The 47,848-nt window shown below is 73.8% G+C and carries 36 protein-coding genes and 1 pseudogene; 24 read left to right on the top strand and 13 right to left on the bottom strand.

The annotated features are described in order from the left end of the window. Positions 1-132: 132 nt before the first annotated feature. From AC068A_RS29550 to AC068A_RS29520, 7 genes and pseudogenes are all read left to right on the top strand, one after another. Positions 133-1,290 (top strand): annotated as a pseudogene (locus AC068A_RS29550) (allantoate amidohydrolase); the annotation flags it as partial. An 8-nt stretch (positions 1,291-1,298) separates the two neighbouring features. Continuing rightward, positions 1,299-2,636, top strand: coding sequence for a formimidoylglutamate deiminase (locus tag AC068A_RS29545; protein WP_478589314.1), 1,338 nt, complete (start codon positions 1,299-1,301; stop codon positions 2,634-2,636). A 256-nt stretch (positions 2,637-2,892) separates the two neighbouring features. Then, positions 2,893-4,068, top strand: coding sequence for an imidazolonepropionase (gene hutI, locus AC068A_RS29540; RefSeq protein ID WP_478589313.1), 1,176 nt, complete (start codon positions 2,893-2,895; stop codon positions 4,066-4,068). 148 nt (positions 4,069-4,216) lie between these two features. Then, positions 4,217-4,927, top strand: coding sequence for an LPXTG cell wall anchor domain-containing protein (locus tag AC068A_RS29535; RefSeq protein WP_478589312.1), 711 nt, complete (start codon positions 4,217-4,219; stop codon positions 4,925-4,927). Positions 4,928-4,943: 16 nt separating this feature from the next. Further along, on the top strand, positions 4,944-5,927 hold the full coding sequence (locus tag AC068A_RS29530; RefSeq protein ID WP_478589311.1) for a COG1470 family protein: 984 nt from the start codon (positions 4,944-4,946) through the stop codon (positions 5,925-5,927). Further along, entirely contained in the window at positions 5,927-7,015 is a 1,089-nt protein-coding gene (locus AC068A_RS29525; protein ID WP_478589316.1) for a neocarzinostatin apoprotein domain-containing protein, read from the top strand. Before AC068A_RS29530 ends, AC068A_RS29525 begins: the two co-directional genes overlap by 1 nt. After that, positions 7,012-8,328, top strand: a complete 1,317-nt coding sequence (locus tag AC068A_RS29520; protein WP_478589310.1) for a hypothetical protein — start codon at positions 7,012-7,014, stop codon at positions 8,326-8,328. Before AC068A_RS29525 ends, AC068A_RS29520 begins: the two co-directional genes overlap by 4 nt. A gap of 94 nt (positions 8,329-8,422) precedes the next feature. On the opposite strand, the gene AC068A_RS29515 is transcribed toward AC068A_RS29520, so the two are convergent. Further along, positions 8,423-9,940, bottom strand: coding sequence for a peptide MFS transporter (locus tag AC068A_RS29515; protein ID WP_478589309.1), 1,518 nt, complete (start codon positions 9,938-9,940; stop codon positions 8,423-8,425). Between the two features lie 491 nt (positions 9,941-10,431). On the opposite strand from AC068A_RS29515, the gene AC068A_RS29510 reads away from it, so the two are divergent. Together AC068A_RS29510 and AC068A_RS29505 are read left to right on the top strand one after the other, a co-directional pair. Then, entirely contained in the window at positions 10,432-11,109 is a 678-nt protein-coding gene (locus AC068A_RS29510) for a response regulator transcription factor (RefSeq protein WP_030659823.1), read from the top strand. 15 nt (positions 11,110-11,124) lie between these two features. Then, positions 11,125-12,390 (top strand): ATP-binding protein, encoded by a 1,266-nt coding sequence (locus tag AC068A_RS29505; RefSeq protein ID WP_478589308.1) that lies wholly within the window; start codon positions 11,125-11,127, stop codon positions 12,388-12,390. A 75-nt stretch (positions 12,391-12,465) separates the two neighbouring features. On the opposite strand, the gene AC068A_RS29500 is transcribed toward AC068A_RS29505, so the two are convergent. Beyond that, on the bottom strand, positions 12,466-12,987 hold the full coding sequence (locus AC068A_RS29500) for a GtrA family protein (protein ID WP_478589307.1): 522 nt from the start codon (positions 12,985-12,987) through the stop codon (positions 12,466-12,468). Positions 12,988-13,224: 237 nt separating this feature from the next. Here AC068A_RS29500 and AC068A_RS29495 point away from each other — a divergent pair, with 237 nt between their 5' ends. The 4 genes from AC068A_RS29495 (at position 13,225) to AC068A_RS29480 (ending at position 17,358) form a co-directional block, all read left to right on the top strand. Further along, complete coding sequence (locus AC068A_RS29495) at positions 13,225-14,343, top strand: 5-(carboxyamino)imidazole ribonucleotide synthase (protein ID WP_478589315.1); 1,119 nt, start codon at positions 13,225-13,227, stop codon at positions 14,341-14,343. Continuing rightward, a complete protein-coding gene (gene purE / locus AC068A_RS29490; protein ID WP_478589306.1) occupies positions 14,340-14,885 on the top strand; it encodes a 5-(carboxyamino)imidazole ribonucleotide mutase in 546 nt (181 codons plus the stop codon). The genes AC068A_RS29495 and purE overlap by 4 nt, the downstream gene beginning before the upstream one ends. After that, positions 14,882-16,078 (top strand): dipeptidase, encoded by a 1,197-nt coding sequence (locus tag AC068A_RS29485; protein ID WP_478589305.1) that lies wholly within the window; start codon positions 14,882-14,884, stop codon positions 16,076-16,078. Before purE ends, AC068A_RS29485 begins: the two co-directional genes overlap by 4 nt. A 185-nt stretch (positions 16,079-16,263) precedes the next feature. Then, a complete protein-coding gene (locus AC068A_RS29480; RefSeq protein WP_478589304.1) occupies positions 16,264-17,358 on the top strand; it encodes a membrane dipeptidase in 1,095 nt (364 codons plus the stop codon). Between the two features lie 65 nt (positions 17,359-17,423). Here the strand turns inward: AC068A_RS29480 and AC068A_RS29475 are convergent, their stop codons facing one another. Continuing rightward, the gene (locus AC068A_RS29475; protein ID WP_478589303.1) at positions 17,424-18,767 is read right to left on the bottom strand and encodes a UDP-glucose dehydrogenase family protein; all 1,344 of its coding nucleotides are present in this window, start codon (positions 18,765-18,767) and stop codon (positions 17,424-17,426) included. A gap of 225 nt (positions 18,768-18,992) precedes the next feature. Between AC068A_RS29475 and AC068A_RS29470 the strand changes: the two genes are divergently transcribed. Continuing rightward, positions 18,993-20,150, top strand: coding sequence for an acyl-CoA dehydrogenase (locus AC068A_RS29470; protein ID WP_478589302.1), 1,158 nt, complete (start codon positions 18,993-18,995; stop codon positions 20,148-20,150). 265 nt (positions 20,151-20,415) lie between these two features. Continuing rightward, positions 20,416-21,495 carry a mannose-1-phosphate guanylyltransferase gene (manB, locus tag AC068A_RS29465; RefSeq protein ID WP_478589301.1) on the top strand — a complete coding sequence of 360 codons (1,080 nt, stop codon included), beginning with the start codon at positions 20,416-20,418 and terminating at the stop codon, positions 21,493-21,495. A gap of 109 nt (positions 21,496-21,604) precedes the next feature. Here manB and AC068A_RS29460 read toward each other — a convergent pair whose 3' ends face one another. Then, the gene (locus AC068A_RS29460; RefSeq protein WP_478589300.1) at positions 21,605-22,963 is read right to left on the bottom strand and encodes an LCP family protein; all 1,359 of its coding nucleotides are present in this window, start codon (positions 22,961-22,963) and stop codon (positions 21,605-21,607) included. Positions 22,964-23,069: 106 nt separating this feature from the next. Here AC068A_RS29460 and AC068A_RS29455 point away from each other — a divergent pair, with 106 nt between their 5' ends. After that, positions 23,070-23,618, top strand: a complete 549-nt coding sequence (locus tag AC068A_RS29455) for an acyl-CoA thioesterase (protein ID WP_478589299.1) — start codon at positions 23,070-23,072, stop codon at positions 23,616-23,618. 31 nt (positions 23,619-23,649) lie between these two features. On the opposite strand, the gene AC068A_RS29450 is transcribed toward AC068A_RS29455, so the two are convergent. Further along, entirely contained in the window at positions 23,650-25,185 is a 1,536-nt protein-coding gene (locus tag AC068A_RS29450) for an LCP family protein (protein ID WP_478589298.1), read from the bottom strand. Between the two features lie 190 nt (positions 25,186-25,375). Here AC068A_RS29450 and AC068A_RS29445 point away from each other — a divergent pair, with 190 nt between their 5' ends. After that, positions 25,376-26,401, top strand: a complete 1,026-nt coding sequence (locus tag AC068A_RS29445) for a glycosyltransferase family 2 protein (RefSeq protein WP_478589297.1) — start codon at positions 25,376-25,378, stop codon at positions 26,399-26,401. A gap of 192 nt (positions 26,402-26,593) precedes the next feature. Here AC068A_RS29445 and AC068A_RS29440 read toward each other — a convergent pair whose 3' ends face one another. The 4 genes from AC068A_RS29440 to AC068A_RS29425 form a co-directional block, all read right to left on the bottom strand. Then, positions 26,594-28,270 (bottom strand): LCP family protein, encoded by a 1,677-nt coding sequence (locus tag AC068A_RS29440; RefSeq protein WP_478589296.1) that lies wholly within the window; start codon positions 28,268-28,270, stop codon positions 26,594-26,596. Between the two features lie 100 nt (positions 28,271-28,370). Beyond that, positions 28,371-30,128, bottom strand: coding sequence for an LCP family protein (locus AC068A_RS29435; RefSeq protein WP_478589295.1), 1,758 nt, complete (start codon positions 30,126-30,128; stop codon positions 28,371-28,373). A 224-nt stretch (positions 30,129-30,352) separates the two neighbouring features. Beyond that, entirely contained in the window at positions 30,353-31,570 is a 1,218-nt protein-coding gene (locus tag AC068A_RS29430) for an LCP family protein (protein ID WP_478589294.1), read from the bottom strand. Positions 31,571-31,725: 155 nt separating this feature from the next. Further along, positions 31,726-32,478 carry a TIGR03089 family protein gene (locus tag AC068A_RS29425; protein WP_478589293.1) on the bottom strand — a complete coding sequence of 251 codons (753 nt, stop codon included), beginning with the start codon at positions 32,476-32,478 and terminating at the stop codon, positions 31,726-31,728. Between the two features lie 140 nt (positions 32,479-32,618). On the opposite strand from AC068A_RS29425, the gene AC068A_RS29420 reads away from it, so the two are divergent. Further along, positions 32,619-34,121, top strand: a complete 1,503-nt coding sequence (locus AC068A_RS29420; protein WP_478589292.1) for a peptidoglycan recognition protein family protein — start codon at positions 32,619-32,621, stop codon at positions 34,119-34,121. A 540-nt stretch (positions 34,122-34,661) separates the two neighbouring features. Further along, positions 34,662-35,666, top strand: a complete 1,005-nt coding sequence (locus AC068A_RS29415; RefSeq protein ID WP_478589291.1) for a DNA-3-methyladenine glycosylase family protein — start codon at positions 34,662-34,664, stop codon at positions 35,664-35,666. A gap of 169 nt (positions 35,667-35,835) precedes the next feature. Here AC068A_RS29415 and AC068A_RS29410 read toward each other — a convergent pair whose 3' ends face one another. From AC068A_RS29410 to AC068A_RS29400, 3 genes are all read right to left on the bottom strand, one after another. Then, positions 35,836-37,167: a coenzyme F420-0:L-glutamate ligase gene (locus tag AC068A_RS29410; protein WP_478589290.1), complete on the bottom strand. Its 1,332-nt coding sequence runs from the start codon at positions 37,165-37,167 to the stop codon at positions 35,836-35,838. Continuing rightward, positions 37,164-38,123 (bottom strand): 2-phospho-L-lactate transferase, encoded by a 960-nt coding sequence (cofD, locus tag AC068A_RS29405; protein ID WP_478589289.1) that lies wholly within the window; start codon positions 38,121-38,123, stop codon positions 37,164-37,166. Before cofD ends, AC068A_RS29410 begins: the two co-directional genes overlap by 4 nt. Before the next feature lie 78 nt (positions 38,124-38,201). Further along, on the bottom strand, positions 38,202-38,828 hold the full coding sequence (locus AC068A_RS29400) for a cysteine dioxygenase (protein ID WP_478589288.1): 627 nt from the start codon (positions 38,826-38,828) through the stop codon (positions 38,202-38,204). Positions 38,829-39,465: 637 nt separating this feature from the next. Here AC068A_RS29400 and AC068A_RS29395 point away from each other — a divergent pair. The 3 genes from AC068A_RS29395 (at position 39,466) to AC068A_RS29385 (ending at position 45,136) form a co-directional block, all read left to right on the top strand. Next, positions 39,466-39,729 (top strand): WhiB family transcriptional regulator, encoded by a 264-nt coding sequence (locus AC068A_RS29395; protein ID WP_003983763.1) that lies wholly within the window; start codon positions 39,466-39,468, stop codon positions 39,727-39,729. A 197-nt stretch (positions 39,730-39,926) separates the two neighbouring features. Next, positions 39,927-43,664, top strand: a complete 3,738-nt coding sequence (locus AC068A_RS29390; protein ID WP_478589287.1) for a glycosyltransferase family 2 protein — start codon at positions 39,927-39,929, stop codon at positions 43,662-43,664. Continuing rightward, positions 43,661-45,136, top strand: a complete 1,476-nt coding sequence (locus AC068A_RS29385; protein WP_478589286.1) for a DUF5719 family protein — start codon at positions 43,661-43,663, stop codon at positions 45,134-45,136. Before AC068A_RS29390 ends, AC068A_RS29385 begins: the two co-directional genes overlap by 4 nt. 85 nt (positions 45,137-45,221) lie before the next feature. On the opposite strand, the gene AC068A_RS29380 is transcribed toward AC068A_RS29385, so the two are convergent. Beyond that, complete coding sequence (locus AC068A_RS29380; protein ID WP_478589285.1) at positions 45,222-45,701, bottom strand: metallopeptidase family protein; 480 nt, start codon at positions 45,699-45,701, stop codon at positions 45,222-45,224. A gap of 138 nt (positions 45,702-45,839) precedes the next feature. Between AC068A_RS29380 and AC068A_RS29375 the strand changes: the two genes are divergently transcribed. Both AC068A_RS29375 and AC068A_RS29370 read left to right on the top strand, forming a co-directional pair. Next, positions 45,840-46,220: a DUF3499 domain-containing protein gene (locus tag AC068A_RS29375; protein ID WP_478589284.1), complete on the top strand. Its 381-nt coding sequence runs from the start codon at positions 45,840-45,842 to the stop codon at positions 46,218-46,220. 120 nt (positions 46,221-46,340) lie between these two features. Continuing rightward, a complete protein-coding gene (locus AC068A_RS29370) occupies positions 46,341-47,711 on the top strand; it encodes a phosphomannomutase/phosphoglucomutase (RefSeq protein ID WP_478589283.1) in 1,371 nt (456 codons plus the stop codon). Positions 47,712-47,848 lie beyond the last annotated feature (137 nt).

Below are 47,848 nucleotides of genomic sequence, written 5' to 3'. Positions count from 1 at the left end.
CACCAGCCCGATTGGCGAGGACCCCCCCCCCCCCCCCCCCCCCCCCCCCCCCAACCCCCCCCCCCCCCCCCCCCCCCCCCCCCCCCCCCCCCCCCCCCCCCCCCCCCCCCCCCCCCCCCCCCCCCCCCCCCCCCCGCCTCCGGCGGGTACCGCCGCTACGCCTGGACCGGCGCCGACGCCGACTGCCGGCTCTGGTTCCGGATGCAGGCGGAGGCCCGCCGCCTCGACGTCGAGACCGACCGCAACGGCAACCAGTGGGCCTGGCTCGGCGACCCGGCCGCCGGTGACGCCGTCGTCACCGGCTCCCACCTGGACTCCGTCCCCGACGGCGGCGCCTTCGACGGCCCCCTCGGCGTCGTGTCCGCCTTCGCCGCGCTCGACGAACTCCGCGCCCGCGGCGTCCGGTTCACGCGCCCCCTCGCCATCGTCAACTTCGGCGACGAGGAGGGCGCCCGCTTCGGGCTCGCCTGCGTCGGCTCCCGCCTCACCTCCGGCCAGCTGACCAAGGAGAAGGCGTACGAGCTGCGCGACGCCGACGGCATCAGCCTCCCGCAGGCCATGGAGGCCGCCGGGTACGACCCCGACGCCATCGGACCCGACCCCGAACGCCTCGCCCGCATCGGCGCGTTCGTCGAACTGCACGTCGAACAGGGCCGCGCCCTCGACCTTTCCGGAGACGCCGTCGGCATCGCCTCCGCCATCTGGCCGCACGGCCGCTGGCGGTTCGACTTCCGCGGCGAGGCCAACCACGCCGGCACCACCCGCCTGGTCGACCGGCGCGACCCGATGCTCACCTACGCCGAGACCGTGCTGGCCGCCCGTACGGAGGCCGCGCTCGCCGGGGCCGTCGCCACCTTCGGCAAGATTTCCGTCGAGCCCAACGGGGTCAACGCCATCCCCTCCCTCGTGCGCGGCTGGCTCGACTCCCGCGCCGCCGACCAGGCCACCCTCGACACCGTGGTCACCGCCATCGAGAAGGCCGCCCGCGAGGCCGCCGACAAGGACGGCATCGACCTCGCCGTCGTCCGGGAGTCCTTCACCCCGGTCGTCGAGTTCGAGCACGCCCTGCGCGACGAGATCAACCGGATCCTCGGCGGGTCCGTCCCCGTCCTCGGCACCGGCGCGGGACACGACGCGGGAATCCTCTCCGCCGCCGTCCCGACCGCCATGCTGTTCGTGCGCAACCCCACCGGCGTCTCCCACTCGCCGCGGGAGTTCGCCCCCGAGGACGACTGCGTGGCCGGCGTCCTCGCCCTCGCCGACGTACTGGAAGGCCTGGCATGTCGTTGAATGGGCCCGTGCTGAAGACGTACTGGCTGGAGCACGCCTGGCTCGGCAACACCGTCGAGCCGGGCGTCGCCCTGGACGTGTCCGACGACGGCCGGATCGCCGCCGTCCGCACGGGGGTGGACGCGCCCCCGCCCGGCGCCGAGGTGCTGCGCGGCCTGACCGTTCCCGGCTTGGCCAATGCCCACAGCCACGCCTTCCACCGGGCCCTGCGCTCGGTCGTCCAGGTGGGCAGCGGGACCTTCTGGACCTGGCGCGACGTCATGTACCGGGTCGCCCAGAACCTCACCCCCGACAGCTACTTCGACCTCGCCCGCGCGGTGTACGCCGAGATGGCCCTCGCCGGCATCACCAACGTCGGCGAGTTCCACTACGTCCACCACGCGCCCGGCGGCACCCCGTACGCCGACCCGAACGCCATGGGCGAGGCCCTGATCGAGGCCGCCGCGGCCGCCGGCATCCGCATCACCCTCCTCGACACCGCCTACCTCTCCTCCGGCTTCGGCGAGGCCCCCAACGAGCACCAGCGGCGGTTCTCCGACGGCACCGCCGAGGCCTGGGCGGAACGCGTCTCCGCCCTCAAGCCGCGCGGGCACGCGCTCATCGGCGCGGCCGTCCACTCGGTGCGGGCCGTCCCCGCCGGACAGCTCGCCACCGTCGCCCGCTGGGCGGAGGAGCGACAGGCACCGCTGCACGTCCACCTGTCCGAGCAGACCGCCGAGAACGACGCCTGCCAGGCCGCCCACGGCTGCACCCCCACCCGGCTCCTCGCCGACCACGGGGTCCTCGGCCCGCGCACCACCGGCGTCCACAACACGCACCTCACCGACGAGGACATCGCCCTCCTCGGCACCACCGCCACCGGCACCTGCATGTGCCCCACCACCGAACGCGACCTCGCCGACGGCATCGGCCCGGCCGGCCGGCTCCAGCAGGCGGGCAGCCCGCTGTCGCTGGGCAGCGACAGCCACGCCGTGATCGACCTGCTGGAGGAGGCGCGCGCGATGGAGCTGAACGAGCGGCTGCGCAGCCGGACCCGGGGGCACTGGACGGCGAACGCGCTGCTGACCGCGGCCACCGCCGACGGGCACGCCGCGCTCGGCCTCCCGGATGCGGGCCGGCTGGAGGCGGGGGCGCTCGCGGACTTCACCACGATCGCCCTGGACACGGTGCGCACGGCCGGTCCGCTGCCGCGGCTCGGTGCCGAGACGGCGGTCTTCGCGGCCTCGGCCGCGGACGTCCGGCACACGGTGGTGGGCGGCCGCCACGTGGTCCGCGACGGCGCCCACACCCTCGTCCCCGACGTCCCGTCCGCCCTCGCCGAGTCGATCGCGGCCGTCCGCGGCTGACGCCTTTTTCCTCCCCCACCCCGCCCCTTCCCGAATCCGTGGGCCCCGGCCCCCGGACCCCCGCGCCTCAAACGCCGGCGGGGCTGGACTATCGGGGCTCCGCCCCGAACCCCGCGCCTCGAACGCCGGCGAGGCCGGACTTTCCAGCCCGCGCGGCGTTCGAGCGCACCGGGCGCGCAGCGCCCGGAACGGGTCCGGGGCGGAGCCCCGGTTTCGGGAAGGGGCGGGGTGGGGGAGAGACCCCTGAGAGGAACCCATGACCACCACAGCCATCACCAACATCGGCACTCTCGTCACCAACGATCCCGCGCTGGGTGAAGGCCCCCTCGGCCTGGTCGAGGACGCAGCGGTCGTCATCGAGGGCGACCGCATTGCCTGGGTCGGCGAGGCGGCCAAGGCCCCCGCCGCCGACGGCGCCTTCGACGCGCAGGGCCGAGCCGTCATCCCCGGCTTCGTCGACTCCCACTCCCACCTCGTCTTCGCCGGCGACCGCACCGCCGAGTTCAACGCCCGCATGTCCGGCCGCAGCTACTCCGCCGGCGGCATCCGCACCACCGTCGCCGCCACCCGCGCCGCCTCCGACGCCGAGCTGGAGGCCAACCTGGTGCGCCATCTCGACGAGGCCCGCCGCCAGGGCACCACCACCTTCGAGACCAAGTCCGGCTACGGCCTGACCGTCGCCGACGAGGCCCGCGCCCTGCGGATCGCCGCCACGCACACCGAGGAGGTCACCTACCTCGGCGCACACATCGTCTCCCCGGACTACGCCGAGGACCCCGCCGCGTACGTCGACCTCGTCACCGGCGAGATGCTGGCGGCCTGCGCCCCGTACGCCCGCTGGGTCGACGTGTTCTGCGAGAAGGGCGCCTTCGACGGCGACCAGGCCCGGGCGATCCTGACCGCCGGCGCCGCCGCCGGGCTGATCCCGCGCGTCCACGCCAACCAGCTCTCCTACGGCCCCGGCGTGCAGCTCGCCGTCGAGCTCGGCGCGGCCTCCGCCGACCACTGCACCCACCTCACCGACGCCGACGTCGACGCGCTGGCCCAGGCCGCGGACACCACCGTCGCCACCCTGCTGCCGGGCGCCGAGTTCTCCACCCGCGCCCAGTGGCCCGACGCCCGCCGGCTGCTGGACGCGGGCGCGACGGTCGCGCTGTCCACCGACTGCAACCCGGGGTCCTCGTACACGAGCTCCATGCCGTTCTGCATCGCGCTCGCCGTCCGGGACATGCGCATGACCCCCGACGAGGCCGTCTGGGCCGCCACCGCCGGCGGTGCCCGCGCGCTGCGCCGCACCGACATCGGCGCGCTCACCCCCGGTGCCCGCGCCGACCTGGCCGTGCTGGACGCCCCGAGCCACGTGCACCTGGCCTACCGGCCCGGCGTCCCGCTGGTGTCGGCGGTCTGGCAGCGGGGGGTCCGCGCCGCCTGACCCGTCCCGCGGGTCCGGCGCGATGCGCCGCCGGTCCGTCCCGCCCGATCCGCACGTCCTTCGTCTTCCCCTTGCAAGGTCCCGGGCGTACCTTGTGGCCCCAATCTGATGTGTCGTCAGTAACTTGCGGCCCGAGGGGAAGACGAAGGTGCCCAACCGGATACGCTCCACCGCGCTCGCGCTGGCCGCCGCGCTGGCCGGATCGGCGGCCCTGCTGACCGCGGCCCCTGCGGCCCACGCCGATGTCGTCGACGTCGCCTACGACTGCAAGACCCCCATCGGGGACAAGTCCGCCGTCTCGCCCATCGACATCAAGGCCGTCAAGCAGGGCGACGGCTACCAGCTGACGATGTCCTTCCAGAAGGGCGTCTCCTCCAGCCCCATCGAGCTCGGCAAGGGGGCGATGAACCCGAGTGCGTCCATCGTGCTCGGCGGCGCGGAGCAGGGCTCCGTACCGGTTTCCGGCCCGGCCAACACCGAGGCGATTCCCCCCGACACCCCCATCAAGATCACTGACCTCTCGGGCACCTACACCCCCAAGAAGACCGGCAAGGTCACCTTCACCGCGGGCGTGCTCACCATCAAGGCCATGGGGACCACCACCACCTGCACCCCCGGCAACAGCCCGAAGCCCTCGCTGGAGCTGGACGTGACGGGCGCCGCCGGGTCCGGGCCGGGATCCGGGTCCGGGTCCGGGTCCGGGTCCGCTGGCGCCGGGGGCGCCGGGGGCGGCTCCCTCGCGCAGACCGGTCCCGCCGACTCCGTCACCGCCCTCGGCACCCTCGGCGGAACCGTGCTGCTGTCCGGCGCCGCCGGCCTGCTCTGGCTGACCCGGCGCAGCCGCCAGGCCCGCACCTGAACGGAGCACCCCGGCCATGCCCGTGCTCCCCGCCCGCCGCCGCGGCCTGCTCGCGCCGCTGGTCCTCGCGGCCGCAGCGCTGTACGCCGCCCCGGCAGCCGCCGGGGCCGAGCCCGACTGGACCGCCGCACCCGCCGCGGGCGCCACCGGCAGCGCCCGCCCGGCCTTCTACCTCGCGGGCGCGCCCGGCACCGTCCTGGAGGACCGCCTCGCCCTGGCCAACCTCTCCGACCGGGAGCGCACCCTCACCCTGCGCGGGGCCGACGCCCCCAACCCGGCCGACGGCGGCCTGGCCGTGCGTCCCCCCGACGGCACCGCACCCGGCGCCGGCTCCTGGATCAGCTTCGGCACGGCCGCCCCCGTGAAGATCCCGGCCCGGACCCGCGCGGTCGTCCCCTTCACCGTCACCCTGCCGCCCTCCGCCCTGCCCGGGGACCACCCGGCCGCCGTCGTCGCCGCCGAGGGCGGCCGCGAGGCCGGCGTACGGATCCACCTGCGCGTCACCGGCCCGACCCTGGCCGCGCTGACCGTCGAGGACGTCTCCGTACGCGGTCGGGGAGCCCGGGCCGAGGTCGGCTACACGCTGGTCAACCGGGGCAACGTGACCCTCGTCCCCGGGCTGTCCCTGCGGGCCGAGGGGCTGTTCGGCGCGGTCTCCGGCCGCACGCACCGGACCCTGCCGGTGGAGCTGCCGCCCGGCCGGCGGGTCCGGCTGTCCGAGCCGTGGCCCGGCGCGCCGCTCCTCGACGACGTCGACCTCACGCTGACCGCCACCGCCCCCGGGGCCGCCCCGGCGAGCGCCCGCGCGTCCGTCCGGCTCGTGCCGTGGGGGACCGGCGCACGGGTGGGCGCCGTGCTGCTCGCCCTCGGCGGGGCGGCCCTGGCCGCGCTGCCCCTCGTACGCAGGCGGCGGGCCCGGCGCGGCCCGCCCGCGCCCGGGGAGCCCGTACGGGAGGCCGGCCCGGCACCGGACCACGAGCTGACGGGAGCAACCACGTGATCGGCAAGCTCGGGGCCCGGCTGGCGGCAGGGGCGGCGCTGCTGCTGTGCGTCCTCGCACCGGCCGCCGCCGGGGCCTCGGCGGCCCCGGTGGCGGCCCCGGTGGCGGCCCCGGCCTCGGTCCCGGGGGCGGCTCCCGCGGCGGCCGCCGAGGACAGGCCCGCCGTCGCGCTCTCGCTCCAGGAGGCCGCGAAGGGCACCGAGATCACCGTCACCGGCACCGGCTGGCCCGCCAAGGCCCTCGTGATGCTGCTGCTCTGCGGACAGAACATGATCGGCGGCACCAACAGCTGCGCCAACGCCGACGGCGCCGCGGTCTCGACCGGCGACGACGGGCGGTTCACGGCCCGGCTGGCCGTCGTGGCCCCGCCCAAGCCCTGCCCCTGCATCGTGAACGTCACCTCGGTGGGCGGGGACCGGGCCACCGTCGCCACCCCGCTGAAGATCACCGACCATCCGGTGGCCGAGCTGCCCGCGGAGCCGGGCACCCCGCGCCTGGCCATGCTGAGCGGGGTCCGGCTGGCCGGCGAGGACGGGATCCTGACCTGGTTCGGCGCCCCGCCCGGCCGTACGTTCACCGTCACCGTCGGAAACCTCGGGGCCGCTCCCGTCAAGGACCCCGTCTTCCAGCTGGGCACCGCGCAGGCCGTGTTCGCGCCGCTGTGGGAGGAGGTCCGGTGGAAGGGCACCATCCCGCCGGGCGGCAAGGCCGAGGTCCGGCTCGCCGTCACCCTGGCCGCCGGCGCCCACGGCGACTACACGGTCTCCCTCAAGTACGGCGACACCGTCGTGGCCACGCAGCCCTGGCGGGTGTCCCGGCCGTACGGGGTGCTGCTGTTCCGGGGCCTGCTCCTGCTGGTGGTCCCGGCCGGGCTGTTCCGAGCGGGGATGGCCCTCGTGGAACGGGCCCGGCCGTACGCGCCACCGGCCCGGACGGCGGCCCCTTCGACCGCCTCGACCGCCTCGACCGCCTCGGCCACCACGGCCGCCAGGGCCCCCACGACCACCACGGCGGTCCTGCCGTGGTTCACCGCACCACAGGCGTCCGCACCGTCTGAGAACAGTCCGACGACGAAGGGACAGACGTGAAGACCCAACGGAGGGTGAGTGCGGCCGTGGTCGCGCTGCTGTTCGGCGGCGCGGGCGTCCTGCTGGCGGCCGGCCCCGCCCAGGCGGCCGAGGTCTCGTACAAGGTGGAGTGCGTCCCGCCGGCGGGCGGCGGCGGCCCCGTCCAGGGCACGACCACGGTGTCGGTCACGGCGCCCGCCACCGCGAAGGTCGGCGACGAGGTCGAGGTGGTGTGGAAGACCGTCAAGCCCGCCTCGAACAACACCGACCTGATGGACCTGGGCAAGGACACCGTCAAGCCGACCGGCTGGGTGAAGCTCGGCGGGGCGCTCGGCGCGGAGGTGAAGCTGGAGGGCGAGCGGAAGAACCCGCCCATCCCGAAGAACGCCCCCATGGTCATGTCCGACATGAAGGGGAAGGTCAAGCTGACCGGGGCGGGGGACGTGACGATCACCCCCGGCAGGTACGACGTCGACTTCAGCGGCTTCGTCACGCACTGCTCGCCCAAGGAGACGGCCGGCGTCGCCGCCACCATCAAGGTCACCGGCGGAGGCGGCGGCACGACCGGCGGCTCGACCAGCGGCGGCGGAACGGGCGGCGGTTCCACCACCGGCGGTACGGGCGGTACGGGCGGGACCACCACCACCGGCGGCGGCACGGGCGGCAGCAGCGGGGGCGGCGGAGGCCCGACCGACTTCCCGGGCAAGCCGGTGGAGGTCGCCTTCGACTGCGGCGCGGTCGTCCCCGGCGGCATCAAGACCCCGGTCACCATCAACGCCAGGAAGAACGGCGGCAGCTTCGACCTCACCGTCAAGACCGCCAAGGGCGCCATGGCCAGCCCGATGGCCCTCCCGGCCGGCGCCCTCAAACCGTCCATGGACATCAGGCTCGGCGGCGCCGACAGCGGCACGGTCAAGGTCGCCGGCCCGGCCAACGCGGAGCCGATCCCGGACAAGGCCCCGGTCAGCCTGAGCGACATGACCGGCACCTACAAGCCCGGCAAGACCGGCAAGGTGACGCTGAGCCCGGACCGGCTGACCATCGACGTCACGATGAGCCCCGGCTCCACGCCGATCAACGTGCCGTGCAAGGCGGTCAGCAGCGGCGTCTCCCTGGAGCTGGACACCACCGCGCAGCCCGGCGGCTCGGGCTCCCCGACCACGGGCGGCGCCACCACCGGCGGGTCCGGCACCTCGGGCGGCCTCGCCGAGACGGGCGCCGAGGACGAGGGCGGCATCAGGGCCCTGGCCCTGGCCGCGGGCACGGTGATCCTCCTCGGCGCGGCGGTCTTCACCTTCACACCCTGGCGCCGCCTCCACGACAGCACCCGCTGACGCCGGCCCGTACGGAAGGGGGCTGCGCCCCCCACATAGAAATGCCCGGCACACCATTCGGTGTGCCGGGCATTTCGGCGCATGCGGGGCTGCGTCAGTGGACGTCGCCCATCAGTGCCTGGACCTTCTTGCGGTAGGCGTACACCGCCACACCGGCCAGCACGGCGGCGGCCGCCTGGATGCCGATGACCACGGTGCCGTTCAGGTCCACGCCGGCCAGCGACAGCAGACCGGTGGTGCAGTCGCCGGCGGTGACCGCGAGGAACCAGACACCCATCATCTGGGAGGCGTACTTCTGCGGGGCCATCTTCGTCGTGACGGAGAGGCCGACCGGGGAGACGCACAGCTCACCGATGGTCTGGATCATGTAGATCGAGACGAGCCACATCGGGGAGACCTTGGTGTCGCCCGTCGCCATGCCCATCGGGACGATGAAGACGAAGAACGAGGCACCGATCAGGACCAGACCCATCGCGAACTTCACGATGGTGTTCGGCTCCTGGTTCTTGCGGGCCAGCCACAGCCACATCCAGGCGAAGACCGGGGCCAGCGCCATGACGAACAGCGGGTTCAGCGACTGGTACCAGGTGGCCGAGAACGCGAAGCCGAACACGGTGTCGGCGGTCTTGGAGTCCGCGAACAGCGACAGCGTGGAGCCACCCTGGTCGTAGATCATCCAGAAGACGGCGGCGGCGATGAAGAACCAGATGTACGCCGTCATCTTCGACTGCTCGGCCGGGTTCAGGTCCTTGTCGCGCTTGATGCGGACCAGCACGGCGACCGGAATGATCAGACCGGCGAGGGTCAGCGGGACCAGGACCCAGTTCAGCGTGTAGGCGCCCAGGCCGACCACGGCACCGTAGAAGACGGCGATGGCGGCGACCACGATGGCGGCCTTCGTGATGACGGCCTTGCGCTCCTCGGCCGAGAGCGGGTTCGGGACCAGGCTGCTCTTCGGGCTGAGGTGCTTGGTGCCGATCAGGAACTGGGCCAGACCCAGGGCCATGCCGACGGCGGCGAGGGCGAAGCCCAGGTGCCAGTTGTATTCCTTGCCGATCGTGCCGACGACGAACGGGGCGACGAAGGCGCCGAGGTTGATGCCGATGTAGAAGAGCGTGAAGCCGCCGTCACGGCGCGGGTCCTCGGGGCCGTCGTACAGGTGGCCGACCATCGTGGAGATGTTGGCCTTCAGCAGGCCGGAGCCCACCGCGACGAGGAGCAGACCGACGAAGAACATCGCCTGGCCGGGCAGGGCCAGCGACAGGTGACCCGTCATGATGACGAAACCGGCGATGGCGACCGTCTTGCGGGCGCCCCAGACGCGGTCACCGAACCATCCGCCCGGCATGGCCATCAGGTAGACCATGGAGACGTAGACGGAGTAGATGGCCGTCGTCGTGGCCGCGGTCATGGCCAGGCCGCCGCCCTGGCTTCCCGTGGCGGCGTCGGCGCCGCCCGAGACCAGGTAGTACACCAGCAGCGCCCGCATGCCGTAGTAGGAGAAGCGCTCCCACATCTCGGTCATGAAGAGCGTGGCCAGGCCGCGGGGGTGGCCGAAGAAGGTCTTCTCGGCGGACGGTTCCACCGTGCCCTTCGTCAGGCTGGAAGCCATGTCGATCCTTGCTTGCTCGGGACGCCCGGCTTCGTGAGCCGGTCGGCGCCCGGTGGGGGTGGCCGGAACCGGCGGCGGGTGTTCCGGCCCCACGCCCCGGGGTCTCGCACCCGTCGTGGAGGACGGGTGCGAGGGAACTTCCGCAACCGGGATCCACGCCCTCGCGCATCTCGCGCGCGGGGCGCCGGCCCACAGGTCATTCGCCGGCACCGGAGTCGATCGGGAAAGTCGTCAAGACCCTCTGACCGATCCGGACAGAATTGAGACCTTTGGCTCGGATTTCGGCGCAAAGGTCCCGGAGGTAGTGCATCAGGCGTCTCGCCACCATACGGCACGACCGTGCAGCATATGAAAGGACTTGAGAGATGGATCACAGGGGGATCGGGAACCGTTTCGGCATTTCCGAAGCCGGCCTCCACGCATAAGGCCAGTTGGAAAGGGGTGTGCGGGCCCGCCCCTGCGGGTCGCCACCGCGGACTACCATCACCCACATGACGCGTGTACTGCTCGCCGAGGACGACGCATCCATTTCGGAGCCGCTGGCCCGCGCCCTGCGCCGGGAGGGGTACGAGGTCGAGGTCCGGGAGGACGGCCCGACGGCCCTGGACGCGGGACTGCAGGGGGGCGTGGACCTCGTCGTCCTGGATCTGGGCCTGCCGGGGATGGACGGCCTGGAGGTCGCCCGCCGGCTGCGCGCCGAGGGCCACGGCTTCCCCATCCTCGTGCTCACCGCCCGCGCGGACGAGGTCGACACCGTGGTCGGCCTGGACGCCGGAGCCGACGACTACGTGACCAAGCCCTTCCGCCTCGCCGAGCTGCTCGCCCGGGTCCGGGCCCTGCTCCGGCGCGGCGCGAACGAGGCGGCGCAGCCCCCCGCCACCCACGGCGTGCGCATCGACGTCGAGTCGCACCGCGCCTGGATGGGGGAGGAGGAGCTCCAGCTCACCGCCAAGGAGTTCGACCTGCTGCGGGTCCTGGTCCGCGACGCCGGCCGTGTCGTCACCCGCGACCAGCTGATGCGCGAGGTCTGGGACACCACCTGGTGGTCCTCCACCAAGACCCTCGACATGCACATCTCCTGGCTGCGCAAGAAGCTGGGCGACGACGCCGCGAACCCGCGCTACATCGCCACCGTCCGCGGCGTCGGCTTCCGCTTCGAGAAGAGCTGAGCGACCGCCCCAGCCATGCGCCGCCGTCTGATCAACTCCACCCTCGCCGTGGTGCTCGTCGTGATCGCCGTGTTCGGGGTCGCCCTCGTCATCGTCGAGACCCGCACGATCACCAGCAGCGCCCAGGACCGCATCGAGTCCGAGGCGCTGCGCCTGGTGGGCATCGTCGAGGCGAACGTCCTGGAGCGCCGGCCCGTCGACTCCGAGGCGCTCGCCGAGCAGCTCGACCCCGGCCGGTACGCCCGGATCACCGTGCCCGGGCAGCCGGCCGTCGAGGTCGGCGAGCGGATCACCGACGACGTCATCCGCGGCACCGCCAAGGGCGAGCAGGGCGAGATCGTGGTCGTCGAGGAGTCCCGGGCCGCGGTCACCCGGGAGGTCGTACGGACGCTGGCGGTGGTCGGCGCCGTCGCCCTGCTGGCCGTCGTGGCCGCCGTGCTGCTCGCCGTACGCCAGGCCAACCGGCTGGCCTCCCCGCTCACCGACCTCGCCGAGACCGCCGAACGGCTGGGGTCGGGCGACCCGCGGCCCCGGCACCGCCGGTACGGGGTCCCCGAGCTGGACCGCGTCGCGGACGTGCTGGACTCCAGCGCCGAGCGGATCGGGCGGATGCTGACCGCCGAGCGCCGGCTCGCCGCGGACGCCTCCCACCAGCTGCGCACCCCCCTCACCGCACTGTCGATGCGGCTGGAGGAGATCGCCGTCACCGACGACCTGGAGACCGTCCGCGAGGAGGCGACCATCGCCCTCACGCAGGTGGAGCGGCTCACGGACGTGGTGCAGCGGCTGCTGACGAACTCGCGCGACCCGCGGACCGGCTCGGCCGTCCCCTTCGACCTGGACGAGGTCGTCAAACAGCAGGTGGAGGAGTGGCGGCCGGCCTACCGCAGCGCCGGCCGGGCCATCGTGCGCTCCGGCAAGACGGGCGTACGGGCCGTCGGCACGCCCGGCGCGGTCGCGCAGGTCCTGGCGACGCTCGTGGAGAACGCCCTCATGCACGGCGGCGGCACGGTCGCCCTGCGGACGCGGGTCGTCGGGAACCAGGCGGTACTGGAGGTCACGGACGAGGGGCCCGGCGTCCCGCCCGACCTCGGCAACCGGATCTTCGAGCGGGCCATCAGCGGCCGCAACTCCACCGGGATCGGCCTGGCGGTGGCCCGGGACCTCGCGGAGGCCGACGGGGGCCGGCTGGAGCTCCTCCAGGCGCAGCCGCCGGTGTTCGCGCTGTTCCTGAGCCGGACGGAGCCGGAGCGCAAGGAACCGGAGAACACGGTCCGCTGACCGCGGCGGGGACTCCCAACGGGCTCCCGCCCGCTCCCACCGGGCTCCCGCCCGCTCCCGCCGGGACTCCCGGCGTTACTTGCCCGCGGGCTCCGGCGCCGGTTCGGGCGCGGTCGCGGGACGGCCGCCGCCGGCGCGGGCGGTTTCGGGGGCGTGTGCCGGGAGGGCCTTGAAGACCCAGGTCCGGTACGACCAGAAGCGGAACACGGTGGCGGTGCCGATGCCGATGAACTTGAACAGGTTCGTCGCGAGCCGGCCGTCCCAGCCGAGCCCGTACGTCGCGGCGTACAGCACACCGTTTTCGATGACGAGCCCGATCAGGCTGAACGCCAGGAACAGCGGCAGTTCGCGCGAGTTCCCCGAATGGGCGCGGTCCCGATAGGTGAAATACCGGAAGCCCATGTAGTTGGTGAGGATCGCCACGACGGTGGCTATGACGCCCGCCCGCACCACCTGAAGGTCCGTGGTGTGCCGGATGAGGTTGAAGACACCCAGGTTGACCAGTACGCCCAGGCCTCCGACGGCCCCGAACTTGGCGATCTCACGCGCGAGCCCGCGTACGCGTTCGAGAGCGGATCCCTGCTCCGGCGTGCTCATCTGAATGGTCGGTCCTGTCCGTCGCCGCCCCCCTGCGGGAGCGTCACTCGCTTCTCGGTCGGCCCACCCATGCTAAGTGTCACCCCCTCGGGCCGTCTGTGCCTTCCGGCACTGTGGGTTCCTCCATCAACGCCACGCACGGCGCACGGGAGATTGCTACGAGTGCCGGGCGGGCCCGCGTCCGTTCGGCGGGAGCCCGGCCGATACTCTGGAGGGGTGACGTTCCCGGTAGTCGGCATGGTCGGCGGCGGTCAGCTCGCCCGCATGACCCACGAGGCGGGCATCCCCCTCGGTATCAAGTTCAAGATCCTCAGTGACACCCCGCAGGACTCGGCGGCCCAGGTCGTGAGCGACGTCGTCATCGGCGACTACCGCGATCTGGAGACGCTGCGGGCCTTCGCCCGCGGCTGCGACGTGATCACCTTCGACCACGAGCACGTGCCCACGGCACACCTGCGGGCCCTGGAAGCGGACGGCATCCCCGTCCGGCCGGGGCCCGCCGCGCTCGTGCACGCCCAGGACAAGGGGGTGATGCGCGCCAAGCTCGACGAGATCGGCGCCCCCAGCCCCCGCCACCGCATCGTCGCCGACCCGGCGGACGTGGCGGTCTTCGCCGAGGAGGTCGGCGGCTTCCCCGTCATCCTCAAGACCGTGCGCGGCGGCTACGACGGCAAGGGCGTGTGGTTCGCCCGGACCCCCGAGGACGCGGAGGCCCCCTTCATGGCCGGCGTCCCCGTCCTCGCCGAGGAGAAGGTCGACTACGTCCGCGAGCTCGCGGCGAACATCGTCCGCTCCCCGCACGGCCAGGCCGTCGCCTACCCGGTCGTGGAGTCCATCCAGGTCGACGGCGTCTGCGACACCGTGATCGCGCCCGCCCCGAACCTCTCCGAGGAGCTCGCGGGCGAAGCCCAGTCGCTCGCCCTGCGCATCGCCAAGGAGCTCGGCGTGACCGGCCACCTGGCCGTGGAGCTCTTCGAGACCACCGACGGCCGGATCCTCGTCAACGAACTGGCCATGCGCCCGCACAACAGCGGCCACTGGACCCAGGACGGCGCCGTCACCTCCCAGTTCGCCAACCACGTCCGCGCGGTCCTGGACCTCCCGCTGGGCGACCCGCGCCCCCGCGCCCGCTGGACGGTCATGGCGAACGTGCTCGGCGGTGACTACCCGGACATGTACGCGGCGTACCTGCACTGCATGGCCCACGACCCGCAGGTCAAGATCCACATGTACGGCAAGGACGTGAAACACGGCCGCAAGGTCGGCCACGTCAACACCTACGGCGACGACCTGGACGATGTGCTGGAGCGCGCACGTCACGCTGCCGGCTACCTCAGAGGAACGATCACCGAATGAGCACCCCCAGCACCGAGGGCACCGCCCCCGTCATCGGCATCGTCATGGGCTCGGACTCCGACTGGCCCGTCATGGAGGCCGCCGCCCAGGCCCTCGACGAGTTCGAGATCCCCTACGAGGTCGACGTCGTCTCCGCGCACCGCATGCCCCGCGAGATGGTCGAGTACGGCGAGCAGGCCGCCGACCGCGGCCTGAAGGCGATCATCGCCGGTGCCGGCGGCGCCGCCCACCTGCCCGGCATGCTCGCCTCGGTCACCCCGCTGCCCGTCATCGGCGTGCCCGTGCCGCTGAAGCACCTCGACGGCATGGACTCCCTGCTGTCGATCGTCCAGATGCCCGCCGGGGTTCCCGTCGCCACGGTCTCCGTTGCCGGAGCCCGCAACGCAGGCCTCCTCGCCGTGCGGATGCTCGCCGCCCACGATCCGGAGCTGCTCGGCCGGATGCGCGACTTCCAGCAGGAGCTGAACGAGCAGGCCACCGAGAAGGGCAAGCGGCTGCGGGCCAAGGTCGCCGGCGCGGAGTCCTTCGGGTTCGGCAAGTGAGCGCCCCGGCCGCGGACCGGCTCGCCCAGGCCCGCGCCCTGCTCGCCGAACACCCCGTCGTCGACGGCCACAACGACCTGCCCTGGGCGCTGCGCCAGCAGGTGCGCTACGACCTGGCCCGCCGCGACCTCGCCGGCGACCAGTCGGGCCACCTGCACACCGACATCCCCCGGCTGCGCGCCGGCGGGGTCGGCGCCCAGTTCTGGTCGGTCTACGTCCGCTCCGACTACACGGGCGACCAGGCGGTCAGCGCCACCCTGGAGCAGATCGACGCCGTCGCCCAGCTGATCGACCGTTACCCCGCCGACCTGGTGCGGGCGCTGACGGCGGACGACATGGAGGCGGCCCGCGCCGACGGCCGGATCGCCTCCCTGATGGGCGCCGAGGGCGGCCACTCGATCAACAACTCGCTGGCCACCCTGCGCGCCCTGCACCGGCTCGGCGTGCGGTACATGACCCTCACCCACAACGACACCATCGACTGGGCCGACTCGGCGACCGACGAGGCCCGCCACGGCGGCCTGGCGGACTTCGGCCGCGAGGTCGTCCGCGAGATGAACCGCATCGGCATGCTCGTCGACCTCTCGCACGTCGCCGCGACGACGATGCGGGACGCCATCGAGGCCTCCGCCGCGCCGGTGATCTTCTCGCACTCGTCGGCACGGGCCGTCTGCGACCACCCGCGCAACGTCCCGGACGACGTGCTGGAGCGGCTGCCCGCCAACGGCGGGGTGGCGATGGCCACGTTCGTACCGAAGTTCATCCTCCCGGCGGCGGTCGAGTGGACCCTCGCCGCCGACGAGAACCTCCGCGCGCACGGCTTCCACCACCTCGACACCACCCCCGAGGCGATGGCCCTGCACCGGGCCTTCGAAGCCGAGCACCCCCGCCCGCTGGCCACCGCCGCCACGGTGGCCGACCACCTCGACCACATGCGCGAGGCGGCCGGCGTCGACCACATCGGCATCGGCGGCGACTACGACGGCACAGCCTTCACCCCGGCCGGGCTGGACGACGTCGCCGGCTACCCGAACCTCATCGCGGAACTCCTCCACCGCGGCTGGTCGCAGGCCGACCTGGCCAAGCTGACCTGGTCCAACGCGGTGCGGGTGCTGCGCGACGCCGAAGCGGTGTCGCGGGAGCTCTCGGCCTCCCGGGGCCCCTCCAACGCGGTGCTGCACCCGGCCCCGTAACGGCGGGACCGCACCGGCGGGCCGGGCGGCCGCCGCCGACCCGCCCGCCGGTCCGGCGGCAGGGCCGTGACCTGCGGGGCGGCCGCGGCATACACCCGAACGCCACATCCGCCGGGCGACCGGGGCGCCCGGCGTGTCACGGTGGCAGCACCCCTCCCTGCTGCCGCCGAGACCGGAGCGAATCCATGGCCGACCTGCAGGATGAACCGAACGCCGGGAATCCCGCGTACACGCTCGACACGGCCCCCGCGGGCCCCGGCTCCGTCGGGGCCGAGGACCTGCCCGCCGTGGTGCCCGCCGGCTCCCTCGAACGGGCCGCCGCGCTGCTGTCCGTCCACCCCGTGGCCGACGGGCACAACACCCTCGTCTGGACCCTGCGCCAGAACCCGTACCACGACATCGACACCACCGACCTGGGCGTCGACACCGACATCCCCCGGCTGCGCGCCGGCGGGGTCGGCGCCCAGTTCTGGTCGCTGATGGTGCCGAGCGAGGCCGCGGCCGCCGACCAGGTGGTGTCCGACACCCTCGAACAGATCGACGCCGCCCGCGCCTTCGTGGGCCGCTACCCCGACAGCCTCTGCCTGGCGCTGAGCGCCGACGACATGGCCGACGCCCGCAACCGGGGCCGCATCGCCTCGTTCCTGGGACCCGTACCCGGCCGCGCGCTCACCGGCTCCCTCGGCGCGCTGCACGCCTACCACGCGCTGGGCGTACGGATCCTCGCGCCGGCCGGAGCGCCCTGGGCGCAGGAGGGCCTGACCGCCTTCGGCCACGAGGTGGTCAAGGAGATGAACCGGCTCGCGATGCTGCTGGACCTGACCGGCTGCCCGCCGGTGGCGGCCTGCCAGATCGCGGGCGCCTCCAAGGCCCCCGTCATCGTCTCCCACACCGCGGCGGCCGCCCTGAACGACCATCCGGGCAACGTCACCGACGAGGTGCTGCTGGCGCTCCGCGCGGCGGGCGGCCTCGCGATGGTCACCTTCGACACGGCGCAGACCGGGGACTCCCTCCACGCGGTCGCCGACCACCTGGAGCACCTCCGGGCCGTCGCCGGCCCGCACTGCGTGGGACTCGGCGCATCCTTCGGCACCGAGCACGGCACCCCCCGCCCGGCCGGCCTCACCGACCCCTCCGGCTACCCGCTGCTGGTCGCGGAACTACTGGACCGGGGCTGGCCGGAGTCCGAACTGTCCCTGCTGACCTGGGGCAACGCCCAGCGCGTGCTGCGCGACGCGGAGTTCACCGCCCGCGCCGCCCACCACCGCAGAGCGGGCTGACCGGGCCGACCGCCCCGGAGGGCGGGCCCTGCGCCGTCCGGCGGGCTCTGCGCCCGTCCGGCGGCTCAGGCGCGCGGCCGGCCCATGGCCCGGAAGGTCCAGCCGGCCGCACGCCAGCGCGCCCCGTCCAGGGCGTTGCGCCCGTCGAGGACCAGCCGGTCGGAGACGACCGCGCCCAGCTCCACCGGGTCCAGGTCGCGGAACTCGCGCCACTCGGTGAGGTGCAGGACGACGTCCGCCCCGCGGGCCGCCTCCACCGCCGAGTCCGCGTACGCGAGGGTGGGGAAGACGCGGCGGGCGTTGTCCATGCCCTTGGGGTCGTAGACGGTGACCTGCCCGCCCTGGAGGTGGATCTGCCCGGCCACGTTCAGGGCGGGCGAGTCGCGCACGTCGTCGGAGTCCGGCTTGAACGTGGCGCCGAGCACGGCGACCCGCTTGCCGAGGAACGCCCCGCCGACCGCCTCCCGGGCCAGCTCCACCATGTGGCCGCGGCGCCGCATGTTGATCGAGTCGACCTCGCGCAGGAAGGTCAGGGCCTGGTCGGCGCCCAGCTCGCCAGCGCGCGCCATGAACGCGCGGATGTCCTTGGGCAGGCAGCCGCCGCCGAAGCCGATGCCGGCGCGCAGGAACTTCGCGCCGATGCGCTCGTCGTGGCCGATGGCCTCGGCGAGCTTGACGACATCGCCGCCGGCGGCCTCGCAGACCTCCGCCATCGCGTTGATGAACGAGATTTTCGTGGCGAGGAAGGAGTTGGCGGCGGTCTTGACGAGCTCGGCCGTCGGGAAGTCGGTCACCACCAGCGGCGACCCCTCCGCCATCGGCGTCGCGTACACCTCGCGCAGCAGCTTCTCGCCGCGGTCGCCCTGGACGCCGATGACGATCCGATCCGGGTGCAGGGTGTCCTGGACGGCGAAGCCCTCGCGGAGGAACTCCGGGTTCCAGGCGAGCTCGACCTCGTCGCCGGCCGGGGCGAGGTCCCCCAGCTTGGCGGCGAGCCGCTCCGCCGACCCCACCGGCACGGTGGACTTGCCGACGACGAGCGCCGCCCGGGTCAGGTGCGGGGCCAGCGATTCGACGGCGGAGTCGACGTAGCTCATGTCGCAGGCGTACTCGCCGTGCTTCTGCGGGGTGTTCACGCAGATGAAGTGGACGTCGCCGAAGGCGCCGACCTCCTCCCAGGACTGCGTGAACCGCAGCCGCCCGGTGGACCCGGGGAGTCCCGCGACGTGCGCGGCGAGCAGCTCCTCCAGCCCGGGCTCGTACATCGGCACCCGCCCGGCCGCCAGCATCTCGATCTTCTCCGGGACCACGTCCAGCCCGAGCACCTCGAAGCCCAGCTCGGCCATTGCCGCGGCGTGCGTGGCGCCGAGGTAGCCGGTGCCGATCACTGTGATCCTGAGGGGGGCCATGGGTGCTCCAGAGGTGCGGGGCCGATTGCGCCAACTGAGCATAGTCGCGCCGGTCCGGGGGGACGCTTCCCAGGAGCACCGTGGAGCCCGCCGGCACCCGCGGCTGTCGTGCAGCTCACGTGCCGCGTACGTACCGCTGCGCGGACGCCGGACACTAAGCTTTGGGTTACTTAACGGTAGTTAGCAATGACTGAGCGCACGCTTCAGCTTGGGGAGTGAGAGATTTTGGCGGGTTCTGCCGACTTCGACCTGTACCGCCCGGCCGAGGAGCACGACATGCTCCGCGAGTCCGTCCGCTCGCTCTGCGAGGCGAAGATCCTCCCGTTCGCCGCAGCGGTCGACGAGGAGGCCCGCTTCCCCCAGGAGGCCCTGGACGCGCTCGTCGCCAACGACCTGCACGCCGTGCACGTCCCCGAGAACTACGGCGGTGCGGGCGCCGACGCCCTCGCCACCGTCATCGTGATCGAGGAGGTGGCCCGCGTCTGCGCGTCCTCCTCCCTGATCCCGGCCGTGAACAAGCTCGGCTCCCTCCCCGTGATCCTCTCCGGTTCCGAGGAGCTCAAGGCCAAGTACCTCACCCCGCTCGCCAAGGGCGACGCGATGTTCTCGTACTGCCTCTCCGAGCCGGACGCCGGCTCGGACGCGGCCGGCATGAAGACCCGCGCGGTCCGCGACGGCGACTTCTGGGTGCTCAACGGCGTCAAGCGCTGGATCACCAACGCGGGCGTCTCCGAGTACTACACGGTGATGGCCGTGACCGACCCGGAGAAGCGCTCCAAGGGCATCTCCGCCTTCGTCGTCGAGAAGGGCGACGAGGGCGTCTCCTTCGGCGCTCCGGAGAAGAAGCTCGGCATCAAGGGCTCCCCGACCCGCGAGGTCTACCTCGACAACGTCCGCATCCCCGCCGACCGCATGATCGGCGCGGAGGGCACCGGCTTCGCCACCGCCATGAAGACCCTGGACCACACCCGCATCACCATCGCGGCCCAGGCCCTCGGCATCGCGCAGGGCGCCCTCGACTACGCCAAGGGCTACGTCCAGGAGCGCAAGCAGTTCGGCAAGCCGATCGCCGACTTCCAGGGCGTCCAGTTCATGCTCGCGGACATGGCCATGAAGATCGAGGCCGCCCGCCAGCTGACCTACGCGGCCGCCGCCAAGTCCGAGCGCGTCGACTCCGACCTCACGTTCTTCGGCGCCGCGGCCAAGTGCTTCGCCTCCGACGTGGCCATGGAGGTCACCACGGACGCGGTCCAGCTCCTCGGCGGCTACGGCTACACCCGTGACTACCCGGTCGAGCGCATGATGCGCGACGCGAAGATCACCCAGATTTACGAAGGCACGAACCAGGTCCAGCGCATCGTCATGGCGCGGAACCTGCCGTAGCAGGGTTTCGCAGGTCAGCGCCCCCGCCGCACGGCGGGGGCGTTCCTGCGCCCGCCCGCGGCGGAGGGGTCCGCGGCGGCCCCGCGCCGCGCCGCACCGCACCCATCGCCTCGGCCGGCCGCCGGCACGCGGAACACTGCTGCCCGCGACGGGAGCCCGGCGCCCCGCGGGGCCGGGGTGCGAAGTGCGGGCTCGGGGCGGGCGGCCGGGGGGCATGGGTTAGCTTTGGAGCTTCATAGGCCCGGACCGGGTGGGGAGAAGGAACTTGGAAGCGATCCTGCTGGTCGGGGGGCAGGGGACGCGGCTGCGCCCCGTGACGGTGAACACCCCGAAGCCCATGGTGCGGGCGGCCGGGGTGCCGTTCCTCGCACATCAGATAGCCCGGGCGCGGGCCGCCGGCGTCACGCACATCGTGATGGCCACCTGCTACCTCGCCGAGGTCTTCGAGCCGTACTTCGGCGACGGCTCCGACTTCGGGGTGCGGCTCGAGTACGTCGTCGAGGACGAGCCCCTCGGCACCGGCGGAGCCATCCGCAACGCCGCCCGCCGGCTGACCGGCGGCCCCGACGACCCGGTCCTCGTCTTCAACGGCGACATCCTCACCGGCCTCGACATCGCCGGCCTCGTCGACGCCCACCGGGCGGCCTCCGCCGACGTCACCCTGCACCTGGTGCAGGTCGAGGACCCGCGCGCGTTCGGCCTGGTCCCCACCGACCCCGAGGGGCGGGTGCTGGCCTTCACCGAGAAGCCGCAGACCCCCGAGGAGATCATCACCGACCAGGTCAACGCCGGCTGCTACGTCTTCCGGCGGAGCGTCATCGACTCGATTCCGGACGGGCGTCCCGTCTCCGTCGAGCGGGAGACGTTCCCCGGCCTCCTCGACGCCGGCGCCCTGCTGCACGGCGTCACCGAGAACACGTACTGGCTGGACCTCGGCAAGCCCGAGTCGTTCGTCCAGGCCTCCGCCGACCTGGTCCGCGGCGTCGTGGCCTCGCCGGCCGTGCCGGGGCCGCGCGGCGAGTCCCTGGTGCTGCCGGGCGCCCGCGTCGCGCCCGGCGCCGAGCTCTCCGGCGGCACCGTCATCGGCGCCGGCGCCACCATCGAGGCGGGTGCGGTCGTGACCGGGTCCATCGTCCTCGACGACGCCGTCATCGGGCCGGACACGCAGGTCAGCGCCAGCCTGATCGGCGTCGGCGCCACCGTCGGCCCGCGCACCGTGGTCGACGCCGCGGTCGTCGGCGACGGCGCCGTCATCGGCGCGGACAACGAGCTGCGGGCCGGTGCCCGCGTGTGGTGCCGTGCCGAACTGCCCCCCAAGTCGCTCCGGTTCTCCCCGGACAGCTGACCCGCCGTACCGGACAACGCCGACGGCCCCCCGCTCGCAGTCCTGGAGCAGGGGGCCGTCGGCGTTCGGCGTCCGGTGTGCGGCCTCCGCGTACGGCGTCCGCCTACCGTCAGTTGCCGGTGACGGTGACCTTCTCGTCGTTCTGGATCTGCTGGACGATCTGCTTGACCTTCGGCTTGTCCCAGAGCAGGTTCCCGCCGCGCTCGCCCGCGATCGGCATGTTCATCGAGGTGCCGTTGCCGCCGCTGATGCCCTTCATCGCGAAGAACATGTCGCCCATGTCCCACAGGGACATGTCCTTGTCCACGATGAGCGTGTCCAGGCCCGCGCCCAGCACCGGGTACAGCTTGAACGGGTTGAGGACGGTGCTCGGGGTGGCCGCCTGGCTGGCCAGGGCCGCCAGGAACTTCTGCTGGTTCTTCGTACGGGCCAGGTCCGACTCGGCGAACGCGTACCGGGTGCGGACGAAGGCCAGCGCCTGCTCGCCGTTGAGGGTCTGCTCGCCGGCCTTGAAGTCGGCGCCGGACTTCTCGTCCTTGAAGCCCTTCTCGATGTTCATCTCGACGCCGCCGAGTGCGTCGACGATGTTCGCGAAGCCCGCGAAGCCGATCTCGGCGTAGTGGTCGATGCGCAGGCCCGTGTTGTGCTCGACGGTGCGGACCAGCAGCTCCGGGCCGTCGTCCGCGTACGCCGCGTTGAGCTTGGTGTGCTTGCCCGCCGCCGGGTACTTCTTGCCGGACTGCGAGCCGACGAAGGAGGGGATCTCCACGTCCGAGTCGCGCGGCAGCGAGATCATGGTGTTCCCGCCGGAGCAGGCCGCCAGGATCATCATCGAGTCGGTGCGCTTGCCCTCGGCGGAGCCGGTGTGGAGCTTCTTCTTCTCCTCGTCGGACATGCCCTCGCGGCTGTCGGAGCCGACGATCAGGTACGTCGTGCAGTCGTCGTCCTTCGGGCGCTCGATGACCTTGGAGAGGTCGACCTCGCGGCGCACCTGGGAGTCGGCCCAGAAGTAGGTGCCGATGGTGGTCGCCAGCAGGGCCGTGGCCAGGACGATCGAGCCTATCTTGATGCGCCGGCGCCAGTCCGGGGCGGCGCCGGGTCCGCGGCCGCCCGGCCGGGCCGACGGCGGCTGCCCCGGCCCGCCGGGACCGCCCGGACCGCCGGGACCGCCCGGGCGCTGCGGCGTGCCGTAGACCTGGCCGGTGTTGTAGCCGCTGTCGTAGCCGCCGTAGGCGTCCTGGCCGTGGGACTGCTGCTGCGGCACCCCGTACGCGGGTGCTGGCGGCCGGCCCGGCCGGCCGGCCGGGGGCTGCCGGGGCTGCGGGGGCCGCTGGGGCTGCTGCGGCAGACCCGTCCCCCGGCGCTGGACGTGCGGCATCCGCCGGGCGCCCTCCGGCTGTGCCTGCGCGCTGCCGCGCCCGTACCCGTCCTCGCGGCTGTCACCGCGCCCATCCGGCCACTCGTTCATGCCGCATAGGATGCCCGGTCCAGGGAGGTGCACGACAGTCCGGTCCCGGCTTCGTGCCGGTGCTGTTGCACAGCTGATGCCTCCGCGTCGGCTTTAAGGTAGCGGTATGACACAGATACCGGGCGTGACGGCGGGCGACCTGCAGGGAAAGCCCACCGCGGCCTCGCGGACCACTCTCAGCCACATCATGACCGCCAACGACACCAACCTCCTGGGCACGGTGCACGGTGGCGTGATCATGAAACTCGTCGACGACGCGGCGGGCGCCGTCGCCGGCCGCCACTCCGGCGGCGCGGCCGTGACCGCCTCCATGGACGAGATGGCCTTCCTCGCCCCGGTCCGCGTGGGTGACCTGGTTCACGTCAAGGCGCAGGTCAACTGGACCGGCCGGTCCTCGATGGAGATCGGCGTGCGGGTCCTGGCCGAGCGGTGGAACGAGTCCACCCCCGCCACCCAGGTCGGCAGCGCCTACCTCGTCTTCACCGCCGTCGACGCCGAGGGCAAGCCGCGCACCGTCCCGCCCGTGATCCCCGAGACCGACCGGGACAAGCGCCGCTACCAGGAGGCCCAGATCCGCCGTACGCACCGGCTCGCCCGGCGCCGGGCGATCATGGCGCTGCGCGAGGAGCGGGCCGCCCAGGGCCTCGACGACTGACGCGGGCGCGACCCCGGCGCGACCCGGGCGGCTATGTGCCGCAGACCACCTGGTCGCCCGTGACCACGCCGAACCGCCCCTGGTGGGGGTCCTCCGGCCGGACCGGCACGACCTTCCGGTAGTCCGTTCCGGCGATCACCAGCACCGTCCGGCCCTGCCCCGGCACGGCCCGCAGCTCGCTGCCCGGCAGCGCGGCGGCCACCGTGCGGGCGGAGCGGTCCCAGCGCGGGTCGTACGCGATCACCGTGCGCTTGACGTTGCGGCCCGCCCCGTTGCCCGGAGCGCCGGTGGTGTCGAAGCCGGTGGCGCGCAGTGCCGCGTCCACCCGGCTGCCCAGCCCGTCGATCCGGGTCCCGTTCTGGACCCGGACCCGGATCCGCTCCGGCGGTACGTCCACGGGCACCGCGGGCGGCTGCTGCGGGCGGGCCGGCCGGCCGGGCCCGGGGGCGGGGGCCAGCGGGCGGTCCTGGCGCAGCGCCTCGAAGAGCTCGGCGGCCTTCCGCTCGTCCCACTTCACGGTGGAGCCGATGCCCTTGACCGGGAAGGACGGGTCTCCGATCGGCACGGACGCGAACTCCGACGAGGACGGGGCGAAGTCGCGCATGGCCTGGCCGAGCGCCAGCATCTGCTCCGAGCCGAAGCGGGGGTCGGCCCGTACCGAGCCCAGCAGGGTGGAGCTGACCTCCTTGAACTTCACCGGGTTCAGCAGCACCCCGCCGGCGGTGGCCTGCTTGATCACGGCGGCCATGAACCGCTGCTGGCGCTGTATCCGGCCGAGGTCGGCGGCGCCGTCCACGTGGCGGGACCGTACGTACTGCAGGGCCTGGCCGCCGCTCAGCCGGTGGGTGCCGGGCAGCAGGTGCAGGCCGGTGTTCCGGTCGTCGAGGGCCCTGGCGGTGCAGATTTCCACGCCGCCCATCGCGTCGACCGTCTTCATGAAGCTGGTGAAGTCGACCTCCAGGTAGTGGTCGATCTTGACGCGGGTCATGTGCTCGACGGTGCGCACGGTCAGCTGGGGGCCGCCCTCGGCGTAGGCGGCGTTCAGTTTCACGGGGTGCGGGCCGTGCTGCTTCCCGCTGGACTCGTCGCGGTGTGCGGGCAGCTCGGCGTAGCTGTCGCGGGGCAGGCTGACGACGCTGGCGCGCTTCCGGTCGGCCGAGAGGTGCACCAGCATCACGGTGTCGGTGCAGCGGCAGGGGGCGCCGCCGAGGCGGTACTCGCGCCGGTCCTCGCGGCTGATCCGGTCGCGGCCGTCGGTGCCGACGAGGAGGAGGTTCAGGCCGTGTCCGGCCTGGGGGCGGTTCTTCATGTCCTTGAACGGGTCCACCCGCTCGATCCCGGTGTCCAGGCCGGTCATGACCGCGTGCCCGACGGCCCCGGAGCCCAGGACGACCGCCGCCAGCCCGCCCGCCAGCCGTACCCCCCAGCGGGGCCGGTCGCCCCGGGGGCGGCCCGGGGCCCGGCCGCGCCGGGCGCGCTGCGGCCGCGGGTGGTGCGAGTGCGGGTGCTGGTGCGGGGGCAGGTTCGCGGGCCGGGCGGGGCGGGGCGGACGGGGTGGCTGGGGCACGGGGGACACCTCCGCGGGGGCAGCCGGGGCCGGCAGGGACGGACCAGAGGAAGGCGAACCGGACACAATGGTCAGATCGTCAGAACGGTAGGCCCATCCGATCAGCCTCTGTCCCCACCGATCAGGCGGCGCGCACCTGTTTCCCCCGTAAGCGGTAACGTGACACCGATACCCGACCTTGAAGGACCACATGCCCGCCCAGCAGCCCGCAGTCTCGGTGATCATGCCGGTGCTCAATGAGGAGCGCCACCTGCGCAATTCCGTCCGCCACATTCTCGGACAGGAGTACGCCGGTGAGATGGAGGTGGTGATCGCGCTGGGTCCGTCCACGGACCGCACCGACGAGATCGCCGCCGAACTCGTACGCGAGGATCCCCGCGTCGTCACCGTTCCGAACCCCTCCGGCCGCACCCCGGCCGCCCTCAACGCCGCCATCAAGGCCTCGCGTCACCCGATCGTGGTGCGCGTCGACGGCCACGGCATGCTCTCGCCGAACTACATCGCCACGGCCGTCCGCCTCCTGGAGGAGACCGGTGCGCAGAACGTCGGCGGCATCATGCACGCCGAGGGCGAGAACGCCTGGGAGGAGGCCGTCGCCGCGGCGATGACCTCGAAGCTCGGCGTAGGCAACGCGGCCTTCCACACCGGCGGTGAGGCCGGCCCGGCGGACACGGTCTACCTGGGCGTGTTCCGGCGCGAGGCGCTGGAGCGGGCGGGCGGCTACAACGAGGAGTTCATCCGGGCCCAGGACTGGGAGCTGAACTTCCGCATCCGCGAGGCCGGCGGGCTGATCTGGTTCTCGCCCGAGCTGAGGGTCCAGTACCGCCCGCGGCCCACGGTGCGGGCGCTGGCCAAGCAGTACAAGGACTACGGCCGCTGGCGGCACGTGGTGGCCCGCTACCACTCGGGCTCGATCAACATGCGCTATCTGGCCCCGCCGACCGCCGTCTGCGCGATCGCGGCCGGTGTGGTGGCGGGCGCGGCCGTGACCCCGTGGGCCTTCGCGGTCCCGGCCGGCTACCTCGCGGCGATCACGCTGGGCTCGATCCCGGCCGGCAAGGGCCTCTCCCTCAAGGCGCGGGCGCAGATCCCGGTGGCCGTCGCCACGATGCACATGTCGTGGGGCTTCGGCTTCCTCACCAGCCCGCGCTCGCTCGCGAACAAGGTCATCGCGAGCCGGCGCCCCTCGCCGAGCCCGGACCCCTCGGCGGCCTGAGGGCGGCGCCGGGGCGGCAGGGCCGTCACCGGCAGGCCCGTCACCGGCTGGAAACGATGCGAAGGGGCCCGGTGCCAGGTCGTGCAGACCGTGGCACCGGGCCCCTTTCCGTGCTGTGCGCCGGCCGTGGCGCTGCCGGCCGTGGCGCTGCCGGCCGTGGCGCTGCCGGCCGTGGCGCTGCCGGCCGTGGCGCTACCAGGTGAAGCCCGGCTGGATCGCCATGCACTCCTTGTCGTTGTCGCCGTTGAGCGGGCGGGCCGAGTCGGGCGCCTTGGTCGGGGCGGGCGGCGCCGGGGTCGGCGCGTTGCCGGTCCGCCAGTCCTTGCCGACGAGCAGGACGATCCCGGAGACGTCGTCGACCTTCTGCACCGCCGAGGCCGGCAGCCCCAGCGCGGTGGCCAGGGCCGCCGCGTCACCGGCCAGGTCCGGGCTGGAGAAGCGGACCACGGTGGTGTCCTCGGCCCCGGTCAGGTTGTCGGCGACGGCCTTGGTGAAGCCCTTGCCGGCCAGCACGGAGACGACGTCGGAGGCCCGGCCCTTCACCTTGGCCTGGGCGCCGTCCCTGCCACCGGTGGCGTTGCGCACCGTGACCGGGATCCTCGCCGGCGGGGCGGCCTGGTCCACGGCGGGCTGGGAGGGGGCCGCCGGGGCGCCGGACGCGGCGGTGCCGGGCGTCGCGGCGGACGAGGACGGGGCCGGGGAGGCCGCCCCGCCGGGCTGCTCGGGGCCCTTGCCGTCGAGCGGGATGTCCTCGCGGATCATCCGGAACAGGTCCTCGGCCTCGCCCGGCTTGGGCTCGACCCGGGCGGAGTCCGACGGGCTGGGCATCCACGGCATGGTCGTCATGGTGATCCGGCCCGGGGCGACCTTCTTGAGCTCCATGCTCAGGTCGTACAGCTTGTCGATCTTGTTCAGGCCGGAGTCGACGACCATGGCCTTGATGGCCGCCTGCGCCAGGCTGTTGAGCTTCATCGGGTTGCTCAGCTTGGCGTTCTTGCGGAACTCGCGGGCCATCGAGTTCATGTACATGTGCTGGGCGTGGGCGCGGCCGATGTCGCTGCCGTCCTCGAAGCCGTAGCGGGTGCGCAGCCACTGGAGGGCCACCTCGCCCTGGATGACGTTCTCGCCCTTGGGCAGCTTCAGACCGGAGCCCTTGCCGTCCCTGGTGCGGGAGTGCACGTTCTCCTGGACGCACACCGGGACGCCGCCGATGGCGTCCGCCATCGTCACCACGCCCTTGAAGTCGATCATCATGAAGTGGTCGATCGGGATGCGGGTCAGCTCCTGCCAGGCGGCGACCGTGCAGCCCGGACCGCCGCGGCTGAGGGACTCGTTGGTCTGGACGAGGCCCTTGCTGGCCGGGTGGACCTTGCCGTTCGGCTCGGTGCACTTGGGCATCTTCAGCATCGTGTCGCGCGGCATGGACACCACGGACATGTTGGTGCGGTCCGCGGACAGGTGCAGCAGCATCTGCACGTCCGCCAGGGGCGGCCCGTCGAAGGTGTCCGTGGCGCCGCCGAGGGCCTGGTTCTCCGCGCCGTCGCGGGCGTCGGAGCCGATGAGGAGGATGTTCAGCGGGGTCTGCCCGAAGGCGTTGGGCTTGGAACCGCCCAGCTTGCTGTCGCCGAGGTTGAGCGCGTCGGTCTGGATGCTGCCGTTGAGGTGGCGGTAGTAGAGGTAGCCCGCCGCCGACGTCGCGAGTATGAGGAACGCCAGGACGGAGGCCGTCCAGCGCAGTATGCGCCGCTTGCCGCGCCGGGGCGCGGGCACACCGGCCTCGGGCGTGCCGCTGCCGGGCGCGGCTGGTCCGTCGGAGGGGCCGCCGGATCTGTCGTCGGCCGGCCGGGCGGGCGCCCCCTCCCCTCGCACGCTGTCGTTCCTCACAGGTCCCCCCTCGAAATCACTTCATGACTGTGGTGGGCCGGCCGCGCCGGCGCACGTCGGACGGCCGGCCGAGCCGGACGGCCGGCTACTTGGCGCAGACGGCCTTGTCGGCCTCGACGCGCTGGATGTCCTCGGGCGCCTTCTGAGGCGCCGTCATCGAGATCCCCGCCCCCTTGAAGTCCGCGCCGAGCGTGAGCTTCATCGGTGTCCGGGGCCCGGCGTCCGCCGTGCCCACCTTCAGAGCCGAGGCCGGCAGGCCCATCATGTCCGCCAGTGCCCGCGCCTGGTCCGCCTGGTTCGGGGCGAACTCCAGCTGTGTGGCGTCCAGCTTGGCGGGCGCATTGCCGAGGTTGCTCGCCTTGGCGACGCCCTTGCTGTTCTGGAGCCAGGCCAGGGTGGCGGAGGCCGAGCCCGCGGGCCCGCCGCCGTTGTAGATGTCCACCCGTACGTCCTTCGCCGCGGCGCGCGGGCCCTGCATGAGCGCGTCCTGCTTGGCCCTGGTCTCGGCGTCGGCCGCGTCCTTGGCGGCCTGTTCCTTCTTCTCGACCTCGGTGAGCGAGACGTCCCCCCGGATCATCTGGAGCAGGGGGTCGGCCAGCGCGTTGTTGAGGACGACGGTGGCCTTCACCTTCTCGGCCGGGTTGTCGAGCACCGGCAGGGTGGTGAAGGTGACGTTCTTGAGGTTCATGTCCTTCAACTCACCGGCGAGGTTGGTGAGTTTGTCGATGGACCCTATGCCCGAGTCCACGGTCAGCGACTTGGTGGCCGCCTCGGCGAGGGAGAAGAACTTCTTCGGGCTGGTCAGGGTCTCCTTCGACTTCATCTCGCGCAGCATCGAACTCAGGAACTGCTGCTGCGTCTTGATGCGGTCGAGGTCGCTCTCGTTGCCGAAGGCGTGCCGGGTCCGTACGAAGGCCAGGGCCTGCTCGCCCTGGAGCCGGTGCTCGCCGGGGCCCAGCTTCAGCTTGGAGTCCTCGTCGTCGACGGCCTTCTCCAGGCAGACGGGCACCCCGCCGACCGCACTGCTCAGCACCTTCACCGCGTTGAAGTCGACCATCATGAAGTGGTCGACGGTGATCCCGGTGAGCTCCTTGACCGTGCGCATCGTGCAGCCCGGGTCGCGGCCCTCCTGGCCGAGGCTGGTGTTGAAGCGGGTGGCCTTCTGGGCCGGGATCGTCTTCATCGTCCCGTCGGGCTGCTTGGTGGGGCAGGCCGGGATGTTCGTGATCAGGTCCCGGGGGATGGACAGCGCCGTGGCGTTGCTGCGGTCCTTCGAGACGTGGAAGAGGATCGTGGTGTCGGCGTGGCCGGGGCTGCCCGCGTCGCCGTAGCCCTCGTTGCCGGCGCCGGAGCGCTTGTCAGTGCCGATGACGAGGATGTTGATGGGCTGGTCCTTCTTGAAACCGCCCGTGCCCGCGTCGCCGACGTCGGTGACCTTCAGGTTGCCGTTCAGGTGGTTGTAGTACAGGTACCCCCCGAGTGAGCCGCCTACCAGCAGGAAGGCGAGGGTGCCGCCGGTGACGACCAAGAGCCGTCTGCGGCGGTTGCTGCCCGAGCCGCCCTTGCGGGTTCGGCCGGTGCGCCGGCCGGGCGGGGTCTCGCCGCGTCGCGGCCCGGGGACCGCCGGGGACGGGGAGGCCGGGGTCGACGGGGACGAGGGCTTCTTGGGGGAGGCCGGTGCCCCGGAGCGGGAGCCGGCCGACCTGCGGGGGGAGGTCACGGAGCGCTGCCCTTGCGGAGCGCTGCGGTCCAGTTGCAGTTCGTAATTGCCGGTGCGGGGGTTGAGCACCCACTGGTCTGCGGGGTCGATTTCCTCCGCACGCCCACGGCTCTGCGCATCCACGGTTGCTCAAATCCTCCGTCGGTGCCTCGCGACGCGCCTCCCCCAAGACGCCCGGTCAACGATCCGGCTGCTGGTGCACGGCCTCTTTGCTGGCCAGGGCACCGGATCGCTCACCCTATCCGCCCCAGTCGGCTTCGAACCATGGTGGTGACAAACTCCACTGCTCTCATAACGGGGCAAACCCCCCAAGCCCTTCGCTTCGTACACCGGCTTTTGGCATTGCTTTACCGGCAGTCGGCCATCCCCGCGGTGGTGCCCGTGAAGGTGGGGACGGGCGTGGACGCCGTACCGGTTCCGGCCGGAGACGGCTCGGCGCTGCCGGACCCGGCCCGTGCGGCGCCCGGCTCCCGGCCGTCCGCGGCGTCCGCCCCCACCGACGGGGCCACCGTCAGCGGCTGGTCCGCGCGCAGCCGCTGGAACAGCCGGGCCGCGTCCGGCTGTATGAGTTCGTCCCGGTTCGGGTCGGCTGCGTACGGACGGCGCGGCACTGTCAGGAACTTCACCTGGTCGGTCGGTATGTCCCGAACACCCCGGACGAGTTCGTACAGCCCGCGCAGCGACGCCAGCCCCGGGTCGGTGGTCACCGAGGAGGTCGCCGCGTCCAGCAGCGGGTACAGCCGGCCCGGGTTCAGCAACACCCCATTGCTCTGCACCTTCTTCACCAGCGCGCCGAGGAACTGCTGCTGGCGCTCCATCCGTTCGGTGTCGCTGCCGTCGCCCAGGCCGTAGCGGGCGCGCACGAAGCCGAGCGCCTGTTCCCCCCGCAGGGTCTGCCGGCCCGCCGGGAGCCGGAGCCGGGCCTCGGGATCGTGCACCGGCTGCTTGAGGCACACCTCCACGCCGCCGACCGCGTCGACCATCTTCTTGAACCCGCCGAAATCCACCACCATGTGGTGGTCGACCCGGATCCCCGTCAGCTTCTCCACCGTACGGATCGTGCAGGCGGCCCCACCCCACTGGAACGCCCAGTTGAACTGCGCGAACTGCTCCGCGGTACGGCTGCCGTCCGGCCTCAGGCAGCTCGGGACGTCCGCCATCAGGTCCCGGGGGATCGAGACCGCCGTCGCACTCCGCCGGTCCGCGGGCAGGTGCAGCAGGATCACGGTGTCCGAGCGCTCGGTGCCCCCGTCGCGCCCGTAGCGGGAGTTGTCCGAGCCCGAGCGCGAGTCGGAGCCGATCAGCAGGATGTTCCGGGAGCCGCCCGCGATGGGCGTCGGACGCTCCCGCTCGAAGCGCTCCAGCTCGGACGCCGCCGAGGTGTCCTCGGTGATGTTCGCGTCGAGCTCGCGGTACAGCCACCAGCCCGTGCCCGCCCCGGCCAGCACCAGCAGGGAGGCCCCGACCCCGGCCCAGCGCAGCAGCCGGCGCCGACGGCCGCGCGGAGGCTCCGGGGAGCCTCCCGCCGCCTCGGTGGCGTCGGGTATGCCTGCGCTGTCCGTCACTCGCGTACCGTCCCTCACCGCGTGGGCAGGAGGCCGTACGGGTGTACGCACGGCCTGAGCCGATCCTGCCCCCGGGGCCGGGAGGCGGCCCGGGGGCGGCCCCCTGTCCAGACCCGAACGGGTGAAAGATCGGCGGCACGCTCACCGCACGGCGTTCACCGCACGGTGTGGGTGACCCGCTCGGCCTCGGTGCGCTGCGCCAGGCCCTCCGCCGACAGCAGGTCGAGGTTGCGGCACAGCACCACGGACCCGCCCGCCGCCAGGGCCGCGAACAGCCCCGTCGACAGCCCCTCCCAGGTGTCGTAGCCGAGCCCGGACAGCAGCCGCGACCCCGGGCCCAGGCCGAGCTTCGCCGCGTCCTCTCGCGCCCGCCCCACGATCCCGGTGTACGACAACTCTTCGCCGCCGACGACCAGCCCCGGCCCCTCCGGGTCGACCGGGACGAACGGGGCGAACCGGTCACCCTGCCCCGGCACCTCCACCGCGTAGTCCGCGAACCCGGCGGGCGGCTGCGGGAACCGCCCGCCCAGCGGCCGCAGGGCGAGCGCGACCCGCTCGCCCGAACAGGCGGCCGCCTCCTCCAGGGTGTCGGGGCCGCTCACCACCAGATCGGCGTCGGCCGGGTCCCCGCCCACCTCGGCGACCACCCCGACCGAGGCACACGCGAGCAGCCACACGGCGCTCTGCCAGTGCGCCGGCAGCAGCAGGGCGAGCCGGTCGCCGGGCTCGGCGCCGAGGTCTCCCTGGAGCAGATTGGCGGTCTTGGCCACCCAATTGGCGAAGGTGGCGACGGACAGTTCCACGCGTTCGCCCGTGGCGTCGTCGTAGAAGGTGACGAGCGGGCGGCCCGGATCGGCGGCGAGCGCGGATCGCAGCAGGTCGGCAGGGGTGCGGTCAGATGCGTTCACGGCCCCAGCGTACGCGGGGGCCCCTCGCCCGTACGGCGGCCCGCGGCTCACCCGTCCGGGGGAGCCGCACCCCGCGGCGAACAGACGGGCCGTCAGTTCTGCGGTGGCGGTCCGCGGTGCGTGTACTCAGCATCGCTTGCATGCGTGGATTCCTTGCTTCCGCGGTCGGCGTCGCGAGCGCCGCCGCCCTCGCCCTGCCGCTCGCCCTGTCCACCCCGGCCCTGGCCGAGTCGTCCCCCGCGGCTCCCGCGGCCCCCGCCGGCTCCACCCAGTCCCTGCCGCTCGTCCCGCTCGGGCCCGCGGCCGACCGCTCGCCCGGCGTCCCCGGCATGAGCACCCCCCCGCGCCTGCCCGAAGCCCGGGGCCTGGCCGCACGCGAGGTCAGCAGGTTCTCGATGGTCGGCGTCGTCTGGGACGACGCCGACACCCAGCTCTTCGGCCACGTCCAGGTCCGTACCCGCTCCGCGCGCACCGGGACCTGGTCCGACTGGCAGGACGTCGAGACCCGCAACAGCGAGCACGCCCCCGACCCCGAAGCGCTCGAACGGGGCACCGGCCGGGTCCGCGGCAGCACCGCCCCGCTGTGGGTCGGCGAATCCGACGGCATCGAAGTCCGCGTCCAGGCGGAACCGGGCACCCCGGCCGCCGCGGCCACCCGCTCGGTGGCCGCCTCCCGCCTCCCCTCGGGCCTGCGGATCGAACTCGTCGACCCGGGCGCGGCCCACCCGCCGCCCGCCGGGAACGGCAAGAACGGCACGGGCGGCCCGGACGGTACGGACGGAACCCCGGACGGTACGGACGGTACGGACGGAACGGACGGTACGGACGGAACGGGTGGTACGGGCGGCGGCGCCCCGGGCCAAGAGGACAAGGGCGACGCCGTCACCCTCCCCGACATGTCGATGGAGACGGCCGAGGCCTCCTCCGCCAACGTCCCGCTGGCCCCGCTCGGCGCAAAGGAGATCACCGCCCTCAACCGCGAGGACTCCATCGCCGACGCCGTCCTCGCCGACGACAGCGCAGTCGGCAGCACCCCGTACATCGGCCCGCGCCCGCGCATCGTCACCCGGCTGGGCTGGGGCGCGGACGAATCGCTGCGCGAGAAGGCGTTCGTGTACACGAACACGGTCAAGGTCGCCTTCGTCCACCACTCCGCCTCCGGCAACAACTACGCCTGCAAGGACGTCCCCGCGCTGCTGCGCAGCCTGTACCGCTACCACGTGGTCAGCGCCGGCTGGCGGGACTTCGGCTACAACTTCGCCATCGACAAGTGCGGCACCGTGTACGAAGGCCGGGCGGGCGGAGTCGCCAAGGCGGTGCTCGGCGCGCACACCATGGGCTTCAACACCGACAGCATGGGCATCGCGGTGCTCGGCACGTTCACGAGCACCGCCCCGTCGGCGGCAGCGGTGAACTCGGTGGCCGCGCTCACGGCCTGGAAGCTGGGGCTGTTCAACCGGGACCCCCGGTCGTCGATCACGCTGACGTCGGGCGGCGGGAACCTGTACGCCAAGGGCAGCAGCGTGAAGATGAACGTGATCTCCGGCCACCGGGACGGCTTCGCCACGGAATGCCCGGGCAAGCTGCTGTACGGCCAGCTTCCCCCGGCCCGCACGGCCTCGGCCAAACTCCAGGGCCGCTGACCGCCCCTCCCCCGCGGGCCCGCCGCAACGACGGCCCCGCACCCCGGCCGCGCCGCCGGGCCGCGGCCCGCGGGCACATGCCCGCGCGTTTCCCGCGCCCCGGGAATACCGCCTGACACGACGCGGGGGTGGAGCCCGGTGTGCGCACTCCGGCCGCGCTGCTCGGCCGCGGACCGCGGGTGGCCGGGCGCGCAGTTCCCCGCGCCCCTGGGCGGTGCCCCCTGGGCGAGGTCTTCGGCCGCGGACCGCGGGTGGTTGCCCGCGCAGTTCCCCGCGCCCCTGGGGAGCGTCCCGTGCGGTGCGGCGTCGGAAGCCTGAGGCATGCACCCCGGGGAACGTGCCCGCGCCTGCAAGGCCGGTGCGGCGGGAGGCGATGCCCCAGGGGCGCGGGGAACTGCGCGCCCGCCCACCGCACGGCCCGCAGCCGAGGGCCGCACCCGGACGTGCCGCGTGGGGCGGGGCACCCAGGGGCGCGGGGAACTGCGCGGGCGACCACCGGCGGCCCGCGGGGAGTCCCGGCGGCGGGGATACGCTCATGCCATGGCCGGCCGCTTCGATCCCCTGACCCGTGCCGCCGTGCGCGGCGGCCGAACCGGCGTGCCCGCGCGCGACGGGATCCCGGCCGGGGCCGGTGCCCTGAGCCGGGTGTGGGCGCCCGAGGCACCCGTGGACCTGGGCCTCACGCTCGGCCCGCTGCGCCGCGGCCCCCACGACCCCACCTTCCGCGTCACCGCCGACGGCTCCGTCTGGCGCGCCAGCCGCACCCCGCTCGGCCCCGCCACGCTGCGGGTCGCCGCAGACCGCACCACCGGCACGGTCCACGCCGAGGCCTGGGGCGCCGGCGCCGAGTGGATCCTCGATGGCCTGCCCGCACTCCTCGGGGCCGACGACGACCCGTCCGTCTTCGTCCCCCGCCACCGCCTGGTGCACGCCAGCCACCGCAGCCGCCCCGGCCTGCGCCTGACCCGCACCGGGCTGGTCCTGGAGTCGCTGATCCCGACCGTCCTGGAGCAGAAGGTCACCAGCGACGAGGCCTACCGCTCCTGGCGCCGCCTGGTGCGCCGGTACGGGGAGCCCGCGCCCGGCCCCCAGGGCGTGGACATGTACGTCATGCCGGACGTCCGGACCTGGGCGCTGATCCCGTCCTGGGACTGGCACCGGGCCGGGGTCGACGGCAAGCGCTCCGGGACCATCGTCCGGGCGGTCCGGGTGGCGGCCCGGATGGAGGAGGCCGCCGCCATGCCGCCGGGGCGGGCCGCGGCCCGGCTGGAGGCCGTCCCCGGGATCGGCCCGTGGACCTCCGCCGAGACCCTCCAGCGCAGCAACGGCGACCCGGACGCCGTCACCACCGGCGACCTGCACCTGCCCGGCATCATCGGCTACGCCCTCGTGGGCGACCGGGACGCCGACGACGCCGCCATGCTCGAACTGCTCGCCCCGTACGCGGGCCAGCGCCACCGCGCGGCCCGCTTGATCCTCCTGGCCGGCCGCACCCCACCCCGCCGCGCCCCCAGGATGTACCGCAACGACATCGCCCACCTCTGACCCGGGCACTCACCCACCCCCCGGGCCTACGGCCCGGAGCCGCACCCGTGTGCCGTGCGGGCGGGGCGCCCAGGGGCGCGGGGAACTGCGCGCTCAGCCACTCGCGGCCGGCAGGCTGGCGGGCGCGTGCCACGCAGGCGGGGCCGGCGGCCCGCCGGGCCGGGGTGGGTCAGCGGACCGTGATGAAGTGGTCCGCGGGCCGAGCCACCCGCTCGCGCGGCGCCTCCGCCGGATGCCCGATGGCGACGGCACCCATCGGCTCCCAGTCCTCCGGCAGGCCCAGCACCTTGCGCACCACATCCCGGCAGAACATCGTCGACGACACCCACGCCGATCCCAGCCGCTCCCCGGCCAGCGCGACCAGGAAGTTCTGCACGCCGGCGCCGGTCGCCACGACGAACATCTCCCGCTCGGCGGCGTCCCGCCGGGCGTGCCCGTACGCGTGTGCGCCGTCCATCACCATGCACGGCACCGCCAGGTACGGCGCGTTCCGCAGCACCTCCCCGCGCCGGATCCGCTTGGCGATGGATTCCTCGGTCTTGCCGTCGCGCCGCAGGTCTTCGATCCAGGCGTCCCGCATCGCGTCGAGCAGCTCGCGCCGTGCCGTCTCGGATTCCAGCAGGACGAACCGCCACGGCGTCGTGTGGTGCGGTGCCGGGGCGGTCACGGCGGCCGCGACCGCCCGCCGGACCGCGGCGGGGTCCACCGGCTCGGCGGTGAAGGCCCGTACCGTGCGGCGTTGCGTCACCGCTTCCCGTACCGCTTCGGAGGTGCCGAGGCGGAACATGTCGTCGGCGGCGGGCCGTATCAGCCGGGCGGCGGTGGCGCCGTCGCCGAGCACGTGCCCGAGCCCGCGGACGACGGCCACCGGCAGCCCGGCGGCCTTGCCCTTGACGAGGTCGCCGGCGGCGGCGAGTTCGTCGGCGGTGGCGACGACGGTCGCGCTGAGCGGGTTGCCGTGTGCGTCGGTGCCGCCGCGCAGGTCGTCGAGGACGCGTACGCCGGCGGCGCCGATCGCCACGTCGGTCAGTCCGGCCCGCCAGGGCCGCCCGAAGGTGTCGGTGACGATGACGCCCACGTCGACGGAGAGCAGCTCCCGCAGCCCCGCGCGGATGGCGGCGGCGGAGGCGTCGGGGTCCTCGGGCAGCAGCAGGACGGTGCCGGGCTCGGTGTTGGAGGCGTCGACGCCTGCGGCGGCCATGACCAGGCCCTGCCGGTTCTCGACGATCCGCAGCGGGCCGCGGCGCGCGACGACCCGTACGGTCTCGGCGTCTATGGCCTCCTCGCGGGAGTCGGCCCGGACGATGCGGCCCTCCGCCTTGGAGACGATCTTCGAGGTGACGAGGAGGACGTCGCCGTTCCGGAGTCCGGGCGCCGCGTCCGCGACGAGCCGGGCCAGGTCGTCGCCGGGCCGGACCTCCGGTATCCCGGCGACGGCCCACACCTCGTACGACGGCGCGGCCGAGGGCGAGGGCGCGGCCGAAGGCGGGGGCAGGCTCACCGGGAGGCCTCCGCCAGGGCGAGTGCGGCGCGGGCCATCTCGGCGGTCGCGTCGAGGTCGGTCATCATGAGCGGCACGGCCCGGCAGGCGATCCCGGCGGCTTCCACCTCGGCGACGGCGTCCGCGTCCGCGGTGTCGACGAGCCAGCCGTCGAGGAGGTCAGCGCCGTAGTGGCGGGCGACGGCGGCGGCGGTGGCCTCGACACCGACGGCGGCCAGCACCTTGTCGGCCATGCCGCGGACGGGGGCGCCGCCGACGATGGGGGAGAGGCCGACGACGGGCGCCGCGGCGGCGGCGACGGCCTCGCGGATGCCGGGCACGGCGAGGATCGTGCCGACGGAGACCACCGGGTTGGACGGCGGGAAGAGGATCACGTCGGCGGCGGCGACGGCTTCGAGCACGCCGGGCGCCGGCTTGGCCTGTTCGGCGCCGACGGGTACGACGGCCTCGGCGTCGACGGAGGCGCGCAGCCGGACCCAGTACTCCTGGAAGTGGATGACGCGGCGCTCGCCGGTGCCGGCGTCGGTGACGGCGACATGGGTTTCGACGCGGTCGTCGGACATGGGCAGCAGCCGGACGCCGGGCTGCCAGCGGTCGCAGAGGGCTTCGGTGACGGCGCTCAGCGGGTAGCCGGCGCTGATCATCTGGGTGCGGACGATGTGGGTGGCGAAGTCGCGGTCTCCGAGGCCGAACCAGGAGGGTCCGACCCCGTAGGCGGCGAGTTCCTCCTTGACGGTGAAGGACTCGTCGGCGCGGCCCCAGCCCTGCTCCTCGTTGATGCCGCCGCCGAGGGTGTACATGACCGTGTCGAGGTCGGGGCACACCTTGAGCCCGAACAGGTGGATGTCGTCACCGGTGTTGCCGATGACCGTGATGTCCGCGTCGGGGACCGCCGACTTCAGTCCGCGGAGGAAACGGGCGCCGCCGATGCCGCCGGCCAGAACAACAATGCGCATGCAGACAGTCTGTCAGCCGCAGGCCGCCCCCTGAGGGGTGGTGGTCGGGCGACGGGCGGGACCGTCAGGCGCGGCCGCTCAGACGGAGAGGGCCTCGGGCCGGGCGGGGGAGCAGTTGTGCATGGGCATCTCGGTCAGGCCGGGGAAGTAGACGTGCAGGCTGACCGCTCCGTCGAGGCTGTCGTTGACGACCTCGTGGGCGTAGCCGGGGGCGAAGACGCGCTGGGCGCCGGCCCGGAGGGTGAGCGCGCCGCGGGTGCTGTGCTCGGTGAGCGCGCCGTCGAGGACGGTCAGGACGCCGGAGGAGGCGCCGTGGTCGTGGCGGCCGCTGCCCTGGCCGGGGACCCAGCTGAGGAGCCACACCTCGTAGCCGGGGCCGGTGCGCAGGCGGTGGTACCAGCGGGTGGTGGCGTCGTAGCGGACGAGGTGCTGCCAGCTCGCGCGGTCCTCGGCGATGGAGCGGGCGAGGCCGGCGAACTCGGCGACGGTGGCGGGGTGTTCGCGGGCGGGCTGGAGGAGGTGCTGGACGGCGAGGATGTCGCCGGCGATCTGGAGGTCGCTCTCCGTGACCGCGGGGCGGTCGGCGGCCGGCGCGGCCGTCGAGACAGAAGCGGCGGAAGCGGGAGCGGCGGGAGCAGGAACGGCGGAAACGGAAGCAGCGGAAGCGGAGGCGGAAACGGAAGCAGTGGGTGCGGTGCTGCGCATTGCGGGGTCCTCGAGAGATGTCAGGGGTGCCGGCGGTTGCTGTGGGGGTGGCCTGAGCTCAGGGGAGCCGGGGCTCCGAAGGCATCAACAGCTGCAACAGCAACAGCAGACCTGGGCAGCACGCAGGAACCCACGAACGGGGGTCCGGTTGGCGGCTGCGGTCGCTGACATGGGGACAAGGAGACCCGGTGCAGAGTCGGACTGTCAACCCAATGACCGGTTTGATGGAAAAGGTTCATCTGATCCGGTTAACGCGGCCGGAGAAAGGTTTGTGCACCTCGCGGCCGGGGAGATGGCGCTCCAAGTCCCGCTTCCACCCCGTTCAAACGTGCGATGCCAACTCGTGATCGGAATGTGATCTGCGCCGCTTCCTTGGCCGGATTGCAACCGGTCCGCAGGGTGTCGCGTCGATTGCGGGTGAAGTGGGCGCAGTCGGACGCCAGTGGCATGTGTCACGATTTTTGGCGATTTGATCACTTTCTGCATAGCCTTGGTTCCGCAGAGTGAATAAGGGCCCCAATAGCAGATCCCAGCTTGACTGGGCTGGAGCCCCCCACTTGTAATTTCACTCGTGTCGTTACGTAGCGATGAGTGACGACGCCACCACGGGGATGCACATACAGAGCGAGGGGCGCACATGACCGAGCTGTTTCAGGAACTGCTGGTCGAGGAAGCGGACGAAGAGCTCGGATGGCAGGAGCGCGCCCTGTGCGCTCAGACCGACCCCGAGTCCTTCTTTCCCGAGAAGGGCGGCTCCACCCGCGAGGCCAAGAAGGTCTGCCTCGCCTGCGAGGTCCGCTCCGAATGCCTTGAGTACGCCCTCGCCAACGACGAGCGGTTCGGCATCTGGGGCGGCCTGTCCGAGCGTGAGCGCCGCCGCCTGAAAAAGGCCGCCGTCTGACCCCTCCCGCCGTACGGAAAACAACTCCACAGACACACCACACGGTCCGCCTCCTGCACCTTCCCCGCAGGAGGCGGACCGGCGTGTTCCCAGCCGTTAGTGTGGGGCGCTGTCCAGCAGCCTCCGAGGGCACACCACCCCCGGACCCTCCTCCCGGCCGCCCGGGGGGACCCCCAGGCCGGAGGGCCAGTAGAGCGATGTCCCTGCACAGCCAGTCGACGGCCTCCTACCAGGCTGACGCCACCCCCCAATTCCCCCGGCACATCGTCACCGCGGTCCTCGTCGCGCACGACGGGGCGCGCTGGCTCCCCAAGACGCTCGCCGGGCTCCTCGGCCAGGAACGCCCCGCCCAGAACCACGTCGCCGCCGACACCGGCAGCGCCGACGACTCCGCCCGCCTGCTCGCCGAGGCCCTCGGCGACGACCGCGTCCTCCACCTCGCCCGCCGCACCGGATTCGGCGCCGCCGTCGACGAGGCCGCCCGCAGCGCCGGCACCCTCACCCCCGAGGACCTCCCCTACCTCAAGCGCCCCAGCGGCTGGGACCCCGTCAGCCGCACCTGGCGCGACGACACCTACGACCTCCCCGAACTCCCCCACGGCGAACCCGTCCAGTGGCTCTGGCTGCTCCACGACGACAGTGCCCCCGAGCCCGACGCCCTCACGGAACTGCTGCGCGTCGCCGAGGAGAACCCCGACGCCGCCGTCATCGGCCCCAAGCTGCGCGGCTGGTACGACAACAAGCAGCTCCTCGAAGCCGGGGTCACCATCGCCCGCAGCGGCCGCCGCTGGACCGGCCTCGACCGCCGCGAACAGGACCAGGGACAGCACGACCAGGTCCGCCACGTCCTGTCCGTCTCCACCGCCGGCATGCTCGTACGCCGCGACGTCTACGACGCCCTCGGCGGCTTCGACCGCCGCCTGCCCCTCATGCGCGACGACACCGACCTGTGCTGGCGCGCCCAGAGCGCCGGCCACACCGTCCTCGTCGCCCCCGACGCCGTCCTGCGGCACGCCGAGGCCGCCGCCCGCGAGCGCCGCACCGTCGACTGCGCCGGCCGCAGCGCCGTCAGCCCGCACCGCGTCGACAAGGCCGGCGCCGTCTACACGATGCTCGCCAACAGCTCCGGCCGGGCCCTGCCGTACGTCCTGCTGCGCCTGCTCACCGGCACGGTGCTGCGCACCCTCGCCTACCTCGTCGGCAAGGCCCCCGGCCAGGCCGTCGACGAGTTCACCGGCCTCCTCGCCACCTTGCTCCGCCCCGGCCGCATCATCGGCGCCCGCCGCCGGCGCGGCCGCCCCGCCGTCCCCGCCAAGGAACTGCGCCCCCTGTTCCCGCCGCCCGGCGCCACCGTACGGGCCGGCGCCGAACAGCTCGCCGGATACCTCGGCAGCGGCCGCGACACCGACGGCGCCGCCGCCGGCCGGCACGGCGGAGCCGTCGAGTCCGGCCCCGGCGGCGAGGACGCCGACTACCTCCACGTCGAACAGTTCGCGCGCCTGAAACGGATCGCCCGCAACCCCGCGCCCGTCCTCTTCGCCCTCCTCCTGCTGGTCTCCGTCCTCGCCTGCCGCGGTCTCCTCGGCAGCGGCTCCCTCATGGGCGGCGCCCTGCTGCCCGCCCCCGACAGCGGCCTCGACCTCTGGCACCGCTACACCCGCGACTGGCAGCCCGTCGGCACCGGATCCACCGCCGGCGCACCCCCCTACCTCGCCGTCCTCGGAGCCCTCTCCACCCTGCTCCTCGGCTCCACCGACGCCGCCCTGACCCTGCTGCTCGTCTGCTCGGTCCCGCTCGCCGGACTCACCGCCTACTTCGCCTCCCGGCCGCTCGTCGACTCCCGGCTGCTGCGCGCCTGGGCCGCCGTCGCCTACGCCTTCCTGCCCGCCGTCACCGGCGCCCTCGCCGGCGGCCGCCTCGGCACCGCCGTCCTCGCGATCCTGCTGCCGCTCATCGCCCGCTCCGCCGTCTCCGCCTTCGGCCTCGCCGACCCCGCGGCCGGCCCGGGCGCCGCCGGCGCCCCGGCCCCCGAGCAGCGCGGCGGACGGCGCGCGGTGTGGACGTACACCCTCCTGCTGACCCTCGCCACCGCCTTCACCCCCGTCGCCTGGCCGCTGGCCGCCCTCCTCGGCACCGCCGCGGTGGTCCGGCGCCGCGCCGAGTGGAAGGCGTACGGGCTGCGGCTGCTCGCCGCCCTCGGCGTCCCGCTCCTCGTCCTCGCCCCCTGGTCCCTGGGCCTGCTCCTGCACCCGGGCCGCCTCCTGGACGAGGCCGGCCTGCCCGGCGCCGCCGGCCGGGCCACCGCCCTGGACCTCCTCGGCCTCAGCCCCGGCGGCCCCCGCACCGCCGGCGGCCTGCTGCTCCTCGGCATCGTCCTCGCCGCCCTGCTGCGCGCGGAGCGGCGCCTCGCCGTCCGCGCCGCCTGGGTCGCCGCCCTGGCCGCCCTGGCCCTCGCCGTCCTCCTCAACCGGACCGGCTGGGCCGGCCCAGCCGTCCTCGTGTACGGGCTCGCCCTGATCGCCGCCGCCGCCGTCGGCGCGGACGGGGCCAAGGAGCGCGTCGCCGCCAGCAACTTCGGCTGGCGCCAGCCCGCAGCCGCCCTGATCGCCCTCGCGGCCGCCGCCGGCCCGCTCCTCGGCGCGGCCGGCTGGATGGTCTCCGGCGCCGCCGGCCCGCTGGAGCGGCGCAACCCGGTCCAGGTCCCCGCCTTCGTCGCCGAGGAGGGCGGCACCCGCGACCAGGCCCGCACCCTCGTCCTCGGCGGCACCTCGCCCGCCACCGTCTCCTACACCCTCGTACGCGGCTCCGGCGGCAGCCTCGGCGACGCCGAACTCGCCGCCGCGGCCGGCAGCACCCCCGCCCTCGACAAGGTCGTCTCCAGCCTCGTCGCCGGCTCCGGCGCCGACCAGAGCGACCAGCTCAGCGGGTACGGCATCCGCTACGTCCTGGTCCGCGACGGCGCCCCGCAGCAGATGCGCAAGGTCCTCGACACCACCCCCGGCCTGAGCCGGCTCAGCCAGCTGGACGGCAGCGCCCTGTGGCGGGTGGACCGCCAGGTCGCCCGCGCCGTCATCGTCTCCGGCAAGCCGGGCGAGGCCCCCATCCCGGTGGCCTCCGGCCCCGTCGAGGCCCACACCAGGATCCCGGCGGGCGAGGCGGGCCGCGTCCTGCGCATCGCCGACCGCGCCGCCCCCGGCTGGCGGGCCACCCTCGACGGCAAGCCGCTCACGGCGAAGACCCTCGACGGCTGGGCCCAGGGCTTCGAACTGCCCGCCGCCGGCGGCCGCCTCGACCTCGTCCACGAGGACTCCTTCCCCCGGACCGCCTGGCACTGGGCCCAGGGCGCGCTCGCCCTGCTGCTGCTCGTGATGGCCCTGCCCGGCCGCCGGGTGAGCCTGGACGACGACCTGCCGGACGAGGACGCCGCCGCCGACCGTCCTGCCCCCGGCGAGTCCGGCGAGGGCCGCCGCGCCCGCCGACTGCGCGCCGAGTCCGACGGGGCCGGCGCCCCGGCAGCCGCCGCCGAGCCCGCCGGAGCCGTCGCAGACCCGTACGCAGGGATCCCCGCCCAGCCCGTGTACGGGGAGGAGAGCTACGCCTACCAGGCGTACGACGACCAGTCGTACGGCGACCAGTCGTACGGCAGCCAGGGTCACGGCGACCAGGGCTACGCCTACGGGCAGCCGGCCCCGCCGCAGCAGCCGTACGTACCCGCCCAGGCTGCGGACTACGAGCAGTACCCGTACCCCGGGCAGGGCTACGACCCCGGGCAGGGCTACGACCCCCAGGGCTACGACCCCCACTCGACCTACCCCCAGCAGCCCCAACAGCCACAACAGCCCCACACCCAGCCGTACCCGCACCCGTACGAGCAGCAGCCGTACGACGCCTACGGACAGCACGGCCAGCGTCCCGACGGGAGCCACCAGCAGTGAAGCAGCGCGCACCCCTGACGCTGGCGGCCGCCGCCGCGGCCCTCGCCGCCTTCGCCGGCCTCGCCCACCTCACCGCACCCGCGGCCCCGGCCGCCGACGGCCACAAGACGGCCGCGGCCCGTATGCCGGTCGAGCGGTCCGCGCTGGTCTGCCCGGCGCCCAGCTCCTCCGACATCGCCGAGACCACGTACACGGCGATCACCCCCGGCGCGGCCGGCGGCGGCAAGGGCTCGGCGCGCCTGCTCGGCGCCACCAAGGAGGCCAAGCCCGTCCTGGAGCTGAAGGAGCGCGGCAAGCCGGCCGGGGCGGCCGCCTCCGGCGCCGAGGCCCCCGGCCTGGCCGGCACCGCCGACGGCATCCTCGCCCCCGGCTGGACGGCGCAGCAGACCACCAAGGTCTCGGCGGGCCGGTTCCGCGGCCTGCTCGGCGTCGGCTGCACCGCCCCCGGCACCGACTTCTGGTTCCCCGGCGCGAGCACCGCCAAGGGGCGCGAGGACTACGTGCACCTCACCAACCCGGACGACACCGCGGCCGTGATCGACATCAAGCTGTTCGGCCCCGACGGCGCGGTCAAGGACGAGACCGGGGTCAGCGAGAACATCCGCATCGACCCCCGCTCCACCAAGGCGGTCTCGCTGGCCTCCCTCGCCCCCGGCAAGGAGCTCGCCGACGTCACCGTCCACGCGACCACCCGCGCCGGCCGCGTCGGCGCCTCGCTCCAGGCCGGCGAGGAGGGCGTCGGGGCGGACTGGCTGCCGGCCTCCGCCGATCCGGCCCCGGCGCAGGTGCTGCCCGGGATCCCGGCGGACGCCGCCTCCGTGAAGCTGATCGCCTTCGCACCCGGTGAGGAGGACGCCGACCTCACCGTGAGGCTGGCCGGCCCGAACGGCTCGATCAGCCCGGCCGGCAACGAGCAGCTGCACGTCAAGGCCGGCATGACGGCGAGCATCGACCTCAAGGACGTCACCCGCGGTGAGGCGGGCTCGCTGCTGCTGGCCCCGGCCGACCCGAAGAAGGCCGTACCGGTGGTCGCGGCGCTGCGCGTGGTCCGCGGCAGCGGCGCCAAGCAGGAGCTGGCCTTCGTACCGGCCGCCGGGCCGGTGGGGGCGCGGGCCACCGTCGCCGACGACCGGGCCGACGAGAACGCGACCGTGCTGTCGCTGACCGCGGTCGGGGCCGATGCGAAGGTGAAGGTCACGGCCTCGCCGGGGACCGAGGCGGGCGAGCCGGCCTCGAAGGAGGTCACCGTCAAGGCGGGCACCACGCAGACCGTCTCCCTGGCCCCGGGCGGGGCGAAGGGCGCCTACGCGCTGACGGTCGAGACCCTCTCCGGCGGCCCCGTCCACGCGGCCCGCACCCTGACGCTGCCCCACGAGGGCATCGTGATGTTCACCGTCCAGACCCTGTCCGACGACCGCGGGATGGTCCCGGTGCCCAAGGCCGTGCAGGACCTGTCGGTGCTCAACCGCTAGCTGCATCGACCCGCAGGGTTGGTGACGCGGCTGATCGGGGGTTGTCCGCCGAGTGCGGTGCGGCAGCGGGGCGCCGGTCCCGGCGTCAGTCCTGGCCGTACCGCGGGTCCACCGTCTCGGGGGACAGCCCCAGCAGCTCCGCCACCTGCTCCACCACGACCTCGTGCACCAGCATCGCCCGGTCGTCCCGCGTCTTCGACCGGATCTCCACCGGCCGCCGGAACACCATGATCCGCGCCGGCCGCCCCGGGCCCGACGGCTCCGACAGCGCGCCCAGCGGCACCGCCTCGTCGTTCCAGCCGGCGTCCGGCCCGCCCGGCGGCCCCGGCACGTCCGCGACCAGGAACTCCACGTCCGCCAGCTGCGGCCAGCGCCGCTCCAGCCGCTCGACCGACTCCCGCACGAGGTCGGCGAAGAGCTCGGCCCGGCTCGCGGCCAGCGGCACCTGGGGCGGGGCCACCGGACCGCGCATCCCCCGACCGTGCCGGTCGCGGCGACGGACGCGCGGCTCGGCAGGGGGTTCAGCGGGATGCGGTGCGCGGGGCGGCACAGGGCTGTCGGTCACCCCCGCAGCGTAGCCCCGAAACGGGCCCCGACCGGGGCGTTTCGGGGCCCGCCGGGCCCCGGCGCGGAGGCGACACGGGGGAGTGACCGGCGGGAGAGTCGTCGCGGCCCGGTCAAGAGTGCGGTACCGTCCAACGTCGTGAGCCTTGTACGTCGCTGTTCGCGCACCGCGTGCGGCCGCCCTGCCGTCGCGACCCTGACGTACGTCTACGCCGACTCGACCGCAGTTCTCGGCCCGCTCGCCACGTATGCCGAACCCCACTGTTACGACCTGTGCGCCGAGCACTCCGAGCGCCTGACCGCGCCCCGCGGCTGGGACGTCGTACGCCTGACCGACGGGTCGGGCCCGTCCCGTCCGAGCGGCGACGACCTCGAAGCGCTGGCCAACGCCGTCCGCGAGGCCGCCCGCCCCCAGGAACGCGCCGCCGAGGCCGGCCGGGGACCCGCCCAGGGCGGCCCGGGGTCCGGCGGGGAGACCCGCCGCGGGCACCTGCGCGTGCTGCGCTCCCCCGACTCCTGACGGCAGCCGCCCCGACGGCGTCCGCGTGCGACGGCGTTCCGTGAGCACCGCGGCCCGTTCGGCCGATCTCCCTCACGGTAGGTTGGGCCCACCGCACAGGACCTTTCAGGAGGGCAGGCAGTGGCCGCAGATTTCTCGAACATCGTCAAGGCGTACGACGTACGCGGCGTCGTGCCCGACGAGTGGGACGAATCGCTGGCCGAGCTGTTCGGTGCCGCCTTCGTCGAGGTCACCGGCGCCACCGCGATCGTCGTCGGCCACGACATGCGGCCCTCCTCGCCCGGCCTGTCGGCGGCCTTCGCGCGCGGCGCCGCCGCCCGCGGCACCGACGTCACCCTGATCGGGCTGTGCTCCACCGACCAGCTCTACTACGCCTCCGGCAAGCTCGACCTGCCCGGCGCGATGTTCACCGCCTCCCACAACCCGGCCCGGTACAACGGCATCAAGCTCTGCCGTGCCGGCGCCGCCCCCGTCGGCCGGGACACCGGCCTGGCGGCCATCCGGGAGCTCGTCGAGACGTGGTCCGACGAAGGCCTCCCCGCGGCTCCCGAGGGCACCACCCCCGGCACCGTCACCGAACAGGACACCCTCCTCGGCTACGCCGAACACCTCAAGTCGCTCGTCGACCTCGGCGGGATCCGCCCCCTGAAGGTCGTCGTGGACGCGGGCAACGGCATGGGCGGCCACACCGTCCCGACCGTCTTCGACGGCCTGCCGCTGGAGCTCGTACCGATGTACTTCGAGCTCGACGGCACCTTCCCGAACCACGAGGCCAACCCCCTCGACCCGAAGAACATCGTCGACCTCCAGGCCCGCGTGCGCGCCGAGAGCGCCGACCTCGGCCTCGCCTTCGACGGCGACGCCGACCGCTGCTTCGTCGTCGACGAGCGCGGCGAGGGCGTCTCCCCGTCCGCGATCACCGCGCTCGTCGCGGCCCGCGAGCTCGCCCGCAACGGCGGCACCGGCACCGTGATCCACAACCTGATCACCTCCTGGTCCGTCCCCGAGGTGGTCCGCGAGAACGGCGGCACCCCCGTCCGCACCCGCGTCGGCCACTCCTTCATCAAGGAGGAGATGGCCAGGGCCGGCGCCATCTTCGGCGGCGAGCACTCCGCGCACTACTACTTCAAGGACTTCTGGAACGCCGACACCGGCATGCTCGCCGCGCTCCACGTCCTCGCCGCCCTGGGCGGCCAGGAGGGCCCCCTCTCCGCCCTCGTCGCCTCCTACAACCGCTACGCCGGCTCCGGCGAGATCAACTCCACCGTCGCCGACCAGGCGGCCCGCATCGCCGCCGTCAAGGCCGCCTACGGCACCGCCGACGGCGTCACCCTCGACGAGCTGGACGGCCTCACCGCCACCTCCGCCGACTGGTGGTTCAACCTGCGCGCCTCCAACACCGAGCCGCTGCTGCGCCTCAACGTCGAAGCCCGCGACCCCGAGACCCTCGCCCGGGTCCGCGACGAGGTCCTCGCCCTGGTCCGCGCCTGAGCACCGCGCCACCGGGGGGGGGGGGGGGGGGGGGGGGGGGGGGGGGGGGGGGGGGGGCGGCCCCCCCGTTTTCAGGGGAGGGGCCCACGTCCCTTTAAAGTTGTCTTCTTGGGGGTCTTCCCTTTCTCGCCCTTCCC

The sequence above is a fragment of the Streptomyces sp. NPDC043854 genome (genome assembly GCF_056436005.1).
Note: the sequence above shows the minus strand (reverse complement) of the source record. Positions and strands in the feature narration are given on the sequence as shown.

Excerpts from the sequence above, each read along its gene's own strand:
- hutI (WP_478589313.1), top strand. The coding sequence starts at position 2,893 with ATGACCACCACAGCCATCACCAACATCGGCACTCTCGTCACCAACGAT.
- AC068A_RS29530 (WP_478589311.1), top strand. The coding sequence starts at position 4,944 with ATGCCCGTGCTCCCCGCCCGCCGCCGCGGCCTGCTCGCGCCGCTGGTC.
- AC068A_RS29515 (WP_478589309.1), bottom strand. The coding sequence starts at position 9,940 with ATGGCTTCCAGCCTGACGAAGGGCACGGTGGAACCGTCCGCCGAGAAG.
- AC068A_RS29510 (WP_030659823.1), top strand. The coding sequence starts at position 10,432 with ATGACGCGTGTACTGCTCGCCGAGGACGACGCATCCATTTCGGAGCCG.
- AC068A_RS29505 (WP_478589308.1), top strand. The coding sequence starts at position 11,125 with ATGCGCCGCCGTCTGATCAACTCCACCCTCGCCGTGGTGCTCGTCGTG.
- AC068A_RS29500 (WP_478589307.1), bottom strand. The coding sequence starts at position 12,987 with ATGAGCACGCCGGAGCAGGGATCCGCTCTCGAACGCGTACGCGGGCTC.
- AC068A_RS29495 (WP_478589315.1), top strand. The coding sequence starts at position 13,225 with ATGGTCGGCGGCGGTCAGCTCGCCCGCATGACCCACGAGGCGGGCATC.
- purE (WP_478589306.1), top strand. The coding sequence starts at position 14,340 with ATGAGCACCCCCAGCACCGAGGGCACCGCCCCCGTCATCGGCATCGTC.
- AC068A_RS29480 (WP_478589304.1), top strand. The coding sequence starts at position 16,264 with ATGGCCGACCTGCAGGATGAACCGAACGCCGGGAATCCCGCGTACACG.
- AC068A_RS29475 (WP_478589303.1), bottom strand. The coding sequence starts at position 18,767 with ATGGCCCCCCTCAGGATCACAGTGATCGGCACCGGCTACCTCGGCGCC.
- AC068A_RS29460 (WP_478589300.1), bottom strand. The coding sequence starts at position 22,963 with ATGAACGAGTGGCCGGATGGGCGCGGTGACAGCCGCGAGGACGGGTAC.
- AC068A_RS29455 (WP_478589299.1), top strand. The coding sequence starts at position 23,070 with ATGACACAGATACCGGGCGTGACGGCGGGCGACCTGCAGGGAAAGCCC.
- AC068A_RS29445 (WP_478589297.1), top strand. The coding sequence starts at position 25,376 with ATGCCCGCCCAGCAGCCCGCAGTCTCGGTGATCATGCCGGTGCTCAAT.
- AC068A_RS29420 (WP_478589292.1), top strand. The coding sequence starts at position 32,619 with ATGCGTGGATTCCTTGCTTCCGCGGTCGGCGTCGCGAGCGCCGCCGCC.
- AC068A_RS29415 (WP_478589291.1), top strand. The coding sequence starts at position 34,662 with ATGGCCGGCCGCTTCGATCCCCTGACCCGTGCCGCCGTGCGCGGCGGC.
- cofD (WP_478589289.1), bottom strand. The coding sequence starts at position 38,123 with ATGCGCATTGTTGTTCTGGCCGGCGGCATCGGCGGCGCCCGTTTCCTC.
- AC068A_RS29400 (WP_478589288.1), bottom strand. The coding sequence starts at position 38,828 with ATGCGCAGCACCGCACCCACTGCTTCCGTTTCCGCCTCCGCTTCCGCT.
- AC068A_RS29395 (WP_003983763.1), top strand. The coding sequence starts at position 39,466 with ATGACCGAGCTGTTTCAGGAACTGCTGGTCGAGGAAGCGGACGAAGAG.
- AC068A_RS29390 (WP_478589287.1), top strand. The coding sequence starts at position 39,927 with ATGTCCCTGCACAGCCAGTCGACGGCCTCCTACCAGGCTGACGCCACC.